General features: G+C 33.1%; 59 protein-coding genes (2 of these 59 only partly in view). 35 read left to right on the top strand and 24 right to left on the bottom strand.

Annotation, left to right across the window (positions count from 1 at the left end):
* The 4 genes in view from JC605_RS01040 to JC605_RS01025 are tightly spaced (at most 13 nt apart) and all read left to right on the top strand, a layout consistent with a single transcriptional unit that may run on beyond the window.
* Positions 1 to 569: the 3' portion of a hypothetical protein gene (locus tag JC605_RS01040; protein WP_198854476.1), read on the top strand. The gene continues 73 nt to the left of window position 1, outside the view; only the last 569 of its 642 coding nucleotides appear in the window; the start codon falls outside the window, past its left edge; the stop codon is at positions 567 to 569.
* Positions 570 to 582: 13 nt separating this feature from the next.
* Positions 583 to 1,269 (top strand): SCO family protein, encoded by a 687-nt coding sequence (locus JC605_RS01035; RefSeq protein ID WP_198854475.1) that lies wholly within the window; start codon positions 583 to 585, stop codon positions 1,267 to 1,269.
* Positions 1,269 to 1,811 (top strand): DUF420 domain-containing protein, encoded by a 543-nt coding sequence (locus JC605_RS01030; RefSeq protein WP_198854474.1) that lies wholly within the window; start codon positions 1,269 to 1,271, stop codon positions 1,809 to 1,811. Before JC605_RS01035 ends, JC605_RS01030 begins: the two co-directional genes overlap by 1 nt.
* The gene (locus tag JC605_RS01025) at positions 1,801 to 2,064 is read left to right on the top strand and encodes a hypothetical protein (RefSeq protein ID WP_198854473.1); all 264 of its coding nucleotides are present in this window, start codon (positions 1,801 to 1,803) and stop codon (positions 2,062 to 2,064) included. The genes JC605_RS01030 and JC605_RS01025 overlap by 11 nt, the downstream gene beginning before the upstream one ends.
* 20 nt (positions 2,065 to 2,084) lie before the next feature.
* Here JC605_RS01025 and JC605_RS01020 read toward each other — a convergent pair whose 3' ends face one another.
* Positions 2,085 to 3,491: a DUF4403 family protein gene (locus JC605_RS01020; RefSeq protein WP_198854472.1), complete on the bottom strand. Its 1,407-nt coding sequence runs from the start codon at positions 3,489 to 3,491 to the stop codon at positions 2,085 to 2,087.
* Between the two features lie 178 nt (positions 3,492 to 3,669).
* On the opposite strand from JC605_RS01020, the gene JC605_RS01015 reads away from it, so the two are divergent.
* The 7 genes from JC605_RS01015 (at position 3,670) to tsaB (ending at position 11,831) form a co-directional block, all read left to right on the top strand.
* Entirely contained in the window at positions 3,670 to 4,371 is a 702-nt protein-coding gene (locus tag JC605_RS01015) for an ABC transporter ATP-binding protein (RefSeq protein WP_198854471.1), read from the top strand.
* Positions 4,364 to 5,608 carry an ABC transporter permease gene (locus JC605_RS01010; RefSeq protein WP_198854470.1) on the top strand — a complete coding sequence of 415 codons (1,245 nt, stop codon included), beginning with the start codon at positions 4,364 to 4,366 and terminating at the stop codon, positions 5,606 to 5,608. Before JC605_RS01015 ends, JC605_RS01010 begins: the two co-directional genes overlap by 8 nt.
* 2 nt (positions 5,609 to 5,610) lie before the next feature.
* Positions 5,611 to 6,876 (top strand): ABC transporter permease, encoded by a 1,266-nt coding sequence (locus tag JC605_RS01005; protein ID WP_198854469.1) that lies wholly within the window; start codon positions 5,611 to 5,613, stop codon positions 6,874 to 6,876.
* 38 nt (positions 6,877 to 6,914) lie between these two features.
* Positions 6,915 to 8,030, top strand: coding sequence for an efflux RND transporter periplasmic adaptor subunit (locus JC605_RS01000; protein WP_198854468.1), 1,116 nt, complete (start codon positions 6,915 to 6,917; stop codon positions 8,028 to 8,030).
* A gap of 87 nt (positions 8,031 to 8,117) precedes the next feature.
* Positions 8,118 to 9,569, top strand: coding sequence for a TolC family protein (locus JC605_RS00995; protein WP_198854467.1), 1,452 nt, complete (start codon positions 8,118 to 8,120; stop codon positions 9,567 to 9,569).
* 6 nt (positions 9,570 to 9,575) lie between these two features.
* A complete protein-coding gene (locus tag JC605_RS00990) occupies positions 9,576 to 10,868 on the top strand; it encodes an efflux RND transporter periplasmic adaptor subunit (protein ID WP_198854466.1) in 1,293 nt (430 codons plus the stop codon).
* A 291-nt stretch (positions 10,869 to 11,159) separates the two neighbouring features.
* Positions 11,160 to 11,831 (top strand): tRNA (adenosine(37)-N6)-threonylcarbamoyltransferase complex dimerization subunit type 1 TsaB, encoded by a 672-nt coding sequence (gene tsaB, locus JC605_RS00985; protein WP_198854465.1) that lies wholly within the window; start codon positions 11,160 to 11,162, stop codon positions 11,829 to 11,831.
* A gap of 3 nt (positions 11,832 to 11,834) precedes the next feature.
* Here tsaB and JC605_RS00980 read toward each other — a convergent pair whose 3' ends face one another.
* Entirely contained in the window at positions 11,835 to 12,647 is an 813-nt protein-coding gene (locus tag JC605_RS00980; protein WP_198854464.1) for a mechanosensitive ion channel family protein, read from the bottom strand.
* A gap of 87 nt (positions 12,648 to 12,734) precedes the next feature.
* Complete coding sequence (locus tag JC605_RS00975; RefSeq protein ID WP_198854463.1) at positions 12,735 to 13,145, bottom strand: YtxH domain-containing protein; 411 nt, start codon at positions 13,143 to 13,145, stop codon at positions 12,735 to 12,737.
* 224 nt (positions 13,146 to 13,369) lie between these two features.
* Here JC605_RS00975 and JC605_RS00970 point away from each other — a divergent pair, with 224 nt between their 5' ends.
* The 5 genes from JC605_RS00970 (at position 13,370) to JC605_RS00950 (ending at position 19,123) form a co-directional block, all read left to right on the top strand.
* Complete coding sequence (locus JC605_RS00970; protein ID WP_198854462.1) at positions 13,370 to 15,223, top strand: type VI secretion system Vgr family protein; 1,854 nt, start codon at positions 13,370 to 13,372, stop codon at positions 15,221 to 15,223.
* A gap of 3 nt (positions 15,224 to 15,226) precedes the next feature.
* Positions 15,227 to 16,918: a phospholipase effector Tle1 domain-containing protein gene (locus JC605_RS00965; protein ID WP_198854461.1), complete on the top strand. Its 1,692-nt coding sequence runs from the start codon at positions 15,227 to 15,229 to the stop codon at positions 16,916 to 16,918.
* Between the two features lie 58 nt (positions 16,919 to 16,976).
* Positions 16,977 to 18,005, top strand: a complete 1,029-nt coding sequence (locus tag JC605_RS00960) for a DUF2931 family protein (RefSeq protein WP_233074004.1) — start codon at positions 16,977 to 16,979, stop codon at positions 18,003 to 18,005.
* Between the two features lie 99 nt (positions 18,006 to 18,104).
* Complete coding sequence (locus JC605_RS00955; protein ID WP_233074002.1) at positions 18,105 to 18,551, top strand: hypothetical protein; 447 nt, start codon at positions 18,105 to 18,107, stop codon at positions 18,549 to 18,551.
* Positions 18,539 to 19,123: a hypothetical protein gene (locus tag JC605_RS00950; RefSeq protein WP_198854459.1), complete on the top strand. Its 585-nt coding sequence runs from the start codon at positions 18,539 to 18,541 to the stop codon at positions 19,121 to 19,123. Before JC605_RS00955 ends, JC605_RS00950 begins: the two co-directional genes overlap by 13 nt.
* A gap of 356 nt (positions 19,124 to 19,479) precedes the next feature.
* Here the strand turns inward: JC605_RS00950 and JC605_RS00945 are convergent, their stop codons facing one another.
* The gene (locus JC605_RS00945; RefSeq protein WP_198854458.1) at positions 19,480 to 20,379 is read right to left on the bottom strand and encodes a NifU family protein; all 900 of its coding nucleotides are present in this window, start codon (positions 20,377 to 20,379) and stop codon (positions 19,480 to 19,482) included.
* Positions 20,380 to 20,522: 143 nt separating this feature from the next.
* Between JC605_RS00945 and JC605_RS00940 the strand changes: the two genes are divergently transcribed.
* Complete coding sequence (locus tag JC605_RS00940) at positions 20,523 to 21,512, top strand: type IX secretion system membrane protein PorP/SprF (protein WP_198854457.1); 990 nt, start codon at positions 20,523 to 20,525, stop codon at positions 21,510 to 21,512.
* 10 nt (positions 21,513 to 21,522) lie between these two features.
* A complete protein-coding gene (locus tag JC605_RS00935; RefSeq protein ID WP_198854456.1) occupies positions 21,523 to 22,041 on the top strand; it encodes a gamma carbonic anhydrase family protein in 519 nt (172 codons plus the stop codon).
* 87 nt (positions 22,042 to 22,128) lie between these two features.
* Here the strand turns inward: JC605_RS00935 and JC605_RS00930 are convergent, their stop codons facing one another.
* The 6 genes from JC605_RS00930 to JC605_RS00905 all read right to left on the bottom strand — a co-directional run bounded on the left by JC605_RS00930 (position 22,129) and on the right by JC605_RS00905 (position 26,964).
* The gene (locus JC605_RS00930) at positions 22,129 to 22,842 is read right to left on the bottom strand and encodes a LytTR family DNA-binding domain-containing protein (RefSeq protein ID WP_198854455.1); all 714 of its coding nucleotides are present in this window, start codon (positions 22,840 to 22,842) and stop codon (positions 22,129 to 22,131) included.
* A gap of 105 nt (positions 22,843 to 22,947) precedes the next feature.
* A complete protein-coding gene (locus tag JC605_RS00925; protein WP_198854454.1) occupies positions 22,948 to 23,658 on the bottom strand; it encodes an intradiol ring-cleavage dioxygenase in 711 nt (236 codons plus the stop codon).
* Between the two features lie 12 nt (positions 23,659 to 23,670).
* On the bottom strand, positions 23,671 to 24,786 hold the full coding sequence (locus JC605_RS00920) for a sensor histidine kinase (RefSeq protein ID WP_198854453.1): 1,116 nt from the start codon (positions 24,784 to 24,786) through the stop codon (positions 23,671 to 23,673).
* Positions 24,787 to 25,065, bottom strand: a complete 279-nt coding sequence (locus tag JC605_RS00915) for a DUF4907 domain-containing protein (RefSeq protein ID WP_233074001.1) — start codon at positions 25,063 to 25,065, stop codon at positions 24,787 to 24,789.
* Positions 25,066 to 25,102: 37 nt separating this feature from the next.
* Entirely contained in the window at positions 25,103 to 26,110 is a 1,008-nt protein-coding gene (locus JC605_RS00910; RefSeq protein ID WP_198854451.1) for a kelch repeat-containing protein, read from the bottom strand.
* Between the two features lie 14 nt (positions 26,111 to 26,124).
* A complete protein-coding gene (locus tag JC605_RS00905) occupies positions 26,125 to 26,964 on the bottom strand; it encodes a DUF6268 family outer membrane beta-barrel protein (protein ID WP_198854450.1) in 840 nt (279 codons plus the stop codon).
* A 231-nt stretch (positions 26,965 to 27,195) separates the two neighbouring features.
* On the opposite strand from JC605_RS00905, the gene JC605_RS00900 reads away from it, so the two are divergent.
* Together JC605_RS00900 and JC605_RS00895 are read left to right on the top strand one after the other, a co-directional pair.
* Entirely contained in the window at positions 27,196 to 28,524 is a 1,329-nt protein-coding gene (locus JC605_RS00900) for a DUF4270 family protein (RefSeq protein WP_198854449.1), read from the top strand.
* Positions 28,525 to 29,760 carry an aromatic hydrocarbon degradation protein gene (locus JC605_RS00895; protein ID WP_198854448.1) on the top strand — a complete coding sequence of 412 codons (1,236 nt, stop codon included), beginning with the start codon at positions 28,525 to 28,527 and terminating at the stop codon, positions 29,758 to 29,760. It abuts the gene before it with no gap.
* A 3-nt stretch (positions 29,761 to 29,763) separates the two neighbouring features.
* Here JC605_RS00895 and murI read toward each other — a convergent pair whose 3' ends face one another.
* The 8 genes from murI to JC605_RS00855 all read right to left on the bottom strand — a co-directional run bounded on the left by murI (position 29,764) and on the right by JC605_RS00855 (position 38,211).
* Entirely contained in the window at positions 29,764 to 30,540 is a 777-nt protein-coding gene (gene murI, locus JC605_RS00890; RefSeq protein ID WP_198854447.1) for a glutamate racemase, read from the bottom strand.
* A 149-nt stretch (positions 30,541 to 30,689) separates the two neighbouring features.
* Positions 30,690 to 31,193: an OmpH family outer membrane protein gene (locus JC605_RS00885; RefSeq protein WP_198854446.1), complete on the bottom strand. Its 504-nt coding sequence runs from the start codon at positions 31,191 to 31,193 to the stop codon at positions 30,690 to 30,692.
* Positions 31,194 to 31,207: 14 nt separating this feature from the next.
* Positions 31,208 to 32,245, bottom strand: coding sequence for an OmpH family outer membrane protein (locus tag JC605_RS00880; RefSeq protein WP_198854445.1), 1,038 nt, complete (start codon positions 32,243 to 32,245; stop codon positions 31,208 to 31,210).
* Between the two features lie 42 nt (positions 32,246 to 32,287).
* Positions 32,288 to 35,026, bottom strand: coding sequence for an outer membrane protein assembly factor BamA (gene bamA / locus JC605_RS00875; protein ID WP_198854444.1), 2,739 nt, complete (start codon positions 35,024 to 35,026; stop codon positions 32,288 to 32,290).
* The gene (locus JC605_RS00870; protein WP_198854443.1) at positions 34,959 to 35,699 is read right to left on the bottom strand and encodes an isoprenyl transferase; all 741 of its coding nucleotides are present in this window, start codon (positions 35,697 to 35,699) and stop codon (positions 34,959 to 34,961) included. Before JC605_RS00870 ends, bamA begins: the two co-directional genes overlap by 68 nt.
* 3 nt (positions 35,700 to 35,702) lie before the next feature.
* Positions 35,703 to 36,395, bottom strand: a complete 693-nt coding sequence (locus JC605_RS00865; protein ID WP_198854442.1) for a DUF6089 family protein — start codon at positions 36,393 to 36,395, stop codon at positions 35,703 to 35,705.
* Between the two features lie 173 nt (positions 36,396 to 36,568).
* Positions 36,569 to 37,453, bottom strand: coding sequence for an NAD kinase (locus tag JC605_RS00860; protein ID WP_198854441.1), 885 nt, complete (start codon positions 37,451 to 37,453; stop codon positions 36,569 to 36,571).
* A 98-nt stretch (positions 37,454 to 37,551) separates the two neighbouring features.
* Positions 37,552 to 38,211 carry a CBS domain-containing protein gene (locus JC605_RS00855; RefSeq protein ID WP_198854440.1) on the bottom strand — a complete coding sequence of 220 codons (660 nt, stop codon included), beginning with the start codon at positions 38,209 to 38,211 and terminating at the stop codon, positions 37,552 to 37,554.
* 115 nt (positions 38,212 to 38,326) lie between these two features.
* Here JC605_RS00855 and JC605_RS00850 point away from each other — a divergent pair, with 115 nt between their 5' ends.
* From JC605_RS00850 to clpX, 6 genes are all read left to right on the top strand, one after another.
* Positions 38,327 to 39,040, top strand: a complete 714-nt coding sequence (locus JC605_RS00850) for a pyridoxine 5'-phosphate synthase (RefSeq protein ID WP_198854439.1) — start codon at positions 38,327 to 38,329, stop codon at positions 39,038 to 39,040.
* Between the two features lie 26 nt (positions 39,041 to 39,066).
* Positions 39,067 to 39,831 (top strand): alpha/beta fold hydrolase, encoded by a 765-nt coding sequence (locus tag JC605_RS00845; protein WP_198854438.1) that lies wholly within the window; start codon positions 39,067 to 39,069, stop codon positions 39,829 to 39,831.
* A gap of 53 nt (positions 39,832 to 39,884) precedes the next feature.
* On the top strand, positions 39,885 to 40,229 hold the full coding sequence (locus JC605_RS00840) for a phage holin family protein (protein ID WP_198854437.1): 345 nt from the start codon (positions 39,885 to 39,887) through the stop codon (positions 40,227 to 40,229).
* A 113-nt stretch (positions 40,230 to 40,342) separates the two neighbouring features.
* Positions 40,343 to 41,665, top strand: coding sequence for a trigger factor (locus tag JC605_RS00835; protein ID WP_198854436.1), 1,323 nt, complete (start codon positions 40,343 to 40,345; stop codon positions 41,663 to 41,665).
* A 327-nt stretch (positions 41,666 to 41,992) separates the two neighbouring features.
* Positions 41,993 to 42,667 (top strand): ATP-dependent Clp endopeptidase proteolytic subunit ClpP, encoded by a 675-nt coding sequence (gene clpP, locus JC605_RS00830; RefSeq protein ID WP_198854435.1) that lies wholly within the window; start codon positions 41,993 to 41,995, stop codon positions 42,665 to 42,667.
* A 167-nt stretch (positions 42,668 to 42,834) separates the two neighbouring features.
* Positions 42,835 to 44,067 (top strand): ATP-dependent Clp protease ATP-binding subunit ClpX, encoded by a 1,233-nt coding sequence (clpX, locus tag JC605_RS00825; RefSeq protein ID WP_144215416.1) that lies wholly within the window; start codon positions 42,835 to 42,837, stop codon positions 44,065 to 44,067.
* Between the two features lie 219 nt (positions 44,068 to 44,286).
* On the opposite strand, the gene JC605_RS00820 is transcribed toward clpX, so the two are convergent.
* Entirely contained in the window at positions 44,287 to 45,252 is a 966-nt protein-coding gene (locus JC605_RS00820; protein ID WP_198854434.1) for a GlxA family transcriptional regulator, read from the bottom strand.
* Positions 45,253 to 45,393: 141 nt separating this feature from the next.
* Here JC605_RS00820 and JC605_RS00815 point away from each other — a divergent pair, with 141 nt between their 5' ends.
* The 7 genes from JC605_RS00815 to serB all read left to right on the top strand — a co-directional run bounded on the left by JC605_RS00815 (position 45,394) and on the right by serB (position 49,509).
* Positions 45,394 to 45,801, top strand: a complete 408-nt coding sequence (locus JC605_RS00815; protein WP_198854433.1) for a VOC family protein — start codon at positions 45,394 to 45,396, stop codon at positions 45,799 to 45,801.
* Positions 45,802 to 45,803: 2 nt separating this feature from the next.
* Positions 45,804 to 46,208, top strand: a complete 405-nt coding sequence (locus JC605_RS00810; RefSeq protein WP_198854432.1) for an SRPBCC domain-containing protein — start codon at positions 45,804 to 45,806, stop codon at positions 46,206 to 46,208.
* A 20-nt stretch (positions 46,209 to 46,228) separates the two neighbouring features.
* Complete coding sequence (locus JC605_RS00805) at positions 46,229 to 46,633, top strand: SRPBCC family protein (protein WP_198854431.1); 405 nt, start codon at positions 46,229 to 46,231, stop codon at positions 46,631 to 46,633.
* Between the two features lie 107 nt (positions 46,634 to 46,740).
* The gene (locus JC605_RS00800) at positions 46,741 to 47,151 is read left to right on the top strand and encodes a VOC family protein (RefSeq protein ID WP_198854430.1); all 411 of its coding nucleotides are present in this window, start codon (positions 46,741 to 46,743) and stop codon (positions 47,149 to 47,151) included.
* 1 nt (position 47,152) lies between these two features.
* A complete protein-coding gene (locus JC605_RS00795; RefSeq protein ID WP_198854429.1) occupies positions 47,153 to 47,590 on the top strand; it encodes an SRPBCC domain-containing protein in 438 nt (145 codons plus the stop codon).
* Between the two features lie 98 nt (positions 47,591 to 47,688).
* On the top strand, positions 47,689 to 48,123 hold the full coding sequence (locus JC605_RS00790) for a VOC family protein (RefSeq protein ID WP_198854428.1): 435 nt from the start codon (positions 47,689 to 47,691) through the stop codon (positions 48,121 to 48,123).
* 156 nt (positions 48,124 to 48,279) lie between these two features.
* Positions 48,280 to 49,509 carry a phosphoserine phosphatase SerB gene (serB, locus tag JC605_RS00785; protein ID WP_198854427.1) on the top strand — a complete coding sequence of 410 codons (1,230 nt, stop codon included), beginning with the start codon at positions 48,280 to 48,282 and terminating at the stop codon, positions 49,507 to 49,509.
* A gap of 321 nt (positions 49,510 to 49,830) precedes the next feature.
* On the opposite strand, the gene JC605_RS00780 is transcribed toward serB, so the two are convergent.
* The 4 genes from JC605_RS00780 to JC605_RS00765 form a co-directional block, all read right to left on the bottom strand.
* Positions 49,831 to 50,778 (bottom strand): ketopantoate reductase family protein, encoded by a 948-nt coding sequence (locus JC605_RS00780; RefSeq protein ID WP_198854426.1) that lies wholly within the window; start codon positions 50,776 to 50,778, stop codon positions 49,831 to 49,833.
* 64 nt (positions 50,779 to 50,842) lie between these two features.
* Positions 50,843 to 51,436, bottom strand: coding sequence for a Crp/Fnr family transcriptional regulator (locus JC605_RS00775; RefSeq protein WP_198854425.1), 594 nt, complete (start codon positions 51,434 to 51,436; stop codon positions 50,843 to 50,845).
* A gap of 203 nt (positions 51,437 to 51,639) precedes the next feature.
* On the bottom strand, positions 51,640 to 51,882 hold the full coding sequence (locus JC605_RS00770) for a redox-active disulfide protein 2 (protein ID WP_198854424.1): 243 nt from the start codon (positions 51,880 to 51,882) through the stop codon (positions 51,640 to 51,642).
* A 19-nt stretch (positions 51,883 to 51,901) separates the two neighbouring features.
* Positions 51,902 to 53,413: a GH3 auxin-responsive promoter family protein gene (locus JC605_RS00765; protein WP_198854423.1), complete on the bottom strand. Its 1,512-nt coding sequence runs from the start codon at positions 53,411 to 53,413 to the stop codon at positions 51,902 to 51,904.
* 242 nt (positions 53,414 to 53,655) lie between these two features.
* On the opposite strand from JC605_RS00765, the gene JC605_RS00760 reads away from it, so the two are divergent.
* Entirely contained in the window at positions 53,656 to 54,450 is a 795-nt protein-coding gene (locus tag JC605_RS00760; protein WP_198854422.1) for a DUF2797 domain-containing protein, read from the top strand.
* Positions 54,451 to 54,697: 247 nt separating this feature from the next.
* Positions 54,698 to 55,780: a glycosyltransferase family 9 protein gene (locus tag JC605_RS00755; protein WP_198854421.1), complete on the top strand. Its 1,083-nt coding sequence runs from the start codon at positions 54,698 to 54,700 to the stop codon at positions 55,778 to 55,780.
* A 175-nt stretch (positions 55,781 to 55,955) separates the two neighbouring features.
* On the opposite strand, the gene JC605_RS00750 is transcribed toward JC605_RS00755, so the two are convergent.
* Positions 55,956 to 57,671, bottom strand: partial view of an AsmA-like C-terminal region-containing protein gene (locus tag JC605_RS00750; protein ID WP_198854420.1) — the 3' portion only. The gene runs 888 nt beyond the window's last position; 1,716 of the gene's 2,604 nt are visible here — the last part of the coding sequence; the start codon falls outside the window, past its right edge — the gene reads right to left on this strand; its stop codon occupies positions 55,956 to 55,958.

Here is a 57,671-nt window from a genome sequence, read left to right as displayed (position 1 = left end):
TAAATAGTTTTACAACACTTCCGGTAATAACTCCCAAAGTAGCCGATTTTGGGGATTGGAATTCATTAAACGGAAAAAAAATCTCCCTTGATAAAAAGATTACGGTGCTAGGTTTTGCCGGTACAAACATTCTTGAAAATAGAGGTAACTATTTTAATTTGAATGAGAAGATCTACAAACGTTATAATGGTTTCGAAGATCTTCAGTTTGTTGTTCTTTGCCCAATAGGCACGGAGAAAGAAGCGCAAAAAATTGTTGATGCATTATCTCCTTTTACCGATGTTAAAAATTGGAATTTTGTATTTGCTTCAAAAGAGGATATTCAGAAATTTTACAACGGTTTACATTTAAAAGAAAAATTAAATGGAGATCTTGGGACTTCTAATGTTTATATCATCGATAAAGAGCGTAATCTAAGAGGAAGGAAAGATCCAAAAGAATATAAAGAAGGATATGATACTTTTCATCCATCTGAGTTGAGTAATGAAATGCTGGATGATTTCAAGATCATTTTATACGAATACCGCGCAGCATTAAAAAAGAATCATAACGCTACAAAGCAACTTTAAAAATCATTTTTATATGTTTAAAAACAAATCATATATCGGAATCTCTTTTATCATTCTGATTTTTGGGATTTATGCTATTCCTAAAATTGTTGATCGAGTTAAAAACGGTGACGTTGTAAAAGGAAATCGTTTGGATAATGTTGGGGCAAAAACTTCAAAAGACACTAAGCTTTTGACAATTGGTTCAGCTCCAAAATTTGAATTGACAAATCAGGACAATGTCAAAATCTCAAATGAAACGTATAAGGGAAAAGTGTATGTTTTGGAATTTTTCTTTACAACTTGCCCTTCGATCTGTCCAAAGATGAACATGAGCATGTTGGAGATTGAAAAGACTTTTTTTGGCAATCCTAATTTTGGAATTGTTTCTATTACAATCGATCCAAAACATGATACTCCGCAAGTTTTAAAAGATCATGCTAAGTTACTTGGAGTGAAATCTTCAAACTGGAATTTCTTGACAGGAGATAGAAATGTAATTATGGATTTGTCAAATAAAGGTTTTAATCTTTATGCAGGAGAAAATGATAAAGTGAGTGGTGGATTTGAGCACTCAGGTTTGTTTGCTTTGATTGATAAAGACGGAAATATTCGTTGCAGAAAAGACGAGTTCGGAAATCCGAACATTTATTACGATGGTTTAGATAAAAAAGGTGTACGTGATATTCAAGAGGATATTAAAATTTTATTAGCAGAATAATGGAAGATAATAATTTAGAGAAAAAATATAACAAGTTTATTATTGCGGTTTCAATTGTAATTCCGGTTGTAGTAGCAATTTTGTTTGGAGTTAAGCTTAAGGATTTTGGTTACAATGTCGAGCCATTGTCAATGTTGCCTCCAATTTATGCTACAATTAATGGTTTTACAGCTGTAGTTTTGGTTGCTGCTGTTTTAGCTATAAAAAAAGGAAACCAGAAACTTCACGAACGATTAATGACTTTGGCTATTGCTTTGTCTGTTGCATTTTTGGTAATGTATGTGGCGTATCACATGACTTCGGATTCTACTAAATTTGGTGGAGAAGGTGCTATACGTTATATCTATTTCTTTATTCTTGTAACACATATTTTATTGTCGATTGCTATTATTCCGCTTGTTTTAATAACGTATGTAAGAGCGCTTGCGCAGCGTTTTGACAGACATAGAAAAATAGCTAAAATCACTTTTCCGCTTTGGCTGTATGTTGCGGTAACAGGAGTAGTGGTTTACTTAATGATTTCACCATATTATGTTTACTAAAAAAAATAATTTTCAAATCGTAAAATCCAAGTTCCAAGCTTTATTTTTTGGAATTTGTTTTTTCCTTATTGGATTTTCTGCCAATGCGCAATGTGCGATGTGTCGCGCGGCTTTAGGAGGGGATTCTAATATAAAAAAGGCTGAAGCAGTAAATGATGGAATTGTTTACTTAATGGTTATTCCTTATTTACTCGTATTAATAATTGGATATTTGATTTATCGAATGTATTCTAAAAAGAAAAAAGCAGTGTAATTTTACACTGCTTTTTTTTTTTATTTAAGTCCATTTACTGAGACGTTTACAGTTCCGTTTATTTTGATGAAGGCTATAATTGCCTGGTTGGTTAACTGTATTTTGTCAAATTGAATGTCTTCCATTTTTCCATTGACAAATACACCTGGCATTGGAGAGTAATTCTTTAAGTAACCCGCCATACTTTTTTTGCCTTCTTCAAGATTTGGTTGAATCGAATAGCGGCAGTTTTCTTCCATTTTTCTTAAAATGTATCCTTGTGCAAGCCAGTTTGCAGTTCTCATTAATTTACTTTTAGTATCTAGAACATAATCTAATTTGTCAAAATAAATTTCTTTCGTTTGAGGATTGTATGATGGAAATCCGTTTAAATAAATAGTTCCGTTTATAGATCCTAAAACGTCTAATGCAATAACCATTTTTCCGTCTTTATGCCAGATTGAAACATTTTTCACTGTGACTTTTTTGCTTCCTGAACCAAATTCCTGACCAGCAAAATTTTTGGTCATAATCTTAGAAGCGTCTACATAACTTGAAATAGCGGCAATGTTAGCAGAAATCTGGCTTGGAATTTTGGCAACTGGTTTTAAAGCAATTTTGTTTGCATTATATTTAGATTCTGGTTGTTTTCCAACAATGGTTTCCATGTTGCATTTCATTCCCATGTCAAGAATAAAAGAATCGTTTTTAAGCTTGGCGTTTGTTGAGTAAATTTCAATAGGAACAATACGAAGCCAACTTTCATATGTGTCGCTCATTTGAAAAGGAGTACAGATTTTTTCAACCGCCTGAAGAACGTTAGGCTTAAAGTCCATAGATTTTTCAATTGCCCCGTCAATTTCTTTTTCTAGATTGCTTTTAAAAATAGAAATAGCAGGATTTATCAAATAAGTAATTGGCATATTTTTACCAAATATGGTCATTGTTGGGCTTTCATTCCAATTTAGGGATTTGAACTCCGTTTTTGTAGTTAATTTCCAATTGCTTAAAGTTGTTTCGCTAGATAAAGTTATAACTCCGTTTAGGTTGAATTCTCTAACGTCGTACAACTCTATCCCCATTTTTTTTGTTCCGATTCTATATTTGATATTCGCTTTAAGCGGCAAAATGGTTCTAATTCTCTTGTTAGGATTTGATGGATCGTTCTGAATTTTGATAGGAGCCTGTTTCCAGATTTTAATTTGAATATCATCGTCTTCGATGTTATTGTCTTCATAAATCACTCCGTTAAGAAGAGAATTTGTTTGATTTTCGATATCGCTTAGTTTTATCGTAATCGGAAGGTTGATGAATGATGGACTACTGTCATAAACGAGCGGACTGGCATCGTCTGGTTCAGGTTTTAATGTTTCTAATTTTGAAGTTGAAGAACAGCTTGTTAATACGGCAAGCACCGAAAACATTGAAATAATAGAAGTAAGCTTCATTTTAATATGAATTTTTAGACAAGGTAAAATTACAAAAACAATCATATTTTATTAAAAAAGTGTAACAATAAGTAAAAAAGGAAGTCTAATACAAAATAGGTAACATAATTATTAACTTTTTATTATCATAAATTACTTAATAAAAATGTTATTATTGTCTAAAAAATTTAACAATACCATGATTGAAATAAAAGATTTACACAAATCCTATAAAATGGGAAGTTCAGAATTACATGTATTAAAAGGAATAAATTTTAATATAGAAGAAGGAGAATTGGTTGCAATCATGGGGTCATCAGGTTCAGGAAAATCAACACTTCTTAATATTTTAGGAATTTTGGATGAAGCTGATTCTGGAAGTTATATTTTAGACAAAACACCTATAAAGAAATTAAACGAAACGATTGCTTCAAAATATCGTAACAAATTTTTAGGTTTTGTTTTTCAATCTTTTAACTTGATCAATTACAAGACAGCATTAGATAATGTTGCAATGCCATTATATTATCAAGGTATTAAAAGAAAGGAACGTTACGAAATAGCAATGAAATATTTGGAAAAGGTAGGTTTAGGAACTCACGCTCACCATTTGCCAAACGAACTTTCTGGAGGTCAGAAACAACGTGTTGCTATTGCGAGAGCATTAGCCTCAAATCCGAAAGTATTGCTTGCAGATGAGCCAACAGGAGCTCTTGATACCAAAACTTCTTATGAGGTCATGGAGCTTATACAAGGGATTAACGACGAAGGAAAAACAATTTTAATTGTTACACACGAACCTGATATTGCGGCAATGTGCAAAAGAAATGTAGTCCTAAAAGATGGATTAATTATCGATGATAAAAAAGTAGAACAAATTAGAGCTTCGTCTTATGTTTAATATTGAACGTTGGCAGGAAATATTTGAAGCCATTTCTAAAAATCGTTTAAGAACATTCTTAACAGGAATTTCTGTGGCTTCTGGAATTTTTATTTTGGTTATTCTGCTTGGTGCAGGTAAAGGGCTTCAAAACGGAATTGAAAAACAATTTGAACGTGATGCGGCTGGTATTATTGAGGTATGGTCTGGAACAACTACAAAGGAATATAAAGGATTAAATCCAGGAAGACAAATTCAATTTCGAAATAGCGATTACAATCAATCGGTACAGAAATTTGAAGACAAACTAGATTTAAGGGCTTCTACAAATAATTATTGGGGACAACCTTTTTCTTACGGTAAAGAATCGGGTAGTTATCAGTTTAGAGGTGTCAATCCAGATTATGGTGGGATAGAGAATTTGACCATAGTTCAAGGCCGTTATATAAATGCTAAAGACTTAGAAAGTAATGCCAAAGTTGCGGTTATTGGGATGAAACTAAAAACTGATTTGCTTAAAGATAAAGAGGCAATTGGAGAGGAGATCCTAATTAATAATATTAATTTCAAAGTAGTTGGCGTTTTTACAGATCCAGGAGGAGAAAGAGAAGAGACACGTGCTTATTTGCCATTGACTACAGTTCAGAAAACATTTGGTGGTGGAGATAAAATTAGCAACTTGTTTTTTACCCTAAAAAAGACAAACGATTATGATGAAGCTTTGGCTCAATCAGAAAAATTCACACAAGATTTAAAAGACTTGTTAAAGAGTAAAAATGTGGTGGCTCCTGACGATGATAGTGGTGTAGGAGTGTATAACTCTGTTAAAGACGCTAAGCAGTTTTACGATTTAAACTTATATATCAGACTCTTTTTTTGGTGGGTAGGTATCTGTACGATTATAGCAGGTGTGGTTGGTGTTAGTAATATCATGCTTATTATTGTAAAAGAACGAACAAAAGAAATTGGAATTAGAAAAGCGCTTGGAGCTTCACCTATTTCTATTATTACAATGATTCTTCATGAATCGATTTTTATTACGACCATTGCAGGTTTTGTCGGCTTATTGGCAAGCCTTATGTTGTTGGAATTTGTTGGGCCGATGGTTCAAAGTGAATATTTCAGAAATCCTGAAGTAGATTTTAGTGTTGCTCTAACTACTTTGGTATTACTTGTTTTTGCAGGAGCAATGGCGGGATTTTTCCCAGCTTACAGAGCAGCCAAAATTAAACCTATTGTAGCACTTAGAGACGAATAATCATGTTTAGTAAAGATAATTGGGACGAAATATTACAGGCTTTAACAGCAAATGTATTCAGGACAGTTCTGACTGCTTTTGGAGTGTTTTGGGGAATATTCATTTTGGTGATATTGCTTGCTGCAGGAAAAGGACTTGAAAACGGTGTAAAAAAAGGTTTTGATGGCATTGCGACAAATACTATGTTTATGTGGAGTCAGACAACATCAAAGGCCTACAAAGGTTTGCCCAAAACACGACGTTACGATTTTAGAAATAGTGATGTTGCGGCATTAAAACAAGCTATTCCAGATTTGTTATACGTTTCTCCAAGAAACCAGCTAGGAGATTTTAACGGAAGCAATAATGTCGTTAGAGGAACTAAAACTTCTGCTTTTACAGTTTATGGAGATTATCCGGAGTTGATTAAGCAACAGCCAATGGATATTATTAAAGGCCGTTTTGTAAATCAGCAGGATATTGAAGGAAGAAGAAAAGTTGCTGTAATTGGTAAAGGTGTTATTAGCGAGCTTTATGGCAAAGAGGAGGAATGTATAGGAACTTATATTAAAATTAACGGCATAAACTTTATGGTGGTTGGAGTTTATAAATCCAAACAGCAAGGAGGTAATGCAGAACAGGATCAAAAAAATATATTTATTCCGTTTACAACTTTTCAACAGGCTTTTAATTATGGAGACAAAGTGGGCTGGATGGCGCTTACAGCAAATGATGACTCATCTATAACAGATTTAAAACCAAAAATATTAGAAATAATTAAAGCGTTGCATTCTGTTAATCCAACAGACGATCGTGCGGTTGGAAATTTTGATTTGTACGAACAGTTTAATAAAGTGCAAAGTCTATTTAACATCCTTCAAGTAATTGCCTACTTTGTTGGAACATTAGTTTTGATTTCGGGAGTAATTGGGATTTCCAATATCATGCTAATTGTGGTTAAAGAACGCACAAAAGAAATCGGAATCAGAAGAGCTTTAGGTGCAACTCCTGGAGCAATTAGAGGACAAATATTATTAGAATCTATATTTTTAACAATCATTTCAGGAATGCTCGGAATTGCTGTTGCAACAGGAATTATAGCACTCTTAAATATGGCTTTAGATTCTATGCCGCCAGGAAGCAACACCATGTTTGCCAATCCAAGTGTAGATTTGAGAGTTGTATTTGTGGCATTATTAATATTAGTAGGATCAGGATTGCTTGCGGGTTTTATTCCGGCGCAGACCGCTATTAGTATTAAGCCTGTAGATGCATTAAGAACAGAATAAATTATCAATCAAAATAAAATCGATTAAACCAAAAACAAATGAAAAAAGGAGTAACCGTTACCATTTTAATATTTATTGCAATTGTTTTTTTTGGCGCGCTTTACTATTTGTATGCTAAAAATCAAGAATCGCCGATTGTATTTAAAACGGAAAAAGCAGAAATTAAAACTATCGTAAAAAATACTATTGCGACAGGTAATATTCAGCCTGACGAAGAGGTTTTAATTAAACCAAATATCTCAGGTATTATTGAAGAAGTGTATATTAAAGCTGGAGAAAAAATCAAAGCTGGTGATATGATTGCTAAAATTAGAGTTGTAGCAAATGTTTCGAATGTAAGCAGTTCGCAGAATCAAGTGCAGACCGCTAAAATAGCATTAGATAATCAGGAAAAAATCTATAAAAGGCAAAAAACATTATTTGAGAAAGATGTAATTTCTGCTAATGATTATGATGCCGCATTGCTGGCTTATAATCAAGCAAAACAAAACTATTTGGCAGCAAAACAAGGATTAGATATTGTTAAAACAGGAACAACTTCTTCTTTGGGTAGTTATGCTAATACATTAATTCGTTCTACAGTTAATGGAATGGTGCTAGACGTTCCTGTAAAAGTGGGGAACCAAGTTATCGAAAGTAATAACTTTAACGAAGGAACTACAATTGCAAGTGTTGCCGATGTTGGAAGAATGATTTTTATTGGAAAAATCGATGAATCTGAAGTTGGAAAAATTAAAGAAAAAATGCCGATTGAGATTACAATTGGTGCTATCGAGAACAAAAAGTTTGATGCCGTTTTAAATTATATTGCGCCAAAAGGAGTTACAGAAAATGGTGCTATCCAGTTTGAAATAAAAGCACAAATGATTAACAGAGATGATACTTTTATTAGAGCTGGTTTAAGCGCTAATGCTTCAATTATTTTGGAGAAAGCAGACAAAGTTCTAGCACTAAAAGAATCTTTGGTTCAATTTGATAAAAAAACACAAAAGCCTTATGTAGAAGTTGAAACTGCTCCACAGAAATTTCAAAGAAGAGATTTGGTTCTTGGGGTTAGTGACGGAATCTACGTTCAAGTTAAAAGCGGTATAAAGGACACGGATAAAATTAAAATCTGGAATCAAGGCTTAATCAATGAAGGAGAAAAAAAATAATTTAGTTTGAAAGTTTAAGAATCTTTTTTGGTTTTAAAAAACGTTAAATTTGCGTAGTTCGGTTTACTGCGCGTTCATTAAAAGTATATGAAAATAAACAAATATAATAGTCTGTTTTTTGCAATGTTATTCGGTTTCGGATTAACTGGACAGGCGCAATCAAAGCAATGGACTTTAGAAGAGTGTGTTAGATATGCACTCGAAAATAATATCACAATCAAACAGTCTGAATTGGACTTGAAAAATGCCGATATAGATAAGAAAGCGGCATATGGAAGATACCTTCCTTCTGTAAATGGTAGCGCTTCTCACTCTTGGAACGTTGGTTTGAACCAGGATGTTACAACCGGTATTTTACGTAATTCAACTACACAATATTCTTCTGTAGGATTAAATGCTGGAGTAGATATCTATAAAGGTCTTCAGAATCAAAATACCCTTAGAAAAGCGAAATTGTCAATTATTGCTTCGCAGTATCAATTGTTAAAAATGCAAGAAGATATTTCTTTAAATGTTGCCAGTGCGTTTTTGCTGATTTTATCTAATAAAGAAGATTTAAAAGTAAAAAAAGAACAGTTAATAATCGATGAGAAAAGATTTGCCCGTTCTGAAGAAATGGTAAATGCAGGAACCATTCCGCGTGGGGATTTATTTGATTTGAAAGCAACTGTAGCAACAGATAAACAAAATATTGCGGTTTCTGAAAACAATTTGTTAATCTCTAAATTGAGTTTAGCGCAACTTTTGCAATTAAAAGAATTTGCAGATTTTGATGTAGTAGACGATACTAATGCAATGGATGAAAATAACATCTTGGCTCAAAGTCCAATTGACATTTATAATAAAGCTAAAGAAACAAGAACAGAGCTAAAATTAGCGCAGGCAAATCTTGAAATAGCAGAGAAAAATGTTGCTATTGCCAAAGGAGCATATCAGCCAACTTTGAGCGCTTTCTATAGCTTTAATACCAGAGCAAGTTATTCAGATGTTATAACTGGATCTACACCAAATACAGCAAATCCAACTTCTCAAATTGGTTTTGTTGAAGGAACTAATCAAGCTGTTTTACAAAATAATTATGTTCCTGTTTTAGGAAAAGCAGATCCAATTTTCGATCAGTTTAACGATAATAAGGGACAATCTTTCGGATTCCAACTTTCTGTTCCTATCTTTAATGGTTTCTCTGCCCGTAATAATGTAGAACGTAATAAAGTAAGTTTAGAAAAATCTAAAATAGATTTAGAGCAAAAAAGTTTAGATTTGCAACGTAACGTTTATACTGCTTTTACAGATGCAAGAGGAGCTTTAAATACTTACGAATCTTCTACTGTAACTTTAGAAGCAAGACAGCAGGCTTACAATTATGCAAAAGAAAAATATGATGTTGGTTTAATGAACTCATTTGATTTTACACAAGCTCAAACATTATTGACTAATGCACAGTCTGATGTAATTAGAACAAAATATGATTACATGTTTAAAATTAAAATATTAGAGTTTTATTTCGGAATTCCAATTGTTCCAATTATTACAAAATAATTCATTATGAAAAAAAAAACTGTTTATTTCTTATTAATAGTTGCAGTAATTCTTATTGTAGCTTTGGTTGTCCTTTCTAAGACTGGAGTAATAGGAAATAAAGACGAAGGAAAAGAAGTAGAAATTGCAAAAGTGACAGCTTCAACAATTGTTGAAACGGTTTCTGCAACAGGTAAAATTCAACCCGAAATTGAAATTAAAATAGCTTCGATGGTATCGGGCGAGATTATTTCTTTAAATGTAAAAGAGGGGCAAGTGGTTAAAAAAGGTGATTTATTAGTGAAAATAAATCCCGATTTATATACCTCAGGATTAGAAAGATCTATTGCAAATTTAGCTGGAACAAAAGCAAGCCTTACTCAATCTGACGCCAGTTTTAAAGAAGCAAAAGCAAATTACGAGCGTAATAAAATTTTGTATGATAAAGGTGTAATCTCAAAATCAGATTGGGATAAAGCCATTTCTACTTTTGAAGTTGCAAAAGCTACAAAACAAAGCGCTTATTACAATGTTCAAAGTGCTTCGGCATCTGTTACAGAGGCTCGAGACAATTTAGGACGCACAACGATCTATTCTCCTGCAGACGGAACTATTTCTGTATTGAATGTAGAATTGGGAGAAAGAGTTTTAGGAACACAGCAAATGGCAGGAACGGAGCTTTTGCGTGTTGCAAACCTAAACAACATGGAAGTTGAAGTTGATGTAAATGAAAATGATATTGTAAAAATTAAAATAGGAGATGAAGCAAATGTTGAAGTCGATGCTTACTTAAAAAAGAAATTTAAGGGAGTTGTGACTAGTATTTCTAATTCGGCAAGTACAACATTAACATCAGATCAGGTAACGAATTTTAAAGTTAAGGTTCGTATTCTGAAAGATTCATATCAAGATTTGTTAGAAGGAAAACCAAATACATATTCTCCTTTTAGACCTGGAATGACTGCTACGGTTGATATTATTACAACAACAAAAAACAATGTTTTGGCAGTGCCAATTAGTTCTGTTGTAGTAAAATCGGACACTACGGCTGTAAAAGATTTTAAGGTTGAGGATCCAAATGAAGATAAAAAAGCAGCTCCAAAAAGCGATAAAAAATTCGAATGTGTTTTTGTTAAAGTTGGAGATAAGGCTAAGATTAGAATCATTAAAACTGGAATTCAAGACGACACTAACATCGAAGTGATGTCTGGTTTAAAACCTGGCGATGTTGTTATTACAGGGCCATATACAACAGTTTCTAAAGAGCTTAATTCTGGTGATAAGGTAAAGCTTAAGAAAGCAGAAGCGCCCAAGAAGTAAATTATAGCATATAATTGCATTTAGTGGAATTCTAAGCGAAAATGATTTTTGGTTTTATCAGTCACTTTTTCTAGTGTATTTATATACTTGATATGAGAGTATTATAGCTTCTATATAACAAAATAGTACAGTAATGAATTTGCCTATTTTCAATAGAAAAAAGCCTAATTATATATTTGAGACTTTTTACTTGAAAATTTATGTGTAGCATTTCTGTTATTTTGGCTGTTAACTCTTATTTTTGTAGCATTAATCTTTTTGATCAATTTTTAATAAAAACACTTTACTACTTTGTCTTATATTCTCAACATCGAAACGGCTACTAAAAATTGTTCTGTATCTATTGCAAAAGATGGTCAAACCATTGTTTGTACCGAACTAGCAGATGAAGGATATTCGCATGCTGAAAAACTTCACGTTTTTATTGAAGAGGCAATAAAAAAAGCTGGAATATCTGCACATGATTTAAAGGCTGTTGGCGTAAGCCAAGGACCAGGATCTTATACAGGTTTAAGAATTGGTGTTTCGGCAGCAAAAGGTTTGTGTTATGCGTTAAATATTCCGTTAATTGCTGTAGATACACTGCAAACTCTAGCTTCTCAGGCAGGAGTTACAGATGGAAAAATTGTAACGATGCTGGATGCGCGCCGTATGGAAGTTTACAGTGCTATTTTTAATCCAGATTTGACAGTTGAAAGAGCTATTCAAGCTGAAATTATTGATGAAAATTCATTTCAAGAATATACAGACAAACTTTACTTTGTAGGTGACTGTGCCGATAAATGCAAGCCTGTTTTGACTAGAGACAATTTGGTGTTTTTAGAAAATGTAAAATATCCTTCAGCGCAAGCAATGAGTAAAATCAGTTTTGATAAATATCAAAAAAGCGACACTGTAGATGTCGCTTATTTTGAACCTTATTATTTGAAAGATTTCATGATTGCTCCTCCAAAGAAGCAATAAATACTATTTCTGTATCGTATACGGTTGAACAGCAATTCCCGCTTGATCCAACGCAATTTTGCAATTCTCTAATGTTTCAGAAAAAACAGCTCCGTAATTGGCATTTTTTGCCCAAGGACGAACTGCAAAATCGATAGAACTTGCCGATAGGTTTTTTACAAAAACTTCTGGTGCAGGCTTCTTCAATACTTTTGGGTTATTATTTAAAACATCTAAAAGAATTTCTTTTGCTTTTTTAATGTCTGAATCATAAGAAATAGCAAAAGTCAAATCAGCTCTTCTTTCCCCTTGCATCGAGTAGTTGATAATGTTTCCGTTAGATAAAGAACCATTTGGAACAAACACCGTCTGATTATTTGCAGTAAGCATTTTAGTTACAAAAATCTGAATTTCAAGAACTGTTGCAACAACGCCTTGCGCCTCTATTGTATCTCCAACTTTAAACGGTTTAAAGACAATAATAAGCATTCCTCCAGCAAAATTAGAAAGCGATCCTTGCAAAGACAAACCAACTGCAAGACCCATTGCTCCTAAAATGGCAACAAAAGAGGAAGTCTCAATTCCTAATTTAGAAATAAAGGTTACAAACAATAATATTCGCAACGCCCACAATAAAATGTCAGATAAGAATTTTGTAAGCGTAGGATCAAGATTTCGCTGAATCATTATTTTTCTAATAATTCGATTAATCAATCTGATGGCATATAAACCAACAAATAAGATTAAAAATGCAGAAATCAGTTTTGGTGAATAATCAACTAAAATGTCAACAAAACGAGTAACGTATTTACTGACTTGTTCTGGGTTCAGGTTCATGATTTTTAAATAAAAAAAACCTTCTCAAAAGAGAAGGTATATTAGTGGTGCAAATATAAAAATATTTACATTATCAGAAAAGTGTGTTTATGCCTTGTCAGCAGCTTCGTCGGCTATTTCTTCTACCTCTTCGGCAGATTTTTCGCTAGCATCAACAACGGTTTCAGAAATAGTTTCTGAAGCCTCATTAGCTGTTTGCGAAGTTGCTTTTTCTTTAACAGAATCAACCAAATCATTTACCGCTTTAGTGGCTTTGTCAGCATATTCGCTTACAGTATCTTTTGCTTTGTCAGCATAATCTGCAGCTTGGTCAATAATAGGTTCAGAAACCTCTTTTACTTTTTCAATTGTTTCTTCTGCAAAAGCTTCTGCTTTCTCTATATAAGGAGCTGCCGCTTCCTTTGCTTGTTCAAAAGTCTCTTCGGCATTATTTGCCAATTCAGTTACAGACTCTTTGGTTGAGCCAAATAAATTTTTAAAAAATGAAGATAATCCCATGGTTTTTAATTAATTGGTTAAGAATACAATATTAAACTTTTTAAATGATTTTAATGAAAAATTAGTGTAAAATATTGATTATTAAAAATATATGGTTTTCTAGGGAAGCTTTTTAATATTTAAGGATTCTTTAGAAAAATCCCTAAATTTAGGTATTGTGTCAGTTAGTAAAGCGGCTTAAATTGTAGGAATTTATTTAAGTATAAACTTGGTATTATTTTCTAATGGCATTACAAACAGTTACCACGATTAAAGTTGGCGAAATCCAGATTACGAATTTCAGCGGATTGGAAATAATCCAGACCATTCACGACCACCATAGCTTTTCTTTTCAGGTAAGACAGGATTTATTGGTAGAGCAGTTAAGAAGCGTTATGCCTTTTTCGCAGCAGCTGTATGGCGAAAAAATAAGCATTGAGATAAAACCTATAGACGGGTTGGAAGACTTTATAATTGGAGCAGATCCAAACGATTATGTCTTGCAGTTTTATGGCGTAGTAACTGAAGTCCAGTTGCAGAAATCCCGTATTAAGGATATGGAAGAAACTATTTTGATAAAAGGCCATAGTTCGACCATAATTTTAGAGAACGGACCCGAGTGCAATTCCTTTATCAGCATGCCTCTTGCAGATATTGTAAACAAAGTTAAGGAAGGGGTCGATATTGATATGGACGTAAGACCATTTTACAAAGACAGCCTGCCTTATACGGTGCAGTACAACGAAAGTAGCTTCAGCTTTTTAAACCGTTTGGCCAAAAGAAACGGACAATGGCTTTATTATAACGGGCGCACCACTATTTTCGGCACGCCGGGCGGGGTTGGTGGACAGCCTAAATTAGTCTATGGCGTAAACATGCAGGATTTCAATTATACGATGAAATTAATACCTGCCATGTTTAAAACCATAGAAAATGACAATCGCGAAGGGGAATACAGAACCGACGAAACCCTAAATTACCAAAAAGAAACCGACGGTTTCCAGCAGAACTTTCTAAATAAGGGCAACAGGGTTTTTAATAAAGAAACGGTAATACAGCTAAATCAGAACCCTGTTGGCGGATATGTGAGAACAACCTCAGAAGAATACACCAAAAATAAAATGCGTGCCGTTTTAAGTCGATTGATGGAGGTTACAGCATCAAGCGAAGTTCCCGGCATTACTATAGGAAACAAAGTAAGAATTAGCGGTGTCGATATGCAGCTCGAAAGCTCTTACAGAGTTACCCACATCAGACACATATGCGATGATGGTGGAGGCTACGAAAACCAATTTACTGCCATAAATTTCAACAATTCGGTATTTTCATCTGAAACCGACCCTGATTTAGTGCCGTACTGCCAGAGCCAAACGGCAATTGTAACGGCAAACGCAGACCCTGACGGACTCAGCTCTGTACAGGTGCAGATGCCATGGCAGGAAGCCAAAGGACAAACCACTCCTTATATACCGTTAATGCAAAACTATGGAGGCGATGCCAGAGGCTCTCACATTATTCCCGAAATAGGAGATACGGTTTTTGTAGATTTTCAGGGCAATAACGCCGAACTGCCTATTGTAATAGGAACTATGACCAGCAGAAAAGAAAAAAGCGGTTATAGTACGCCGAATAATGATTTGAAGGTTATGAAAACCCGTTCTGGAATTACAGCTACTTTTAATGATGCCAATGGAAGCGTTTCGCTTGAAGATCCAAGTGGCAATAAATATTTTATGGATGGAAACGGAAACACAACTATTGATGCTCCCAAAAATTTAACAATCAACGCAGGAGAAAATATCAGCATAAATGCGGGGCAGAATATGGATATTAATGTTGGGGTTCATAAAACTGATATTATTGGAGGTAACTATACACAAAGTATTACAGGCTCAAAATTTCTCGCTATAGGAATCGATTTTATGACAAAAGTAATGGGTAATCTAACAGAATTTATAAAAGGAAATAGAGAATCTGAAACAGGAGAAAGAAAGGAAATTGCCAAAACAGCTTCCTTAATAAGTACAGAAGAACATATAAACGTGCACGCTTCTAAAAACCTGAATAAATACAGCGGCGAAAACTCAATAAATTCATAAATCATGAGTATTCTAAGAATTGTTGAAGGTGAAATGATAAACACTTCAACAGGAAAAATGGATTTGCGTGCCATAGATGGAGATTATACGGTTCATGCTTTGGGCAAAAACCGCTGGAATGGTGGCGAAGAAGGAATTTTTGAGAAAGATTATGAGCCCTTACATCCTGAAGATTCATTAAATAACGCTATTAATGTAAGCTTAAATATTTTTTTTGATGGAACACAAAATAATAAAACCAATACCGATGCTAAAAAACAAGATTCAAAAGATCATGATGCTTATCTAAAAGTAGGGAATAAGGAAGATGACAGTTTTGAAAACGATTATACTAATGTCGCAAGAGGCTACGATGCTATAGATCCCACTGCTGATTTTCAAAGCGCCTTATATATTGAAGGAATTGGCACCGAAAATCTAGAAAGCGACGATGTTTTTCCAGATGTCGCAATAGGTATGGGCTATCGCGGGGTAGTGGCAAAAGTGGTAAAAGCATGTGTAAAAACACCAGAAATGTTGAAAGAATATGGAGGCAAAGAAATAAATGTTTTAAAATTGAATGTTTATGGTTTTAGCCGTGGCGCAACCGCTGCCAGACATTTTTTGCATATAGCCAATAGTCCTGCTGTTATATACGGTCAGCTTCCTGATAATAAAGTACAGGTAATGGCCCCCGGATATTATCAAGGTATGAAAAATGAATATAGTATTCTTAAAGTACCGAATCACCCACTTTTAGACCGGCATGGTTACTTCGCCGCTTGTTTATTAAAAGAGAATTTTAGCATAAAAAAAATCGAGATCAATTTTGTGGGTCTGTATGATACCGTAGCTTCTTATGGATTTTATCACGGTAACGATAGTATAGACTTACATTTAGATGCAGTTAAAAAAGCACGTTTTGTTTTGCAACTGTCATCTGATGATGAATATCGCGAAAACTTTGATTTAGTCAATATAGAGAGCGCCGGCTTGCATGGTTTAGAACTTACTTTGCCAGGGGTGCACTCAGATATTGGTGGTTCTTATATAAACAATGCCAAAGAAGTTTCGGCTCTTTACTATAAAAGAGAATCACTTTACAACAAAATGATTCATCATTCTGATCAAGAAGTTGAAAAACTAAAAAAAATAGTAATTAGTGAAGGCTGGTATAAAAAACACCAAATTGAAGCTGGAGTTGTGCATAAATCTGCTATTGACAATAAAATAAAAAAAGGATCTGTAGAAGATTTAGAGCGATTTTATGCGGTAGTAGGAATACGAAATCTGTATAATACTTATGACCAGATTCCACTGCATTTAATGTTTCACTTTTCTAAAGATGCTAAAGTTGAATATAGAAAGAATAAATTAATTTCCTATTCAATAGAAGATGAGTTTATAAAATCAGTCTGCAACAGTTTAAATAATTATGTAAACGTCTGTAATGATTTGCGGAATAGCTATGTCGAAATGTACAATGGCGATTTGTATGATAAAAATTCTATAAATGAAGAGTATTTATCGAAGCTCAAACGAAAATCTTATCTGAATTATATTGACGAAGAAGTATTGAAAAAATTAAGAAACCAGTATCTGCACTGGTCTGTAAAAGCCAACGAACTGGGACTTGGTTCTCGCGAGAGCCAGGCACCTGCCAAAGACGGCGCTTATGAAGGCCGATACAGAAAAAGAGAAATACACAATGGGTAATAGATCTATAAAAATAATAGCATGCTTTTTAATAGGCATACAGATAAACAGCTGCCAAATGAAAAATGAAAAAACACCCGAATGGCATGCCGAAATGTGCCATCCTGAAAATAAATATAGTGTAGATATGGTAAAAGACGAAATTTTTACCCTAGAAGGCATTCGTGCAGGTATGCCGTACGGAGGTTCCTCAGGCACATGGGGGCGCTCAGGCAAGATGTGGACAGAACAGCACGGCACTCCCATAGGGGCAGACATAACCTATTATGCCGGTTATGAAAATGTGTTTTACAGGTTAAAAATTGATTTTCCTGTAGAGCTTATGAAAGATCTGGTAAAGCGCAATTATGCTTATCGTGAAGTAAAAAACAAAACAATCGAGGAATACAAATATGAAGGCGATCCTGGTTTGCAATATATTACAGGTGATATAGATGAGGCTTACAATTCCTATGATAGAATTTCCAGCCTTATTTTTGGTTTTGCGCCAAAAGGCATGGTAGTGGTTTGGGTAAATTATGGCTTGACTGTTATAGAAGTAGGCAGATATCAGGCTAAAGCAGTAACTGACCCAAAAGAATTAGAATCTGCAAAAAAAAGATATTTAGATATCTGGCGTTTTTCGCCTGCCCGTTTTGATGAGTTGGCAAAAGAATTTTCTGTTCCAGATGCCAGTTGTGATCAATGGGATATGTTTCGTCTACGATACAATTGGAAACCCGTAATTACCTCTGAGAATCCTAATTTCAGATTATTTACAATAAATACAGAATATTACAATGGAGAAAAAAACCAGATGATGCGCCCATGGCTGCTGGAGAATAAAATGAGAAACAGGGCACTGCCAAACGTCTTTCAGTTTTTCTGGGAAACAGGTATAGGAGAAAAATTTGAAGGGAGAATTTTTTTTAATCAAAATGAAATATTCAGCCGTTTTAAAGGGCTTTCAGGAGATAACGAAATTCAGTTAAAAATTGCCAAAGACAACAGAAGTTTGGAAGTTTTATTAAACAATCAAAAACTGGAGGTCGACAGCATTAGAATTTATCCTAACAGTAAACGAGAATTTAATGACTCCTATAAATAACATTTGAAATACTTTTTGCAAATGAAATACACTATGGGTAATAGATCTATAAAAATAATAGTATGCTTTTTAATAGGCATACAGATAAACAGCTGCCAAATGAAAAATGAAAAAACACCCGAGTGGCATGCCGAAATGTGCCATCCTGCAAATAAATATAGAGTACAAATGGTAAAAGACGAAATTTTTACCCTCGAAGGCATTCGTGCAGGCATGCCGTATGGAAGCTCCTCAGGCACATGGGGGAGCTCAGGCAAGATGAGGACAGAGCAGCACGGCACTCCTATAGGCGCAGACCTAACTTATTATGCGGGTTATGACAATGCTTTTTATAGGCTAAAAATTGATTTTCCTATAGAGCGAATGAAAGATTTGGTAAGGAGAAATTATGCTTTTTGTGAAGCGGAAAATAATATAATTGAGGAGTACAAATACGAGGGTGATCGTGATCTGTTGAGAGATGCAGATGCGGCACACAAATCTTATGATAGAATGTCCAGTCTTGTTTTTGATTTTGCGCCAAAAGGCATGGTGTGGTTTGGGTAAATTATGGCTTGACGGTGATAGAAATCGGCAGATATCAGGCTAAAGCAGTAACTGATCCAAAAGAATTGGAATCTGCAAAAAATAAACATCTGGAAACATGGAGGTTTACTCCTGAATATTTTGATGAATTAGCAAAAAAACTATATAATCCAGATGCCAATTGTGATCAATGGGATATGTTTCGTCTGCGATACAATTGGAAACCCGTAATTACCTCTGAGAATCCTAATTTCAGATTATTTGCAATAAATACAGAATATTACAATGGAGAAAAAGACCAGATGATGCGTCCATGGCTGCTGGAAAACAAAATAAGAGACAGGGCACTGCCAAATGTCCTTCAGTTTTTCTGGGAAACAGGAATAGGAGAAAAATTTGAAGGTAGGATTTTCTTCAATCAAAATGAAATATTCAGCCGTTTTAAAGGGCTTTCAGGAGATAATGAAATTCAGTTAAAAATTGCCAAAGACAACAGAAGCTTGGAAATTTTATTAAACAATCAAGAACTGGAGGTCGACAGCATTAGAATTTATCCTAACAGTAAACGGAATTTTAATGACTCCTATAAATAACCTCTGCTAGTACGAGTACCCCGCTCGTTAACGCAAAGTTTATATAACAGAATTTATTAAGGATGATGTTCACGAGCAAGACGCCGCTCCAGCAGGTATAAAAAAAAGGTGGTTCATAGAATATATGGTAAAGTTGTTATTAATCACGTATTTATGTTCTTATGTCAAAGAAAATATAAATACTATAAAGTTATAAATAATCAAACAGAAGCAAAATTTATATTTAATCGAACTGTAAAGTTTGCATATGAAAATATTGGTAATTTACACAGATTCTTTTGGTAATTTGATGTCAAATATATTTTGCAAAAAAAAAACGTCTCATTGAGACGCTTTGTATATTGTTTCTTTTGAAATTAAGCATTTACAGCTTCAACCTTGATCGCTTCATCATTCAACATGCTTTTAAGCATATTTTCGATACCGCTTTTTAAAGTAAATGTAGATGATGGACATCCGCTGCAAGCACCTTGTAATAATACTTTTACTGTTTTATCATCTTCATTATAAGATTCAAAAGCAATGTTTCCGCCATCAGCGGCTACTGCTGGTTTTACGTATTCTTCTAAGATATTAATAATTTGCTGAGATGTAACATCTAGTTTGTCAAAAGCTTCATCTTTTGTTGCTTCAGTTTTGACTTTAGTTTGAATTAAACTTTCATCTAAAACAGTTCCTCCGTTTTCTATAAATTGTTTAATGAAAGTTCTTAATTCTAAAGTAATTTCATCCCAGTTATTGATTTCATATTTTGTAACCGAAATATAATTTTCATCAATAAAAATTTCTTTCACATAAGGGAATTTGAATAATTCCTGAGCTAACGGAGAAGAAGCAGTCTGGTCAATGTTTTTATACTCTACTGCATTACGAGTAAGCATTCTGCTTACCACAAATTTTAATGCAGAAGGATTTGGAGTTGTTTCTCCGTAAACTGTAATTGGCTGTTTTTTTGCTTTTGTTTCATCAATTTTAATGATAACGCCACCTTTGTCAACAAAAGCAGTAATTTGCTCTGCAACTGCATCTTTTACATCATCCCAATCTACAATGCTGTATCTTTCGATAGCGATGAAATTTCCAGAGATATAAACGGTCTTAACAAACGGCAGATAGAATAATTGTTGGGCTAGAGGAGAAGCTTGCGCTTCGTCAATATTTTTGAACTCAAAGTTTTGATTTTGAGTAATAAAGTCTTCAAACTCGAACTTTAAAATGGTCGGGTTCTGGGTCTCTTTTATAGTGATTTTTGTCATGGTTGTATATTTTTTGCAAATTTACTAAAGTTATTTTCTACTAATACCTATATTTGATTTTTTAATAAAATAATTAAGACTCTTTTCAAAGAAATCGTGTTAAATTGCAAGAGTGAAAATTATATAGAAACAAAATTGTCTTTATGAAATTTAAAATCAAGGTTTTATTAATTTTTCTCATTACTACTTTTTATTCTTATTCTCAAGAAGGAATACCTGTTTATTCAGATTATTTGTCTGATAATTATTATTTAATTCACCCTTCAATGGCAGGCGCAGCCAACTGTGCTAAAATAAGATTGACAGCCAGAAAACAATGGTTTGGAGAAGAAGACGCTCCATCATTGCAGACTTTAAGTTTTAACGGTAGAGTGGGAGAACGTTCTGGAGCTGGTATAATTTTATTTAATGATAAAAATGGTTATCATTCTCAAAAAGGTGTAAAACTAACATATGCACACCATATTATGTTTTCGAGAGATGAACTAGATTTAAATCAGTTGTCTTTTGGAATTAGTGGAGGTTTAATACAAAGTCAATTAGACGAAACAAAATTTGGAGGAACTTTTGATCCAATTGTTTTTGGTTCAATTCAGAAAGATTCTTATTTCAATGTTGACGTTGGAGCATCATATAATTATCTGGATTTTTATGCGCACGCAACAGTTCAAGGATTGTTAGAAACAAGAAGAGAGTTATATACAGATTATGAAAGCGATAATCTTAGAAAGTTTTTATTAAGTGCTGGTTATGTATTTGGAAAAAACAGCAGTTGGACTTGGGAGCCTTCTATTCTTTTTCAGCTATTTGATCAAACAAAGGCAAAAACACTAGATTTAAATATGAAAGCCTATAAAAGCATGGATTTCGGGAGTCTATGGGCAGCTTTATCATATAGAAGAGGTTTTGATGGCGCACAATATGTTTCGGGAACCGGAGTATCGTCTCAAAAATTACAATACTTTACGCCTATTATTGGGGTTAATTTCAAGAATTTTATGTTCGCTTACACCTATACTCAACTAATGGGAGATGTTAAGTTTGACACGGGAGCTTTTCATCAAATTACTTTAGGAATTAATTTATTCTGCAAAAAAGAACGTTACGACTGTAATTGTCCTGCAGTTAACTAAAAAATATTTTATGCTGATTAAATCTGTAAACGGAAAATCACCTCTAATTCCAGAGGATTGTTATGTTGCCGAAAATGCTACTATTGTAGGAGATGTAACTTTTGGAGAATCTTGCAGTGTTTGGTTTAATGCCGTTGTGAGAGGAGATGTTCATTTTATTAAAATTGGAAATAAAGTTAACATTCAAGATGGGGCTATAATTCATTGTACTTATCAAAAACATCCCACCATTATAGGAAATAATGTTTCAATAGGACATAATGCTATTGTGCATGGCTGTACGATTCACGATAATGTTTTGATTGGAATGGGAGCAATTGTAATGGATAATTGTGTGGTTGAAAGTAATGCTATAATTGCTGCTGGCGCTGTAGTGACACAAAATACAGTTGTAACTTCAGGAAGCATTTATGCTGGCGTTCCTGCTAAAAAAGTTAAAGACATTGACCAATCTGATTTTGCAGGCGAAATAGGGCGTATTTCGAACAATTATGTAATGTATTCTAGCTGGTTTAAAAACGAAGAATAGAAATAAAAAAATCCAAAATAGAAATTCCAAATTCCAAGAGTTTTAGCTTTTTGGAATTTGGAATTTTTTTATTGGAATTTAAAAAATTTAGAGGTTGATTTTTTCAAAGAAAGTACTCTTATAGCTTTCGCTGATTGGAATTCTTTTATCGCTTATTAAAACTTTGTTTTTCTGAATCGATTTTACATGTTTGATATTTATGATGTAGGATCTGTGAATTCTCGCAAAACCTTTGCTTGAAAGCAGATTTTCTAATTTGATTAAACTAATTAGCGTAAGCGTAAATTTATTATCTGTCGTGTAGATTTTGACATAATCTTTTAATCCTTCAATAAAAAGAATATCAGCAAAATTTAATTTTACATTTTCATATTCAGCTCTTACAAACATAAAATCCTGTTCAATTTCAGGTGTATTATTGTTTTCAGCAATTGCAAGATTTGCTGCAGGCTGAAAAATTTGCTGTGCTCTTACAACGGCTTTTAGAAATCGATGAAACGGAATTGGTTTAACCAAATAATCTACAGCCCCAAGATTAAATCCTTCTACAGCATAATCAGAATAAGCAGTTGTAAAAATAACAAGAGGTTTTTTTTCTATCGTATTTAAAAAATCAATTCCAGAAAAATGAGGCATTTGAATATCAAGAAAAATCAAATCGACATTATTCTGATTGATAAATGAAACAGCATCAATAGCATTATTGAAAGTGTTTATAAGCTCCAGAGCTTCTACTTTTTTGACAAAATCCTGTAATAATTCTACAGCTAAAGGTTCGTCATCAATAATTACACATTTCATCTTTTCTGAATTAATTTTTTAAAATACATTTTGCATTCAAAAGTAGTTTGAAACCAGTGAATTAAGTTTTAAAATTTTCATAAAATACTGGTTAACTAATTAAAATTATGCGTTAACAGTTATAGTTTTAGTTAGCGTAAAACCATCTGTCAAGTTTCCTGTCATGGTTGCCAGCTCATCGGCTAGGCTATCAGCAAAGACATTGTCTTTTGTATTTGCAGTATCTGCTTGTCCGTGTGCAGCATAATTTGTACTTGAATATACTTCACTTGAAATTGTTTCAGGAAAAGCAATTTGAGTTACCAGCAAAGAAGTTCCTGAACTTGATAATACTTCTACATGTACATGCGGAGCTCTTCCTTGGTACCAACCAGGATAAATCGAGATAAAAGAAACTTCTCCACTAGAGTTCGAAGTTTGTCTTCCTCTAAGAAAATGTACAGAAGTATAGTCTGTTTGCTGCATTTGCGTGCCGCCATATTCAGAATAATTTCCGTCTTTGTCACAATGCCAAACATCTACCAGAACTCCAGAAAGAGGTTCGCAATTGTTATTCTTATTTTCAATCTTTAAATTAATCAATAGCGCAATTCCAACGCGATCAGATTTGATGTTTTCTAAAACCAGCTGACTCGGCGTTTTAATAGGAAAGGGACCTTTTGTTTCAGAAGGAGAAACAGTGCAGCTTTCGTCTCCAGAATTGCTCGAGTCGGTTTCATCATTGTCGCTTTTAGAACAAGATTCTAAAATTTTTGTAGCTGTTGCCAAAGATGCAATGCCCAAAATACCATTTCGGATGAATTTTTTTCTGTCCATAATCAGTTTTGTTTAATGTATTGCGGTTTTAATTTCGTCCAACTTTAAATTCAAATGAACTCGGTAATATTCATTATCCTGAGTAATGGTTAGTTCGTGTGCGTTTGGATAGAGAAGATCAAGACGGCTTTGGATATTCACTAATCCAATTCCTGAATTTTCAGGATCTTTTACATAATTCTCAATGGTGTTTTCAATCCAGAAATCAAGATTGTTATCCGTAATTAGAATCTTAATTCTTACGTGAGCCGCGCCTTTGTAATCAGTTCCATATTTAAAGGCATTTTCAACAAAAGAAATCAATAATAAAGGCTCAATATATTTATTTTTAGTGTCGCCATGAACATTGATTACGATGTCTTCGATATTGTTTAATCGCAGCTTTTGTAGTTCGATATAATTCTGGATATAATTGACTTCTTTTTCTAAAGCCACCGTTTTGTTATCTGTTTCATACAGCATATAGCGCATAAGTTCAGATAAGGTTACGATGGCATCAGGGACCAAATCAGATTTTTTGTGTGCCAAAGAATAAATACTGTTTAGAGAATTAAATAAAAAATGCGGATTGGTTTGTTTGCGCAAATAGATTAATTCGGTATTTGTTCTATGTGTTTCGGCAATCAGTTTATTTTGCTGATTATTATAAAATTCAGTTAATGTTCTAATAATTGCAGAGATTGTAATGATCAGAATATAGAAAAACGATGGGCCAATTTTAAAGAAAAGAGGCTGTCTCATTTCAATTCTCTGATGCATTCTTTCGCCTCGCGGGAAAAAATGCGGATCATGAGGCATTGTCCTTGGAGGCATTATATTTTCTGGTCTTAAATGCCTAAATTCAGGGATAAAATAATTTATCCTTATGATCATAAATGTTGCAATTAAAACAAAAGCAAACGTAAAGTAGAGCCAGTATTTTTTTTGCAATAAATAATTTGGAACCAAATAAAAATAGTTCAGATAAAACAAAACAATTCCGGTTGTCCATTGCACATAAAAGTCGTTACTAATCTTAAATGGACTTTCGTAAAACTGAATTAACGAAGTCAAAATAAAGAAAACCCATATCGCAAAATGGAATAATATTTTGTTGTAGCCGGTATTTTTAATGGTATCTATCTGCATTTACAATTTTATTTTTAATAAAATTAGTTCATTTTTGGTTACCGTTGGCGATAAGTTTTGTTTGAGTTTCTGCTTAACAAGATTGGCAACCTTTAAGGCGTCATCTTCTGTTTTGAAACTTTTAGTATCACTTATTACAGGAATAACCGACTGTTTAATTAAAACTTTTTCTTTGTAGGCAATTGTATATCCCCAACCAGAACTTGTTTTAAAAGAAGCCGTTCTCAAAGATTCTTTTTTCGCGCAAGCAATAAAAAGAAGAATGGCAAAAACTATCAAACACTTCTGGATTTTACTCCAGAAGTATTGTTTATTATTAATTGTCATCGTCACTTTGTTCGTCTAATGGCTTAAATTCCCAAGCATCATCAAAATAAGTAGAACCAATTCGTCCTAACATATAGAATCCACGATTATTGATGGCAAAACCTACAGCATCTGTTCTTGTAGCACCTTCCATTGGAGTTCTTTCTACCCATAAGTCTGTTGACGGATTATATTCCCAAACTGTTTTTATGTTTTCACCACCCACAACATATCCTAATCCATTCATAGAAAAGCTAGATGCATTAGAACGAACAATTGCGTAATCATCGTTGTAGCTATAATCATCGTCTGTGTCTTTATCAATATCTCTTTTTCTTGTCCATACATCTGTAGACGGATCAAATTCCCAGAAATCTTCTTGATAAACACCATTGTTCACACCAGTTACTAAATATGCTTTATCTGCAATTGTGAAAACCGTTGCATTACGTCTTTTGTTTCCGCTAAAACCATTTACCAAAGTCCAAGTATTAGCTTGATCATCGTACTGATAAAAATCTTTCAAGTAATTTCCATCATAACCAGTCCCAAAATACGCTTTACCCCCAACCTGAAAACCTACAGCGGCGTAACGAGCGGTTCCTGCAAAATCTGTTTTTTGCGACCAGCTGTTTGCAGTAGGATCGTATTGGTAAAAGTCTTTCAGTTTATTTGTTCCATCATAACCAAGACCAACATAACCTTTTTCGTTTAAAGCAAAACTAGAAGCAGAACTTCTTCCTATACCGCCGAAATCGGCCTTTTGTTCCCAATAATCTCCGTTTGAGTTGTAAACCCATAAATCTTTTAAATAAACATCGCCAGTATAACCGCCAACTACATAAGCATAATCTCCGATAACGAAACTTGTTGCACTAGATCTTGCAGGGCCATCAAAGGCTGATTTTTTAATCCAGTTTCCTACCAAATCATCATCGTCATTATCATTGCTGCAGCTTATCAAAAAGAGGCTTGAAAAAAGCGCTGTGAATAAAATTCCTTTTTTTAGATTAATCATAGTGTATTTAAAATTTATTGTTTGTATTTGATCCCTATTCCTAAAACGTAACCATTTCCATTATTGTAATCGTAAATTTTGTGGTCGTTGCTATCTAGTAAATTGTATTTTTTGTTGAAATCGTAACCGGCTTTAAAATTTAAAAACCAATTGGCAGCAACATTTCTTTCATATTCCAAAGCCGATGTCATTTGCGATAAAACTGCTTTTTCGGCATTATTGTCTACGTTTTTTTCGTCTAAATGATAAAAGTTTCCATTAAAACTATTCGTCAGACTAAATTTATTTCGATCATTATTAGAATAAGAAATTCTCGAATCTGGAAATCCAATTTCAAAATCGGTTTTCTCGTTCATTTTATAATCAAAAGCAACAATTGGCGTAAACTTTGGCGCTCCAAAAATCGATGTTCGCCCAGCTCCAACTATTACATTGAATTTTGAGCTCAGTTGCTGGCTAATTTCTAAACTTCCTAAAACGGTAACATCTGAAAAATCCAGTTTGCTCTGAAAATTGGCAGTAGGAACTACAGAAAGTTGCCATCTTGTTTTCTCTGTTATTTCAGATGAATATTCGAACTTGTCTTGAACTTGGTTGAATTTGTCCTGATCCGCATAAAAATTATAGGGATTAAACTCGTAATTCACCTTCAAATTAGAATATTCCAATGTGTTAGCTATTTTGCTTTTTGTTCCTAGTTTCTTCTGATAAAAGACTGCGATGTTTGTTTCGCTAAAATTTATCTTGTCTGTCGGCTCCGTTTTGAAATTTAGAGTGGCACTAAAATTTTCTTGAGCTTTTAAACCTAAAAATGAAATCAAAAAAAGAGAACAAATTATAAACCTTACTTTCATTATTTATTTTATTGGCTCAAAATTAGATGGATGGCGCTCTTAAAAAAAAGAAGATATATATATGACGTGTTTTGATAGACAAAACAGCCGTTTTTAAGGTCGAATTAAAATTCGAGAACAGATTTTGGGTTATAGATCGTTTTGTGCAATTAGTAGCCTAAAAAAGCGCAATAGTATATGTTATAGTGTGTCGCCAAAGTGCACAATTTATATTTGTCCAAAAATTAAATTATGCAGAAGTTTATATTGATACTACTTTTTGTACTGACCTTATTTTCATGTGGTACAGATACAGACACTGGAGAATTTACGGTTGGGTCAGATTATTTGGCTTTGAGTAATAAAGTAATCATGATAGATACTGTGACCGTAGAAATGTCAACCATTAATTTTGACTCGCTGGTAACTTCGAATAAAAGTAGAATCTTGATCGGGAATTATGATGATCCTATTTTTGGAAAAGTAAAGTCGGACAGCTATTTTCAGCTTTCAGGAGCTTCCTACGCATTGAATAATACAGGTTCAGATACTGAAGCGGTTAATTACGTTTTCGATTCGATTTCGATGATTCTTAAATATGATAAGTATTATTACGGAGATACTACAAAGGTTCAAACATTTGACATTCATCGTTTGCTTCAAAAAGTTAAGCCTAATACAGACGATAGTAATTTCTACAACAATTCTGCTTTAAGTTATAGCACTGAAAGCTTGGGAAAAATATCTTTTATACCAAGACCAAAACAAAAGGACTCTATCAATATTAAAATGGATAAAGAATTTGGAGAAGCTCTTTTTCAGAAAATTAAAAAAAGAGAAATTACAGATTTTGACAGTTTTACAGAATACTTAAAAGGTCTTGTTTTGGTTCCAGAAACATCCAATTCTTCCAATATAATAGGATTTAGCGCTGGAAGCAGCAAAATGCGATTGTATTATTCAAAATATATGGCAGATACAGATGAGGAGTCGTATATTCTGGATTATACCATTTTAGACAAAACAAAACAGTTTAATTCTATTTCTTTAGATAAAACAGGAACGTTGCTGCAGAATCTTCCCGTCTCGAGTAGTAATTTGTCTAGTAACTTGACCAATAATCAAGGTTTTATTCAGTCAGGAACTGGAGTCGCCTGTAGAGTTGAATTTCCGAATATTAAACAGTTTAAAAATATTTCGACTAATGGCGCTATCGTAAATGCAGAGCTAATTTTAAAGCCTGTCAATAACTCTTATTCTGACAAATATCCACTGGCCGATTCTCTTTCTGTTTTTGTTGGCGATAATTTGAACAGAATAAGCGGAGCATTAACAAATTCTGCAGGAACTACCGTATACGGGATATTGAACAAAAAAAGCGATGAATTTAACGAAAATATTGGCTATACAATTCCTGTTGGAGCTTTTCTTCAGAAAGAAATGCTTAAAGCATCCGATTCTAGGTCGTCTCTTATTTTAACGTTGCCTGGAATTTCCAAATCTGTTAACAGAATTGTTTTGGGGAATCAAAAATATGCCGATAATAAAATTCAGCTAAAAATTTATTACATCTCTTACTAAATGAAAAATAAAGTTGTTTTATGGAGTTGCTTCCTTTTAATGTCGCTAACTTCATTTTCTCAAAGTATCTCAAGTTCTCCATATTCGCTTTATGGCGTTGGAAGCTTGTACGATTCAGACTTTGGTTATCTGCCTTCTATTGGCGGTTCAGGTATTGCATTACCTTCAGATACTTTTATCAATAATTTAAATCCGGCATCTTTAGGATATATGTATCAAAATCATTTTCTTTTTGATATTGGAGGAAAAGCCATCGCCACAACATATCAAAGCAACAATCGTACAGAAAATCGAAATAATTTTCAATTTTCTCATTTAGCTTTTGCTTTTCCTGTTACTAAAAATTCTGGTTTTAGTTTGGCGCTTCGTCCATATTCTAGCTCGGTATTTAAAATCTCAAATTTAGAACTCCCAATTGCAGACAGTCAGGAATCTTATTACGTAACAGCACAAGGATCTGGAGGTTTAAATAATCTAGATTTTTCATACGGATATAGATTTGGAAAAAAATTGACAGTAGGAGTAACTGGAACAGTGCTTTTTGGAAATACAGTTGATGATCGTGCTTTTCTTATTTCGAATGCAGTTACCACGATACATAAAAAAACTGATTATAGCGGAGTTCGCGCAACATTAGGAGCTCAATTTAAAATAGATTCGACCCTTACAATAGGAACAACAATTAAAGTTCCAGCAAGAATAAATGCATCAAAAGTGCAATCGGTGGCAAGTATTGCAGATGAAGTAGAAACTGCTATAGAAACTAATATAGCCACAAAGACCGACGATTATTATATGCCTTTAGAACTGGGCTTTGGAGTTAGTAAGCGATTTAAGAATAATTTGAATATGACTTTAGATTATGAGAAGAGCTTTTGGAAAAATACAAAACAGTCTGATCTGTATGGCGAATTTGTAAATCAGGATCGTTTTGCGCTTGGATTTACTTATAGCGCCAAAAAGAATGTTAGAAGATACTGGGATCGAGTAGGGTATGCTGCTGGTGTAAATTTTGACAACGGTTACCTCGAAGTCGACAGACAGCGTGTTAATAGCGCATCTGTTTCTATTGGACTAAACCTACCAATTGAAAATACATTTTCGTCACTCAATATTTCTTATTCTTACGGGCAGAAAGGTAGAATCGCGAATGATTTGATAAAAGAAAATTACCATAAAATATCACTCAATTTATCGTTGGACGGAATTTGGTTCGTCAAGCGAAAGTTTGAATAATACTTAAAAGTCTTTTTTGATTACTGGATATTTATGTTCTAAAATTGATTCTAAAACTTTAGGATCTGAGTTTACATAAAATATTGGATCGTGATCTGTACTTTCAGAAAAACCAACCTTATCACGAAGCAGATTTTTTGTCTGGCGTGCAACAGCTTCTCCTGAATCTATTATTTTAATATGATCTGGGAGAATTTTTTTTATTTGAGGAATTAAATAAGGGTAGTGGCTACATCCTAAAACCAAATAATCAATATTGGCTTCAATCATAGGCTGAAGGTATGACTCTAATAATTGTGTCATTTCTGGCGAATACAAATTGCCATCCTCAATAAGCTGTACAAGTCCATGACCAACTTGCTCAATGATTTTTGTATTGTGAAACATCTCAGCAGTTTTATTAAAGAGCTCACTGTTAAGTGTTCCTTTTGTAGCTAAAATTCCAATTACCTGTGTTTGAGAATTGGTTGCAGCTGGTTTAATAGCTGGCTCAATCCCTACAAATGGAATGTTGTAATCTGCACGAAGTTCTAGTATAGCATTTGTAGTTGCAGTATTGCAAGCAACGACAATTAATTTGCAATTATTCTCTAATAAAAACTCTACGTTTTTTTTACTTAACGCAACAATTTCTTCTTTGGTTTTTTGTCCATAAGGCGCATTTTTGCTGTCAGCTAGATAAATGGTTTTTTCATTTGGAAGAAGATCATGAATGGCGCTCCAAATGGAAGTTCCGCCAATACCAGAATCAAAAACGCCTATAGGATTATTGTTTATCATAAAGCAAATTTAAATATTTTTTAAATAAAATTGTTATTCTAAGTTAAGTCAAATCTTGAAATAATACGAAAGATTAGCTTTAATTTTTTGTAAAAAAAAACTGCTCAAATTATACAAATTGAGCAGTTTAATTATCGAGATTTAATTTCTTAGAATCCTAAATCTTTTTTAACGTCAGCAGTGATGTTTGGACCATCAGCTAATAATAAAGTAGAACCGTCTAATACATATTGGAAACCTTTAGCTTTTCCAACTTTTTGGATAGAAGCTCTAACTTTTTCCATTAATGGTTTTACGATATCAGTTTCTTTTTGTTGTAATTCTTTTTGAGCATTGTCTCTGTAATCAACAATTCTCTTTTGCATATCTTGAACCTCTTTAGAACGCTCACCGTTTACAGCATCAGTTACAGTTGCAGCTTCAGCTTCGTACTTTTTGATTTTTACTTGATATTCGTCAACCATTTTTTTGTATTCAGCATCATATGTACCACTTAATTTTTGCAGTTGATTTTGAGCATCTAGCATAGCAGGCATTTTCCCCATGATCTCGCTTACATCAACATGTGCTACCTTCGCTTGCGCGTTCATTGTGTTACTTGCTCCTAAAATAAGAATTGCAGCAATTAGTAAAGTTTTGATTTGTTTCATCATTTTTAAAATATTAATTAATTATTGGTCGTATTTGCTTTTTGCGTTTCGGCTTCTTTTGCTTTTTTAGCCGCTTCTCTTTCTTCTAAAATTTTCTTTCTTCTTTCTTCCAATTCTTTTTTACGTTGTTCGTAAAGTAATTGTCTTTCTTCTGCTTTTGTCATTGCAGGCTGTTCTCCGGCAGGTGTTTCTCCCGTAGCTGCAGGTGTTGCAGTTTTAGCAGTTGAGCTTGTTTTAGCGTCACCTGTTGTTGCGGCTGCACCAGGAACTGCTGTTGTAGCTGTTCCAGAAACCGTGCCATTTTTTTTCGCTTCTCTTTCTTCTTGCAGTGCTTTTCTTCTGTCGTCGTATTCTTTCTTCTTAGCTTCCTGTTCTAATTTTCTGTCCTGAATTAGCTTTTCTCTAGCTGCTCTTTTCTCATCTAGTGCTTTTTGGCGATCAGCCATTGCTGGATTTTCGTCAATTGCATTTTCAATATTTTCTTTAGCTTCTTGTTCTTTCAATTGTTTTTTAGACAGTTGCTCACGTTTTTCAGTACGGTTTAAAATTCTTAAAACCTGATCGCTAATATCGAACCTTTTATTGCTAAAAAGCATGGTAAGATCTGATGATTTATCAAAAACAAAATCATAATTTTTTGCTTCTGCTATATCTTGCACAGCTGTAAAAACCTGATCTTGTATAGGTTTTGCTAAAGCTGCTTTCTGTCTCATTAGATTTCCATCAGAACCAAATTGTTTCTGCTGATAATCCATCATTTCTTGTTCAAGAAACTTAATTTCTGTTTCTCTTTCTTCTATTAATTCTTTTGTAAGTAAAGCTTTTTCTGTTTTTAAGCTTTCTTTCAAATTATTTATATTTAATTTTTTAGCCTCTACTTCTTGTTTCCACTTTTGAGCTTTTTGCTCTAATTGTGATTTAGCTTCTTTATAATCGGAAACATTTTCTAAAATATATTCCATGTCGATGTAGCCAATTCGAGTAGTCTTTCCTTGTGCCTGACTTGTATTTGCTACAATCAAGGCTAAAAATATAAATAAAAATTGTTTTCTCATAACATAACTTTATTTGATGATTTTTAACCAAACGTTATTTCACTAAAATTGTTGTCCAATAATAAAGTGTGTTTCCCATCCATTAGCTTTTGTTTGTCCTGGAAGAGCGTCAAATCCGTAACCAAAGTCAATACCCAATAAACCAAATGCAGGCATGAATACACGTAAACCAGCACCAGCAGAACGATTTAAATCGAATGGATTATAATCTTTAAAAGTTGGGTATGATGAACCTGCTTCTAGGAACGTTAATGCAAAAATAGAAGCCGATGCTTTTAATGTAATTGGGTAACGTAATTCCATTGAGAATTTGTTGTAAATCGTTGCTCCAATTGCATCACCTGCAGCATTTACAGGGGTTAAAGAGTTGTTTGGATAACCTCTTAACTGGATAGTTTCTCTACCATCCATTGAGTAGTTGGCCATACCATCACCTCCTAAGTAAAAACGTTCAAACGGAATTACACCTCTTTCTTGATTGTAAGCTCCTAAGAAACCAAACTCTGTAAGTGTTCTTAATACTAATTTTCCATAAACTTTAGTATACCAGTCTCCTCTAAATTTAACTTTATAGTATTCTAACCAGTTGTATTTTTTCTGATCGACTTTCGCCACATCTGTATCGGCACTTGCATAATCTGATCCAACACTTACAGTTTTTCCAGAGGCATCTGTTTTGATGTAATCTCCAGTATTAAGTGGCTGGCCATAATCATCAGATGTATTTACACCTGTGTATTGTGATTTGTATTCTTTTTGGTTTTTCAAATCACCATAATCAATACCATTAAATAATGAATATGGAGGCGTAACTTTTGCAGTAATACTAAATTCAGAACCATAAGTTGGGAATATTGGGTTTACCCCTTTATTACTTCTTGAAAGTCCAATAGTATAAGCTAAGTTTCTTGAGGCTCCGTTACCAAAAGTAAACAAACCTGTATTATAATTGTTCAAGTCATAGTGCTGATAACTTACAGATTGTGATAGTACAAAGTAGTCATCTGGCACAGTTAATCTTTTCGCTAAACCAACTTGTACTGTAAAAATATTAAAACTTTTGCTTTTATCAACAGTTCGAGTGATGTAATTGTTAAGAAATTGCTTACTGTATGAAAGAGATGAACTAAACTGTACAGGTTTTTTCCCTCCAAACCATGGCTCTGAGAAAGATAAACTATACGTTTGGAAGTATGTACTTCCTTGCAAACGTAGAGCAACTTTTTGTCCGTCTCCCATTGGTAAAGGCTTGTAAGCTTCTTTGTCAAAAATCTTTCTCGCCGAGAAGTTGTTAAACGAAAGACCTAATGTTCCGATGAAACCTCCACCGCCATAACCTCCTTGAAGTTCGACCTGGCTAGATCCTTTTTCGACTACGTTATATTCAATATCAACAGTTCCAGCTCCGGCATCAACATTTTTAAATTTAGGATCAATTGCCTCTGGGTCAAAGAAACCTAATTGTCCAATCTCACGGATAGTTCTAACCAATTGTTCTTTACTGTATTTTTCACCTGGTTTAGTTCTTAACTCACGGTAAATAACGTGGTCATTTGTTTTATCGTTTCCAACAACAGTAATTTTGTTGAAGTAAGCAATAGGACCTTCAGTAACTCTAATTTCAAAATCAATAGTATCGTTAACTGTTTTTACCTCTACAGCATTAATGTTTGAGAACAAATAACCGTTGTTTTGGTATAAGTTGGTAATGTCTTCTGCGTCTGGTTTTGACTTATCAGCAATTCTTTTTTCTAGTAAAACTCCGTTATAAGTTTCTCCTTTTTTGATTCCTAAATAACGATTTAAAAGCTGATCTGAATAAACTGTATTACCTAAGAATTTAATATTTCCGAAGTAATATTTGTTACCTTCTTCTACATTAATCTTAATTGCTAGAGTATTCTTTTTCTTGTTATACTGAACAGAATCATAGATAATACGAGCATCGCGATATCCTTTTTCTTTGTAGGCAGAGATTACTTTTTCTAAGTCAGTTTTGTATTTCTCTGGAATAAATTTAGAAGCCTTAAATACACGAATGAAATTTTTCTGCTTAGTGTCTTTCATCGCAGCACGCAATTGGCTGTCTGTAAGTTGTTTGTTTCCAGTAAAATCAATACTGCTGATTTTAACTTTATCTCCTTTATCTATTCGGACAAGCATATTAACTTGGTGTCCGTTAATACTATCGGGAGTATTGGTAATAGTAACTTTTGTGTTATAAAAACCTTCTTTTTTGTATTTGTTTTCGATGTAATTTTTGGTAGTGGTAATTAAGTTTTCGTTGACAATTTTGTTCTTTGTCAGGTTATTGTCTTTAATTAAGCCTTCTATTTTACTTTTCTTAACACCAATGATTTTAACCTCATTTAATTTAGGAAGTTCAACAATATCTAAATCTAAATAGATACTGTCGTTTTCTACTTTATTAACATAGAATGCGATTTCGTCGAAAAGACCTAGCTTGCCTAATTTTTTAATTGCACTACTAATTTCTTCTCCAGGAACAGTGATTTCCTGACCTTTTTGAAGTCCTGAAAAGGTTACGACAGTTTGCTCATTGAAGCTTATTTTACCAACAACAGAAACTTTAGCTAAAATATATTTTTTTCCTTGATCAAAAGGAACTCTTTCTTGTGCTTTAATTTGTGAAAAACTACCCAATAGTAAAAGGGTAAAGACTATTTGTATTTTTTTTTGCAACACTAAAAAATTATTTAATTTGTTCACTGGTTTTTCCAAATCTACGTTCTCTTTTTTGATAACTAATAATAGCCTCATATAAATCTTGGTCTTTAAAGTCTGGCCACAAGACATTAGTAAAATACAATTCTGCATAGGCAATCTGCCACAGCAAAAAATTACTTATTCTATGTTCTCCACTTGTTCGTATTAATAAATCTACGTCAGGTAAATTTTGCGTGTAAAGATGCTCATTTATAATTGAATCGTCAATAGTGTCTATTGAAATTATATTATTTTTAACTTTATCACTAATTGACTTTACGGCATTTACCAGTTCCTCTCTAGAACCGTAGCTTAAAGCGAGAGTAAGAGTTAAGCGAGTATTGTTTTTCGTTTTTTCCATAACATCCAAAAGTTCTTTTTGGGCTGTTTTTGGTAATTTATCAAGATTTCCAATTGCATTAAGTCTGATATTGTTTTCTTGAAGGGTAACTAGCTCTTTTTTTAATGAATTAATCAATATTTTCATTAACGCCTGAACCTCAAGTTTTGGACGATTCCAATTTTCTGTAGAAAAAGCATATAGAGTTAAATATTCAATTCCAAGCTTAGCTGAGGTTTTGATTATCTCTTTTACAGATTTAGTGCCATTTTCGTGGCCAAACGCGCGCATGAAACCTTGTTGTTTTGCCCAGCGGCCGTTACCGTCCATAATAATGGCTAGGTGTCTAGGTAAGTTTTTGTGATCTATCGATTCTATTAAATTCATTTTTTAGTATGCGCAATAGCATGGTTTTTTTCCAAAGGTATAGGTTAAAGTCATACCAGAAAAAATATACCAGTCATTATTATTTAAATTTCCAAATTTCATAATACTTGGATTGCTTGTATTTGGATTGCTTCCGTCAATATTATCCGTAAATGTATAGCGTGCACCAACTTCGGCAGCTAAAACAAAACGTGGAGATATATTTGATTTTATACCTAATGTAATAGGTATAGACATAGAACTTCTGTTCTTTAGCTCGTATACGGTATTGGGAGTTGCAGTGTATCGGTATAGATTATTGAAGAAGAAATAATTTAAACCAGTAAACACGTAAGGCGTTATTTTTGTGTGATAATCGTGCAGATTAAAATCGAAAAAATTAAATTCTAAACCAGCAGAAAGCTCTTTTATGTCATTGTCAAAACGATGGCCTCTTTGATTTCTTCCTGTTTCATCAGATTTGTAATCGTTTCCACTAATATTTGACTGTGTATATGAGAATCTCCATGCGTGTCTTGGGCTTCTGTTCCATTTGTAAAGAACACCAAAAGCTAATTTTTCTGGAGCGATATAAGTTGTTTTTCCAACATCGCCTACAAAGTTGCTTCCGCCAAGAAAAACACCAATCTCATTGATCTGAGCATTAAGTGTGATAAAGGGGAAAAAACATAACAATAAATTAAAAATTTTCTTCATTTAATTCAAAATTGCGTGCAAATATAATAATTATCAATACGAATCAAAGTTCCTTTAGTTAAATGTGCTTTTTTTTCAATTTACGTTATGATTTTGAGCCATTTAATGATGATTCACTACATGCAGAACGAGAAAATGTGGTATTATCGTATAGTGAAGAATCAGAAAAGAGTTTAATTTCTTTTATCTTCTCCCCAGAGCAGTTTGTTTCTCAAGGTTTTTAAGAAAGTCTCGTCTGGTATTTCAACCATTTTAATTTTGTAATCTGTTTTTTTAATTTTTAAAATAGACTCGTTTTTTACCGAAGAAATTCTTGAGTCTAAAGAAACCAAATATTGGTCTTCTCTTCCTGTTACGCGCAAAGTAATTTCTGTATCGTCGGGAATAACAAGAGGTCTGGCAGTTAAATTATGTGGAGCAATTGGCGTAATTACTAAACTTTTGACATCTGGCGTTAAAATTGGTCCGCCACAGCTTAAAGAATATCCTGTAGAACCGGTTGGCGTTGAAATGATTAATCCGTCTGCCCAATAAGAATTTAGATATTCGTTGTTCAAATAGGTTTCTACAGTAATCATCGAAGTGGTATCTTTTCTACTCACTGTAACTTCGTTCATAGCGAAATTAAGTTCTTTAAAAGCTTCGTTGTAAGGTTCGCATGTGATTCCTAATAAAGTTCTTTCAGAAGTGGTGTAGTTTTGATCAATAACGTATTGAAGTAAAATATCTATATTTTCTTTCTGAACTTTGGCAAGAAAACCTAATCGTCCAGCATTTATACCTAATAAAGGTACTCCAGAATTACGAACAAAAGCAGCGGCTCTTAAAATCGTTCCGTCGCCTCCAATACTAATCAACATTTCGAAACTATTATCTAAAGCAGTACTTGGCGAAAAAGTTTTGTATTCTTTTTTTATAAGCTGTTTTTCATAAAGCATATTCAGGAAATTTTCTTCAATTACCATTTCGACGTTGTTGGTATTGAAAAATGTGAAAATGTCTTTTATAATAGGTTCAGTGCTATTCTGATAGTATTGTCCGTAAATGGCTATTTTCATTCGTTGTAAATTAGATAATTTGTCAATGTGTCAATTAGATAATCTGGAAATGCGAAAATTATCTAATTAACTAATTCTCTCATTGGCACATTCATAATTTATATGTTGAGATATTTGTCTAAATAATCTGATCGCTCTTTTAAGCTATTAATATAGTTGTCTTCTTGATGCTCTGAAATAATTTCGTAACCATATCTTCTATACGTCTGAATAATTTCGTTGATTGCTCCCAAGCCAATTTTTACAGTGATTTGAACATTTTCTGTATCAGCTTCAGAAACAAAACAGCCTAAAATTTTACCATTATTGCTTTCTACAATTTGAGTTACTTCACTCATAGAATAATCCAAAAGCCCTTTTTGTACAATAATAATGGCACCAGGTTCTTTTAAAAATGGAGTTTCCTGAAAAAACTTCATGATGTCTTCCATTTCGTAGTATCCTATATAATTATTGTTTTCATCAAGAATAGGCAGGATATTCGTGTGGTTTTTTGCAAAAACCTCTAGGACATCTAGCCAAATCATCGATTTTCTGGCAAAGAAACGTTCTAAAGCATATTTGTAATCAATTGCTTTTTTATCAGTGTCAAATGTTTCAACATCATCAGAAGAGATGCTTCCAATAAAAATACCATCTTCTAAAATCGGAAAATGAGAAAAATTTACATCGATAAAAAAGTCCTGAATCGAGGCAATTGTTTCCTGACTGTCAATTGCTCTGAAATCGTTTGTGATATAGTTTGTAATTTCTGTCATAAATCAATTGAGGATATTTGATGCAAAATAATCAAAAAATACCGAAAACCGCTCTGTTTTACTTTGTATTTTTGTCGTAACAAATATAAGATTACTAGAATTAATATCTATTTATATGACAAAATTAAGTGTAAATATCAATAAAATTGCAACGCTTCGAAATGCTCGTGGCGGAAATGTTCCCGATTTATTAAAAGTAGCTGCAGATATTCAGCGTTTTGGCGGACAAGGAATTACAATTCACCCACGTCCAGATGAGCGCCATATTCGTTATCAAGATGCACGCGATTTAAAAGCAGTTGTTACTACAGAATATAATATTGAAGGGAATCCTCAGCATAATTTTATCGATTTAGTTTTAGAATGCAAACCAGATCAGGTAACCTTAGTTCCAGACGCAATTGGTGCAATAACCTCTTCTGCTGGCTGGGATACAATCAAAAATCAAGAATATTTGACTGAAGTGATTCAGGAGTTTCAAAGAAACGGAATAAGAACTTCGATTTTCGTTGATCCAATTTTAGAAATGATTGAAGGTGCGAAAAAAACAGGAACAGATAGAATTGAATTATACACAGAATCTTTTGCACATCAATATAGTTTAGGAAACGAAAAAGGAATTGATCCTTATGCTAAAGCTGCAGTATTGGCAAATGAATTAGGGTTAGGAATCAATGCTGGACACGATTTGAGTTTAGATAATATCAAATTTTTTAAAGAAAACATTCAAGGTTTATTAGAAGTTTCTATTGGCCATGCTTTAATTTCGGAGGCGCTTTATCTTGGTTTAGATAATACTGTAAATATGTATCTGAATAAATTGAAATAATTCTTTAAAAAGAAAAAATTAAAAATATGCTTTATTCAAAAATAGAAGGAGAAGGAAAACCATTTGTCATCATGCACGGATTTCTCGGAATGTCTGATAATTGGAAAACTTTAGCCGGGCAATATGTAGAAGCCGGATTTCAAGTTCATATTTTAGATTTAAGAAACCACGGTCGCAGTTTTCATTCAGATGAATGGAGTTATGAAGCGATGGTTCAAGATGTGTACGAATACTGTCAAGCAAATAATCTGACTAGAATAGATATTCTAGGACATTCGATGGGAGGGAAAGTAGCGATGCTTTTTGCTACGACACATCCAGAAATTGTAGACAAATTGATTGTGGCAGATATTGGTCCGAGATTCTACAAACAGCATCATCAGGATATTTTGGCAGGATTAAATGCAGTAGATTTTTCTGTAAAACCAAGCCGAAATGATGTAGAAGCAATTTTATCTCAATATGTTCCAGATTTCGGGACTCGTCAGTTTTTGCTGAAAAATCTATATTGGAAAGAGCCGGGACAATTGGCTTTTAGATTTAATTTAGAAGCTTTTAATAATAATCTGGATGCGATCGGAAAACCTTTGGCAGATCATTTGGTTTTTAATAATCCGACATTATTTATTAGAGGTGGAAATTCTGGCTATATTCAAGATGCTGATCTTGATGAAATTCGTAAGCATTTTCCAAATTTAAAATTAGAAACCATTCCAAATGCAGGACACTGGCTTCATGCTGAAAATCCGAAAATGTTTTTTGAATTGACAGCAACGTTTTTAAAAGAATAAAACACTTTTGATAAAATTTTATTATTTTTAAATAAATTTTAAACCTAAAAACTATGAAATTATTACTTAGACTTCTCGTTACGGCTGCTTTGGTTTTATTATTGTCTAACATTTTAACAGGGGTTCATGTTGCTAGTTTTGGTACAGCAGTAATTGTTGCAGTAGTTTTAGGATTGCTGAATATCTTTATTAAGCCAATTTTAGTGTTGTTAACTTTGCCAGTAACGTTTGTTACGCTTGGTTTATTTTTATTAGTCATAAACGCGGTAATTATTTTACTGTGCACTAATATTGTAGGCGGTTTTGCAGTAAATTCATTTTGGACAGCATTAATATTCAGCATTATTCTATCTATACTTCAATCTCTTACTTATAAAATACTAGGAGACGATAAATAAAAACAAATCGGCAGATTAAAACTGCTTCAAATACAATAGATTAAAAACTTGGTTGGGTTGCAAAAATTTTATAATTTTGCAACCCAATTTTATTATGTAAATTAAAGAAGAAGATGGATATTAAAAGAGTAGCAATAGACGCTGTAAACGAGACAATCGTTATGAACGTTGTTCATATGGATTATAAAGGTCAAGTAGCAAAAAGAATTAACGAAAAAATGCCTTTAGCGCAAGTAAAAGGATTTAGAAAAGGTGCAGTGCCTAAAGATCTTGTTGAAAAACAATACGGAAAAGGTATTAAACAAGAAGAGATTAAAAAAGTAGTTGATTTGGCTTTAGAGCGTTATATTCAATCTGAAAGATTAAATCTTTTAGGAACTCCTCTTGCTAAAGTAAACGAAGATTTTAACTGGGATGCTGAAGAATTAACTTTTGAATACGAAATTGGTTTAGTGCCAAATTTCGAAATTGATCTTGAAGCTAAAAACAATATCGTAAAATATATCGTTACTGCTGATGATAAATTAATCGACGGACAAGTAGAGCGTATCCAAAAACAATTTGGAAAAGCAGTTCCTCAAGAAGTTTCTGATGCTAAATCTGATTTAACTGGAACTTTCTCTAGCGAAGCAAACGGAATCAACAATACAACTACAATTGCTGTTGATGCATTCAGCAAAAAAGCTCAAAAACAATTCACAGGTAAAAAAGTTGGAGATGTTGTTACAGTAAGCACAAAAGGTTTATTTGAAGACGATCACCAATTAATGGATTACTTAAAAGTTGGTCACGAAGGTGTTCACGGTTTAGATGTTGAAGTAAACTTTACTATTGAGGCAATCAACGGTTCTGAACCAGCTGAATTAAACCAAGAATTATTCGACAAACTTTTTGGCGAAGGAAAAGTGGCTTCTTTAGAAGATTTAAAAGCTAAAATTAAAGAAGATGCTGAAGCTCAATTCGCTCAGCAAGCTGACCAAAAATTATTATTAGATGTTCAAGATTTCTTGATCGAAAACACAAAATTCGATTTGCCAGCTGAATTCTTGAAAAAATGGTTGCAAACTGTTGGAGAGAAAAAACTTTCTGCAGAAGAAGCTGAAGTTGAATACGCAAGATCTGAAAAAGGTTTACGTTTCCAATTAATCGAAGGAAAAGCTTTGGCTCAAAGCAATATCCAAATTACATTTGATGACTTGAAAGAGTTTACATCAAACGCAATCAGACAGCAAATGGCTCAATTTGGTCAAACTAACCCAACTGACGAAGAAGTTCAAGGAATCGTGGCTAGAGTTTTATCTAACCAAGACGAAGTGAAAAGACTTTCTGAGCAAGTTGTAGCAGCTAAAATGTTAGATATCTTCAAAGAAAAAGCTAACCCAACAACTAAAGAGGTTACTTACGAAGAATTTATTGCAGCTTCTTACGGAGAATAAATTTTAGTCTGAAAGTCAAAAGTTGTAAAGTCGAAAGTTAAGAAGTATACTTTTTAAAAATTAAGATTTTATTACAGAAACTGAAAGATAAAAATAATTATATTTGAACGTCAATGGAATTTTTTATTCTGTTGACGTTCTTTTTTTGTTTCAGGTTTGAAGTTGGTAAAAGTTTCTTAGAAAGAAAAACTTAGAACCTTAGCAGCTTAGAATCTTAGCATCTTAAAAAAGACGACAAATTGGCATTTCTTATAAAAAGGTATGAACTTTGTTTAATTCGTTTAAGTCACTTGCTGACTTTAGACTTTTCAACTTTAAACTAAAAATATGAACTACGGTAAAGAATTCAAAAAATTTGCTACAAAGCACCAAGGAGTAAACGCAATGTATTACGATAAAATCGTAGCAGCAATGACTCCAACAAACATGACTCCATATATTATCGAAGAGCGCCAATTGAATGTTTCTCAATTAGACGTTTTCTCAAGATTAATGATGGACAGAATTATCTTTTTAGGAACAGGCATCGACGATCAGATCGCTAATATTGTTCAGGCTCAGTTATTATTCTTAGAAAGTGCTGATGCTTCAAAAGATATTCAAATTTATTTAAACTCTCCTGGAGGAAGTGTTTATGCAGGTTTAGGAATTTACGATACAATGCAATACATCAAACCAGATGTAGCAACAATCTGTACAGGAATGGCAGCTTCTATGGGAGCAGTTCTATTATGCGCAGGAGCAGCAGGAAAACGTTCTGCATTGCCTCACTCAAGAGTAATGATTCACCAGCCATCTGGAGGCGCACAAGGTGTTGCAACAGATATGGAAATCAACTTACGCGAGATGTTGAAATTAAAAGATGAATTATACAACATTATTTCGCACCACTCTGGACAAACTTTTGACAAAGTGCACAAAGACAGTGAGCGTGACTACTGGATGAAAGCAGACGAAGCAAAAGAGTACGGAATGATTGATGAAGTATTAAGAAGAGGATAATTTTTAGGTTCTAAGTTGCGAAGACACTAAGATTCTAAGTGTTCTTTGTAATTTTAAAATCAAATAAAAAAATAAAAATATTAAGCTGTAAAGAGCTAAGTTTTTAAGTTTTAGGTCAAAAAGCTTAGAAACTTAGTATCTTTGCAGCTTAGTAACTTAAATAAAGAATGGCAAAAGTAGTATTAGAATGTTCGTTTTGTGGAAGAAAAAAGCCAGAAACTAATTTATTAATTGCAGGTATCAATGCACACATTTGTGATAAATGTATTGAGCAAGCACACGGAATTGTTTTAGAAGAATTAAAATCTAGCGGAAGCGCAAAATTAGTTGGGGACTTAATTTTAAAGAAACCAAAAGAAATTAGAGCTTTCCTAGATCAATATGTTATTGGTCAGGATCAGACTAAAAAAGTAATGTCGGTTGCGGTTTACAATCACTACAAACGTTTAATGCAACAGCAATTAGACGATGAAGTAGAGATCGAAAAAAGTAACATCATCATGGTTGGTCAAACAGGAACAGGAAAAACATTAGTGGCAAAAACGATTGCTAAAATGTTAGACGTTCCGTTGGCAATTGTTGATGCGACAGTATTAACAGAAGCAGGTTACGTTGGAGAAGACGTTGAAAGTATTTTGACACGTTTGCTTCAAGCTGCAGATTACGATGTAGCAAAAGCAGAAAGAGGAATCGTATTTATTGATGAGATTGATAAAATTGCTCGCAAAAGTGATAATCCGTCAATAACGCGTGATGTTTCTGGAGAAGGTGTTCAGCAAGCATTATTGAAATTGTTGGAAGGAACGGTTGTAAACGTACCGCCAAAAGGAGGACGTAAGCACCCGGACCAAAAATTTGTTGAGGTAAATACTCAAAATATCTTGTTTATTGCAGGTGGAGCTTTTGATGGTGTTGAACGCATTATTTCAAAACGCTTAAATCGTCAGGCGGTTGGTTACTCAACTTCTAAAAATGTTGATAATATCGACAAAGACAATTTATTGCAATACATTATTCCGAAAGATATTAAAGATTTCGGATTGATTCCAGAGATTATTGGTCGTTTGCCAGTTTTAACGCACATGGATCCTTTGGATAAAGAAACGCTTCGTGCCATTTTAACACAACCTAAAAATGCATTGATCAAACAATATCAGAAATTATTCTTGATGGATGATGTTGAGTTTACTATAACAGATGAAGCTTTAGATTTTATTGTAGACAAAGCTTTAGAATATAAATTAGGAGCTCGTGGATTACGTTCTTTATGCGAAGCAATTTTGACAGATGCTATGTACGAACTGCCAACTTCAGATGATACAAGTCTGACAATTGACAAAGAATACGCAGAACATACGCTAAGCAAAAACTTGCTGAAACGTATGGAAATTGCTTCTTAAGCTATAAAATCAACTTTGACAAAGTTCAATTATAAAACCTGTTCATTTATTTGAGCAGGTTTTTTTTATTTTCTTTTTTGTTTGGTTTCATGAAAACTAAACTTCTGTTTTAGCCCTGATCGAAACGGCATCCTTTTGCTGTGGGGTTCACAGCAAAAGATACAGTGAAGAGCAGGACAGATGTTCTTTTGGAAACGAAATGTGCTGCTTTTAATAAAATTATTGCACTCTAAATTTCTCGCGATACTCAATTGGTTTCATGCCAACCATTTTATAAAAAACCTTTCTAAAGGCTTTTGGATCGTTATAGCCAGTTTTTTCGATAATTTCTGAAATCGAAAGCTGGGTTTGCTCTAGATATTTCTTTGAACTTTCGACTCTAATATTTTGTAGATATTCAATTGGCGGAATTCCGGTTACTTGTTTAAAACGGCGTGTCATGTTTCTGGCACTTGTCGGAATGTCTTTTGTAATTTCTTCTAGTTTTTCGATGGTGTGATATTGGCTTTCAATTTTTTGCTGTAACATGGCAACCAAAGTGTCATTGTGTAAATGGTTTGGTCTGAAAGTGCTAAAATAGCTTTGCTTGTATCGGTTTAAGTCGATAGAAAATATTTTAGCAATTTTAACTGCCATTTCGTTACCGCAGAATTTTTGAATCAAAAGAATCAATAAATGAAAAGTTGAGGTAGATCCTCCGCTTGTATATAAACTTCCGTCGGCGGTTAAAGTTTCTTCTGGTTTTAATTTCACCATCGGAAAGGCTTTTGTAAAAGCGCTGCAAGCATCAACATGGGTTGTAGCAAGTTTTTCGTTTAATAAACCAGATGCGGCAAACAAAAATGCGCCAGTACAAAAACTGGCTAATTCGGCTCCAGTTTTATGTTGTTTTTGAAGCCAAGGAATAAAGTTTTTATTCTTTTTAATCATCTCGCTCATATTATCAGTAGTAAAAGCGGGAATTAAAATTAAGTCTAGAATAATTTCTGAAGTTTCAATGGAATTACTTTTATATCCAAATATATTTCCTTGATCGTTTTGCTCTTTAGATTGAAAAATCATTATTTCAAATGGTTTTTCTGTTCCCGATGTAAGTTTATTTGCAGTTTCAAAGACTTCTAATATCGCGGCTATACTTAATAATTTATAGTCGTGAGGTACGATTAAACCTAGTTTCTTGCTCATGATATTTGTTATTTTTTGGAATTTCAGTTAACACAAAAATAAGCAAATTGTCTTAAATGCCCCTAAAGTTGACTTTTATTGTCGTTTTAAACTAATCTTAAAATTTTACATTTGCTTTGATTAATTTGTAATTTTATAAAGATGAAAACAAAGATATTCTTAAATCTTGCGGTAAAAGATTTAAATCGTGCAGTGAAATTTTTTAATGAACTTGGTTTTTCTACAAATCCAAAGTTCACAAATGAACAGGGAGCTTGTATAGTAATTAGTGATAACATTTTTACAATGCTTTTGGTTGAAGAGTTTTATCAAACCTTTACTCCAAAGAAAATTTGTGATTCTACTACAACAAGCGAAGTCCTTATTTCTCTTTCTATGGAATCACGTGAGAAAGTAGATGAAACAATTGAGAAAGCGGTAAAAGCTGGTGGAATAGATTATCAAGAAGCAAAAGATTATGGTTGGATGTACCAAAGAACATTTCTAGATTTGGATGGACATCATTGGGAAGTCTTTTTTATGGATGAAAGTCAAATTCCAACCAATTAAAGATGATTTTGGTAGAAGTTATAATTAATGCATCAATAGAAAAAGTTTGGGATTTTTGGATTACGCCAAAACATATCCAAAACTGGAACAGTGCTTTTGATAATTGGTATACGTCTTATGCTGAAAATGATTTGCAAGAAAAAGGAAAGTTTAGATATGAAATGAGATCAAAAGATAAAGATGAAAGTTTTGATTTTGAGGGAATATATACAAAAGTTGAAAAATTTCAGTTAATAGAATATAAGCTTTCAGACAATAGAATCGGAAGCGTTCATTTTGAAGATTTTGGAAACAATGTAAAGCTTGTTGAATATTTTGAGCCCAATAAAACTGATTCTGAAAATATGCAAAAGCAATGGTGCCAAGATGTGATTGATAACTTTAAGAAATACACAGAGAGATTTTAAAACGAAATTTATTTATAATAATGATAACAATAAAAAATACTGTAAAAGCATCTGCAGAGAAAGTTTGGAAGTTTTGGAATACACCAGAACATATTACAAAATGGAGTTTTGCTTCTCCAGATTGGCACACGCCTCACGCAGAAGCAGATTTAAGAGAAGGAGGAAAATTTAAATCGACTATGGCTGCCAAAGATGGGAGTATGAGTTTTGATTTTGGAGGCGAATTTACTTTAGTAAAACCAAATGAAGCACTTTCGTATGTTCTGGGAGATGGAAGAAAGGTTGAAATTACTTTTACAGAAACTGCAGAGGGTGTAGAAATTGTAGAAAGTTTCGACCCAGAAACTCAAAATCCAGAAGAAATGCAGCGCGCAGGCTGGCAGGCAATTTTGGATAATTTTAAAAGTTACGTAGAGGCTAATTAATTTTAGCTTCAAAGTCTCAAAGGTCAAAGATTACAAACTTAAATTAGCTTATATCACTTATATGGTTTAAAAGAAATAAATATCTAACCCAACAAAAAAAACAAAAAATGACAAAACAAATATGGTTGAATCTTCCTGTAAAGGACGTAGCAAAAGCGAAAGATTTTTTTTGGAAAATTGGTTTTTCGTTTAATGAACAGCATGACACCCCAAGTTCGACTTGTATGGTTGTAGGTGAAGGACATTTTGTAGTAATGCTTTTTGAAGAAATGCTTTTTTCTAGTTTCTCTCAAAATAGTATTACTGATACTAAATCGAGTTCGGAAGTATTGATTTCAATCGATGCTGAAAGCAGAGAAGAAGTTGATGAACTAGCTGAAAAAGTAAAACAAGCTGGCGGAACTGTGTTTGCTCCTCCTGCAGAGAGTCAGGGTTGGATGTATGGTTGTGGTTTTGCCGATTTGGACGGTCATCGTTGGAATGTCTTATTTATGGATTTTAGTAAATTACCAGATTAAAATGGAAAAATTAGTTTTTAATATCAAGATCAAGGCTCCCAAAGAAAAGATTTGGAAAGTCTTATGGGACGACGAAACTTACCGAAAATGGACAAGTTCTTTTTGTGGAGAAAGTTACGTTGAATCGAGTTGGAACGAAGGCGACAAAATTTATTTTTTGGGCGCAGCTGGAGAAGGAATGAATAGTTTAATTGAAAAAAAAATTCCAAATGAATACATGGCTTTTAAGCATTTGGGTGAACTGAAAGATTATAAGGAAGTTCCGCCAAATGCAGAAACAGAACAATGGACTGGAGCCATGGAAACCTATCGTTTAGATCAAAAAGGGGATTTGGTTGATCTTCATGTGGAAGTTGATGTGATCGAAAAGCATATAGACTATTTTAAAGAAGCATTCCCAAAAGGATTGGAGACCATTAAAGAGTTATCTGAGAAATAGAGAATGTATGAGAAAGAAACAAAAACAAAGACAAAGACTTTGTTTTGTGCTTCAAACGGAATTAACAATTTATAATTAACAATTAATAATTAAAAAAAATGGCAGCAATAAATCCATATTTAATGTTTAACGGAACTTGTGAAGAAGCGTTCCTGTTTTATAAATCGGTTTTTGGAGGAGATTTTCCGTATATCGGAAAATTTAAAGACGCTCCAGCAGAAGAAGGAGAAGTGCTTTCTGAAGAAGCATTAAATCGCATTATGCATGTTTCGCTTCCAATTGGAAATACCATTTTAATGGGAAGTGACAGTCATCCTAGATACGGAGACGTAGGTTTTGGAGATAATTTTTCGATTTCTATTAATACAGAAAGTACAGAAGAAGCAGATAGAATTTTTAACGGACTTTCGGCTGGAGGAAAAGTTGAAATGCCAATGAACAATACTTTCTGGGGATCTTATTTCGGAATGTTTAAAGATAAATTTGGTGTCAATTGGATGGTGAGTTTTGATAAAAACATTCCAAATCAATAGCCAAAAAGTTACGTTATTTTAATAATAAAAGATAATTGTTAAATTACTCGAAAAAGCACATTTATATGTGCTTTTTCTTTTCAAAAAAACAAGGATTATTCTTTTTTATCAACGAGAGATTGCCGATTTTTGTCGCTTCAAAATCAAGAAAGAAAAATGGCAGCAGAAGATAAAGAGATAATTTTATTAAAAGTTTCAGGACACGATAAAATTGGAGTTACAGCAGGTTTAACGGCTGTTTTAGGAGCATACGATGCTAATATATTAGATATCGGCCAAGCTGATATTCATGACACACTTTCTTTAGGAATTTTGTTCGAAATTGCAGCAGGTTCATCTTCGGCTCCTGTTTTAAAAGATCTTCTTTTCAAAGCTTATGAATTAGAAATCAAAGTAAAATTTATTCCGATTTCTATTGAAGATTACGAAACTTGGGTAAAATCACAATCTAAGCAACGATACATCATTAATATTTTGGGCGAAAAACTAGCAGCTTCTCAATTGGCAGCAGTTACCAAAATCATGTCAGATCAAAACCTAAATATCGATTCTATTATCCGATTAACAGGAAGAACTTCTATTGTAGAAAAAGAAGAATATCCGCGTTCTTGTATTCAATTGTCTGTGACAGGAGAGATTGTAAATAAAATTGTCATGACAGCAAGTTTTATGGAAGTCTCTAGAGCACTAAATGTCGATATTTCTTTCCAAGAAGATAATATTTATAGAAGAAACCGCCGCTTGGTTTGCTTCGATATGGATTCTACTTTAATCCAAACCGAAGTAATCGATGAATTAGCAGAATTGAATGGAGTAGGAGATCAAGTTCGCGCCATTACGGAATCGGCTATGAATGGCGAAATCGACTTTAATGAAAGTTTCAAAAAACGTATGGCACTTTTGGAAGGTTTGAGCGAAGAAGTATTGCAAAATGTAGCAATCAATTTACCAATCACGCAAGGAGCACATCGTTTAATGAAAGCTCTAAAATATTACGGTTATAAAACCGCTATTCTATCTGGAGGATTCACTTATTTTGGAGAATATCTTCAAAAAGAATTAGGAATAGATTATGTTCATGCCAATCAATTAGAAATAAAAGACGGTAAACTGACAGGTAAATATTTAGGCGATATTGTTGATGGCCAGAAAAAAGCTGAATTCTTGAAAGCAATTGCCGAAAAAGAAGGAATCCATATCAATCAAACCATTGCAGTTGGAGATGGAGCAAACGATTTACCAATGCTAAACTTAGCAGGTCTAGGAATTGCTTTTCATGCCAAACCAAAAGTAAAAGAAAGCGCGTCAACATCAATTTCAAGTTTAGGTCTTGATGGTGTTTTATATTTGTTAGGCTACCACGACAGATATATCGATATGATGTAGAAGGCAATGCTGTGCAATTTTTGTCATTTCGACGAAGGAGAAATCCTCGTAAGAAACTCGACAAAGATTGGTTTTCGTTGCGAAGCTACTTGTAGAGATTTCTCCTTCGTGAAAAGACATACTGAATGTAATAAAAGCAAACAAACCTCAGTCTTTACAATAAAAGGCTGAGGTTTTTTTATATGGGCATGTTACGACGTGGCGAATAAAAATATCCGTTTCACAAGAGCGATAGCGAACTGGTGAAGAAATTCTTTTATTTTTAAAGAAAAAAAGGACTTCACTTCTATCCCTTATGTAAGTTTGGTAGAATCAGTGGTTTTAATTTAAGTTTATTTTTTCTTTTAATTCATTATAAATTTTTTCAGTGCATGGAGTTTTAATATCTAACTCAATTCCGTAATTAATTATTGGACTGGCAAATAGTTCTAACTCATTATTTGCTTTGTTTGAGTTGATATCAAGCTGTAATGAAGTTGGTGTTTTTGGCGGAAAAGTTGCTGCTTTTTTAAAAGTCTTTTCAATGATTTCCTCACTTAGGTTAATTCCTTTTTTGTCCGCTATAAGTTTAATCTCTTTCATGATTCCTTCAGCTTCATTTCTTTGTAAAGAAACTGTACAGACTTCTCCAATTGACGAATTGTATTTAGAAGTTACTAAACCAAAACTAGCGATAAAAATAAATTTAGTCCAGATTTCAGTAAAAGAATCATCTTTCAATTCAAAATCTATTTTGCTTTCAGATAATAAATCAATGGTCCAGTCAATGTTTTCATTAAAATTTTCGGGATCGCGTCCAATAAATATTTTTCCTGGCTTTCCTTTGTGTTCAACAATTCCCTTTTCTTTTATATGAGAAGCGACATAAATACAACTTGGCAGAATAGTATTTTTAGGAATTATTTTTCTTATTCTTTCATAAATGTCAGCCCCATTCATCATAGGTAATATAATGGTCTTTGGACTAATGATTTGAATCATCTGTTTGCAGATATTTTCAAGATCATATTCTTTCGTGCAAACTAATATTAAATCAGGAGATTGTACCTCTTTTATATTATCATAAATAAATTCAGGTTTTGTAACCGAATTAGGGTGTTCGCTAGAAAGTAAAATTAATCCATTGTTTTTAACAGCATCATAAGTTTGCTCTCTTGCAATAAATGTAATTTGATGTTGTTTTTTAGTCTCATTGGCTTGATTTATTTTAAAACCAAAATAACCTCCAACTCCGCCGAGTCCAACTACGACAATATGTTTTCTTTCCATTTTTTTATTTTTTTACAAATATCATTTCTTCTGCGTTTACTAATACTTGTCAAATGATAAGAATTTAGAAATGGGAAGTATCTCTTCTAATACGGCTTAACGAAGTATCTGTAATTCCAAGATAAGAAGCTATAATCTTGAGCGGTACATGCTTAAATATATCGGGTCTTTGTTTTAAAAGCTTTAAATATCTAGTTTCGGCTTTTTGACTTACCATTTCTATAAGTCTATCGTTAAGCTTGTGGTAATTAATTACAAACAACAGTCGGCTAAATTCTCTAAATTGAGAAATAGAATGAAAATTGTCTTGAACAGTCTCTAAATCCGTTTCCCAAAAAGTACAATCTGTAATGGTTTGAAACGTTTCTTTGGTAGGTTCCTTTTTAAAAAAAGAAAGAAAGTCGTTTACAAAGCAAGGTGCAGTGAAGATATTTGTAATGATTTCGTCATTATCTTCGTTTAGAATAAAAGACGCCATGTAGCCTTTTTCTAAAAAGTAAGTTTTGGTGCTTACCGTTTCTTTATCCAGTAGAATAGAGTTCTTTTCTAATTTAAAGGGAGTAAAATTTTTAGTGATTTTTTCTACAATCTCTTTTTCTATTGGAAACAGGGAATGGAAAAAGTTATTTAAAACTAATTTATCTTCGGGGTTACTCACTATCTGTTTTTTTTGGATTTATTCAAGTATGTATAAGTGCAATCTAGGCCGATTGCAAAATGGAAGATAGACTTTTAAAAGTCCGAAATCCTTTTAGCAGCAACAAACACCTCTTTGTTGAGAGCGAAAAGTCTCGTAATTTTATGTTGCACTACGAGTCAGAATTTTGGGTCTGTAAAGTTTTGTCTAAAACTTTTTTGAGTTTATTTTCGAGATTCTAATTCTCTTTTAATTTCTTTTAAATTTTTCAGATTTAAATAAAGGATAAACAACAAAGCAACAGGAATAATATTCATTGCGCTAAAACCTTTCATAAAAACAATAAATATATTAAGAACAAATAAGACAAAAAGGACAACACAAAATATAGCATTGACAGTTTTTAATGTCTTCTGATTTTTTATCAGTTCTTCAGTAGTCAGGTCACTAAATTTTGTTTCTTTCATCTCTATTAAATAAAATTGTTTAACACATTTCCTTTAACTGTTCCAAATAATCTCTCTGATTGGATAGCCTCGGAATTTTATGTTGTCCGCCCAATTTATCTCTTTCTTTCAACCAGTCATAAAAAAGATTTTCGCGAGCAACATTAATTACCAAAGGATTCAAAGTCATATTATTGTAGCGTTTTGCTTCGTAATCTGAGTTTAAAGTTTGCAATGTTTCGTCTAAAACCTTTTGGAAAAGACCAACATCAGCTGGATGTTTCTTAAATTCGATCATCCATTCGTGTGCGCCTTTTTCTTTGTCGTGCATAAAAATAGGAGCAACGGTATAATCTATAACTTCAGTTTGCGTAACCTGGCAAGCTTTCGCAATTGCTTGATCGGTGTTTTCTACCATTAACTCTTCACCAAAAACATTGATATGATGTTTTGTTCTTCCTGTAACTCTAATCCTGTACGGATTCAGTGATGTAAAACGAACCGTGTCGCCAATCAGATAACGCCACAAGCCAGAATTTGTTGTGATAACAATAGCATAGTTTTTATTCAGTTCTACATCTGCTAAACGAATTACTTTTTGGTTTGGAGTTCCAAAAGTGTCCATTGGAATAAATTCGTAGAAAATTCCGTAATCCAACATTAGCAATAAATCACTTGAATTATTTAAATCCTGAATCGCAAAAAAGCCTTCAGAAGCGTTATAGATTTCGTAGTATCTAAAATCTTTGCTTGGCAGCAGTTTTTTGTATTGTTCTTTATAAGGAGAAAAACTTACGCCACCATGAAAGTAAACTTCCAAATTTGGCCAAAGTTCCAATAAACTTTGTTTACCAGTATTTTCTAAAACTTTATTCATTAAAACTAGCATCCAAGAAGGAACTCCTGCAAAACTGGTTACGTTTTCATTTTTTGTTTCGTTAATGATGGCAGCGATTTTAGTTTCCCACTCGCTCATAAGTGAAGTTTTGCTGCTTGGTGTACTGCTAAATTCAGCCCAAATTGGCATATTTTCAATTAAGATTGCCGATAAATCGCCAAAGAAAGTATTGTTGTTTTCGTAAATCTGAGAGCTTCCTCCTAAACGAAGACTTTTTCCTAAAAACAATTCAGAATCTTCATTATTATTCAAATAAAGGCATAAAAGATCTTTACTTCCTTTATAGTGGCAATCTTCCAGCGCTTCGTTACTTACAGGAATAAATTTGCTTTTTGCATTTGTTGTTCCGCTAGACTTAGCAAACCATTTAATTGGTGTTTCCCAAAAAACGTTCTGCTCACCCAAACGTGTGCGCTCAATTAATGGTTGCAATTCTTCATAAGTCGCAATAGGAACTCTTTCTGCAAAGGTCTGATAGGAATTGATACTCGAAAAATCATATTGTTTTCCAATAACTGTATTTTCAGATGCCGTCAATAAGTTGTGCAATAATTCTTCTTGAACTTCATTTGGGTATTTTAAAAAAAGCTCTATTTGATGAATCCTTTGTTTTAGGACCCACGATGCAAACGAATTGATAATAGATAAAGGCATGAATTTGGTTTTTAGTTAACTAATTTTAGGTTTTAAATCTCACAATCTATAGTAAAACTAAAAACTTAAAATTTGAATATCGAGAGACAAGTAGTAACTTTGTATTCATATCAAAAATAATATTTTTTTGTAAAAAACAATTCGATTTGAAGTAAAGATTCTACCCAATAAGTCGAATTTTAACACAAAAAACTTTAAATCTTTTAATAAATCCGAATCAGCAATTATAAATAAAAATACGAATGCAATATCAAGGCGTACTGACAAAAATGCAAACTGAACTTGGAAGCCCAATCCAATATTATTTGGTCTTTGAAGATAGTTTCTTAAATGTTAATCAATTATTAGATAAAGAAATTGAAATCAATTTTGTAGGCAGTCAATGCTTAAATTGTGGTAAAAAGAAAAAAATATACCGACAAGGTTTTTGTTACGAGTGTTTTTATTCAAGTCCTGCTGTTGGAGATTGGATTATGAGACCAGAATTAAGCACGGCGCATTTAGGAATTGCAGATAGAGATTTAGAATATGAATCAAAAGCGCAATTGCAACCGCATATTGTATATTTGGCTTCGGCATGCGAAATAAAAGTTGGTGTAACTCGCAAATCGCAAGTTCCAACTCGTTGGATCGATCAAGGTGCTTCTCAAGCTATTGCAATTGTTGAGGTTCCAAATCGATATCTAGCAGGAATTACAGAGGTCGCTCTAAAAGATCATTATACAGACAAAACCAACTGGAGAAAAATGTTGCAGAACTCTGTTCAAAGTTTTGATTTAATTGCAGAAAAAGCGAAGATTGAAAGTCTGATTCCAGCAGAAGTTAAAGATTATTTTTATGCACAAAAAAATGATGTTTACGAGCTTCAATATCCTGTTTTGAGTTATCCAGCAAAGGTGAACAGTTTGAATTTAGATAAGACACCTTCTTTCAGCGGAAAATTAACTGGAATTAAAGGTCAATATTTATTATTTGAAAACGGAACTGTCTTTAATATTCGAGGATCAGAAGGTTATGTGGTTACAATAAACGTCTAGATTTATTGGGAGGTCGTCGATGTTTTTAGTGTAACTATCTAGTTATTTGTTGATTACAGAATAATTTATCGTAATTTTATATCGCTTCCAAAAGCAAAAAATGTAAATATTGATACATTTGGTTACAATTTTGTAACAAATGCTTATTGGAAGAATTTATTTTTAGAAAATAAAAGAGACTAGATTTGAGTCTGTCACTTTTTCTAAAATTTAATTAAGATTTTATAATTCGTAAATTATTCCATAAATGAGTGTTTTAAGCAAAATAAATGTACATAGGCGTAGCATAATGCGCAACCTGACTAAGAATGTTGGAAAAACAAATATGCAGAACGATTTTATTTTGGTTGATAAAAGCGAAATTAAAAGAGTTCTTATTTGTAGGCCAAATGGAAGGTTAGGAAACCTTTTATTAATTACACCGCTTGTTCAGGAAGTGTCCGAAATGTTTCCAAATTGTAAAATTGATTTATTTGTAAAAGGAACATTAGCTCCTATTATTTTTGAAAAATACGATACTGTCGACAAAATAATCCATTTGCCTAAAAAACCATTTAAAAGCTTGATTGCCTATTCAAAGGTTTGGATTTCGTTAAAAAAAACTCCCTATGATCTAGCGATTAATGTAGATCAAAACTCTTCTTCAGGCCGATTAGCGGTTCAGTTCTCAAATGCCAAATACAAGTTTTTCGGAGATTCAAATGATGAAATCGCAGAGAAAAAAAGTGATTTTGAACATATTGCAAAGTATCCTGTTTATAATTTTCGAAATTATTTGGCAAAATTGAGATTGCCAACAAGTAGTAATAAAATAATTGCTCCTTTAGATCTTAAATTAACAGCTTCTGAAATTTCAGAAGGAAGAAAAATATTAGGAGAACTAACAAATAACGACAAAAGAACAATCTGCATTTTTACCTACGCAACAGGTGCAAAATGCCTTTCAGAAGAGTGGTGGGAAAAGTTCTATTCTCAACTTACCGCAGAATATAAAAACTACAATATTATTGAGGTTTTACCTGTAGAAAATGTATCTCAAATCGGATTTAAAGCTCCGACATTTTATAGTAAAGATATCCGAGAAATAGGATCTGTTATTGCAAATGCCGATTTGTTTATTGGGGCCGATAGCGGAATTATGCATTTATCAAGCGCAGTGCATACACCAACAATTGGGCTATTTTCGGTATCTAATTTGAAAAAATATGAACCTTATGATAATTGTAGTGTTGGAATAGATGTTAATCTGTACACGAAAAAAGAATATATAAAAACGATAAATTCAATTTTGAGTAGCGGTACCTTAAATATTTATTCGAGAGCAATATAGAAACAAAAAAAATCCTGTTCGAAAGAACAGGATTTTTTTTGTTTCTCAGTTTCTCAGTTTCTCAGTTTCTCAGTTTCTCAGTTTCTCAGTTTCTCAGTTTCTAAGTTTCTGAGTTTCTGAGTTTTTTTTCTTAGAGAAACTCAGAAACTTAGCATCTTAGTATCTTAGCATCTTTCTAAGGATTCTTCTTCTTAAACAATCCATTCAACAAATCACTTGCTTTTTTAGTCACTTCTTGAGTTTTTTGCTCTTTTTCAGTTTTAGCAGCTTGAGTTGTATCTTTTGCTTTTGTGTTTTTGTTGATTAAATCTGTAAGCGCGGATGTTCCTTTTTGAGTAAGTTTTTCTTTTTGCTGATTAACCAATTGTGTAGTCAAATTGCTTACGGCAGTTTTCATATCGGTACTGATTTTCGGATTTGAAAAATTGCCAGTCAAAGAAGCATTGATTGGTATATTATCTAGTTTTGCAGCATCTGCAGGAGATAATTTCGCAATTAAATTGTTGGCTTCGGTTCCTAAATATTTAGCAGGAACGTCAAATTTAATCGTATAATTCATTGTTTGGTCAAAACCGTGAGTTCCGCCAATTGTAGCTTTAATGTCTTGATATTTAATATCAAATGGTTTTACATTTACTTTTCCATTCTCAAAAGACAATGCCATTTTCAAATCGTTTAGATTCAATTTGTTTAAATCTAAGAACTTAACATTTGAAGTAAGCGAATTTAAAACTGTAGAGTTTTTAGCATTTACAGTAGTTGATAATAATTGGCCTAATAAATCTCCTGATATTGATTTTAAATCTGGAGTCAATTCTTTGGCGTCCAAATTACCATTTAATTTAATAGTCGAATTTAATTTACCGTTAATGATTCCTGCAATTGGAGCTATCTTTTTCATCATATCCAATTGAGTAAAAGTTTGTGCAATATCAACTTGATTGAATCCTAAATTCATATCAAAAGTTGGCACTTTTTCTTTTGTAGAAACAGCTCCGTTAAGTCCAATTGACCCGCCGAAGATATTTGTTTTAAAGTTTTCAAGAGTGGCTTTTTCGTCTTTAATAATCAATCTTCCAGCAACATCTTGAAGTTTTAAGTTGTCGTATAAAACAGTTGTAGCTTTTGCATTTAATGTACAATTTAAGAAAGCTGGAATCTTCATTGCATCAGCTGGTTTTGCAGGAGTTTTGGTTTCTTCTTTTGCAGGTTCGCCAGAGGTCATAAAGTCATCAACAGCCAATTGTTTAGAACTCATATTAAAGTTTCCTTTAAGCTCTTGTTTTTTAAACATAAAACCATAGAAATTCTCTAAAACTCCATTAATGCTGATATCACTTTTTCCAGTTGTAGCATCAAATTGTTTTAAGTTGATCTTACTCGGATTAAATTCAACCAAAGCCGTGCTGATGTTCATCGATTTGTTGTTTTCGTCGGTATATTTAAATCCTGACAAACTCATTGTACCAGCATTTTTGATATTTTGATATTCGCTTTTTTCTACAGAAGCCATATCAAAGTTTGTTGTAACGTCAGCTTTTAAAATACCTGCTAAAGGTTTATCCATTTTAATTGGATATGCTTTAGAAAGATTTGCTAAGTTGATTGTTCCTTTTAAAGCTGCGTCAACAATTGGATTTACAGTTATGTTTTTGATATTCGCTTTAGCGTTAAAAACATCTTGATCAATTCTAAAAGACAACTTATCTAGATTGACATAAGTATCATTTAAGATTCCAGTTTCGTTGATGATTTTGGTATCAATTACAATATTTTGAACCGATTTTGGAAGATTAGGATATTGGAAAGAAGAATTGTTTGAAGCGATTTCGATATTAAATTTAGGAACCGTAGTGTCTGTCAATTCACCTTTTGCAAAACCATTTACAGT

This window comes from Flavobacterium sp. IB48 (assembly GCF_016405855.1).
In the GTDB taxonomy this organism is placed as follows: Bacteria; Bacteroidota; Bacteroidia; order Flavobacteriales; family Flavobacteriaceae; genus Flavobacterium; species Flavobacterium ginsengisoli.
This window is presented reverse-complemented; position numbering and strand designations above follow the sequence as displayed.

What these genes read in the sequence shown, in the direction of transcription:
- JC605_RS01035 (WP_198854475.1), top strand. Translation starts at nt 583, where the DNA reads ATGTTTAAAAACAAATCATATATCGGAATCTCTTTTATCATTCTGATT.
- JC605_RS01030 (WP_198854474.1), top strand. Translation starts at nt 1,269, where the DNA reads ATGGAAGATAATAATTTAGAGAAAAAATATAACAAGTTTATTATTGCG.
- JC605_RS01025 (WP_198854473.1), top strand. Translation starts at nt 1,801, where the DNA reads ATGTTTACTAAAAAAAATAATTTTCAAATCGTAAAATCCAAGTTCCAA.
- JC605_RS01020 (WP_198854472.1), bottom strand. Translation starts at nt 3,491, where the DNA reads ATGAAGCTTACTTCTATTATTTCAATGTTTTCGGTGCTTGCCGTATTA.
- JC605_RS01015 (WP_198854471.1), top strand. Translation starts at nt 3,670, where the DNA reads ATGATTGAAATAAAAGATTTACACAAATCCTATAAAATGGGAAGTTCA.
- JC605_RS01010 (WP_198854470.1), top strand. Translation starts at nt 4,364, where the DNA reads ATGTTTAATATTGAACGTTGGCAGGAAATATTTGAAGCCATTTCTAAA.
- JC605_RS01005 (WP_198854469.1), top strand. Translation starts at nt 5,611, where the DNA reads ATGTTTAGTAAAGATAATTGGGACGAAATATTACAGGCTTTAACAGCA.
- JC605_RS01000 (WP_198854468.1), top strand. Translation starts at nt 6,915, where the DNA reads ATGAAAAAAGGAGTAACCGTTACCATTTTAATATTTATTGCAATTGTT.
- JC605_RS00995 (WP_198854467.1), top strand. Translation starts at nt 8,118, where the DNA reads ATGAAAATAAACAAATATAATAGTCTGTTTTTTGCAATGTTATTCGGT.
- JC605_RS00990 (WP_198854466.1), top strand. Translation starts at nt 9,576, where the DNA reads ATGAAAAAAAAAACTGTTTATTTCTTATTAATAGTTGCAGTAATTCTT.
- JC605_RS00980 (WP_198854464.1), bottom strand. Translation starts at nt 12,647, where the DNA reads ATGAACCTGAACCCAGAACAAGTCAGTAAATACGTTACTCGTTTTGTT.
- JC605_RS00975 (WP_198854463.1), bottom strand. Translation starts at nt 13,145, where the DNA reads ATGGGATTATCTTCATTTTTTAAAAATTTATTTGGCTCAACCAAAGAG.
- JC605_RS00970 (WP_198854462.1), top strand. Translation starts at nt 13,370, where the DNA reads ATGGCATTACAAACAGTTACCACGATTAAAGTTGGCGAAATCCAGATT.
- JC605_RS00965 (WP_198854461.1), top strand. Translation starts at nt 15,227, where the DNA reads ATGAGTATTCTAAGAATTGTTGAAGGTGAAATGATAAACACTTCAACA.
- JC605_RS00960 (WP_233074004.1), top strand. Translation starts at nt 16,977, where the DNA reads ATGAAAAATGAAAAAACACCCGAATGGCATGCCGAAATGTGCCATCCT.
- JC605_RS00955 (WP_233074002.1), top strand. Translation starts at nt 18,105, where the DNA reads ATGAAAAATGAAAAAACACCCGAGTGGCATGCCGAAATGTGCCATCCT.
- JC605_RS00945 (WP_198854458.1), bottom strand. Translation starts at nt 20,379, where the DNA reads ATGACAAAAATCACTATAAAAGAGACCCAGAACCCGACCATTTTAAAG.
- JC605_RS00940 (WP_198854457.1), top strand. Translation starts at nt 20,523, where the DNA reads ATGAAATTTAAAATCAAGGTTTTATTAATTTTTCTCATTACTACTTTT.
- JC605_RS00935 (WP_198854456.1), top strand. Translation starts at nt 21,523, where the DNA reads ATGCTGATTAAATCTGTAAACGGAAAATCACCTCTAATTCCAGAGGAT.
- JC605_RS00930 (WP_198854455.1), bottom strand. Translation starts at nt 22,842, where the DNA reads ATGAAATGTGTAATTATTGATGACGAACCTTTAGCTGTAGAATTATTA.
- JC605_RS00925 (WP_198854454.1), bottom strand. Translation starts at nt 23,658, where the DNA reads ATGGACAGAAAAAAATTCATCCGAAATGGTATTTTGGGCATTGCATCT.
- JC605_RS00920 (WP_198854453.1), bottom strand. Translation starts at nt 24,786, where the DNA reads ATGCAGATAGATACCATTAAAAATACCGGCTACAACAAAATATTATTC.
- JC605_RS00910 (WP_198854451.1), bottom strand. Translation starts at nt 26,110, where the DNA reads ATGATTAATCTAAAAAAAGGAATTTTATTCACAGCGCTTTTTTCAAGC.
- JC605_RS00905 (WP_198854450.1), bottom strand. Translation starts at nt 26,964, where the DNA reads ATGAAAGTAAGGTTTATAATTTGTTCTCTTTTTTTGATTTCATTTTTA.
- JC605_RS00900 (WP_198854449.1), top strand. Translation starts at nt 27,196, where the DNA reads ATGCAGAAGTTTATATTGATACTACTTTTTGTACTGACCTTATTTTCA.
- JC605_RS00895 (WP_198854448.1), top strand. Translation starts at nt 28,525, where the DNA reads ATGAAAAATAAAGTTGTTTTATGGAGTTGCTTCCTTTTAATGTCGCTA.
- murI (WP_198854447.1), bottom strand. Translation starts at nt 30,540, where the DNA reads ATGATAAACAATAATCCTATAGGCGTTTTTGATTCTGGTATTGGCGGA.
- JC605_RS00885 (WP_198854446.1), bottom strand. Translation starts at nt 31,193, where the DNA reads ATGATGAAACAAATCAAAACTTTACTAATTGCTGCAATTCTTATTTTA.
- JC605_RS00880 (WP_198854445.1), bottom strand. Translation starts at nt 32,245, where the DNA reads ATGAGAAAACAATTTTTATTTATATTTTTAGCCTTGATTGTAGCAAAT.
- bamA (WP_198854444.1), bottom strand. Translation starts at nt 35,026, where the DNA reads ATGAGGCTATTATTAGTTATCAAAAAAGAGAACGTAGATTTGGAAAAA.
- JC605_RS00870 (WP_198854443.1), bottom strand. Translation starts at nt 35,699, where the DNA reads ATGAATTTAATAGAATCGATAGATCACAAAAACTTACCTAGACACCTA.
- JC605_RS00865 (WP_198854442.1), bottom strand. Translation starts at nt 36,395, where the DNA reads ATGAAGAAAATTTTTAATTTATTGTTATGTTTTTTCCCCTTTATCACA.
- JC605_RS00860 (WP_198854441.1), bottom strand. Translation starts at nt 37,453, where the DNA reads ATGAAAATAGCCATTTACGGACAATACTATCAGAATAGCACTGAACCT.
- JC605_RS00855 (WP_198854440.1), bottom strand. Translation starts at nt 38,211, where the DNA reads ATGACAGAAATTACAAACTATATCACAAACGATTTCAGAGCAATTGAC.
- JC605_RS00850 (WP_198854439.1), top strand. Translation starts at nt 38,327, where the DNA reads ATGACAAAATTAAGTGTAAATATCAATAAAATTGCAACGCTTCGAAAT.
- JC605_RS00845 (WP_198854438.1), top strand. Translation starts at nt 39,067, where the DNA reads ATGCTTTATTCAAAAATAGAAGGAGAAGGAAAACCATTTGTCATCATG.
- JC605_RS00840 (WP_198854437.1), top strand. Translation starts at nt 39,885, where the DNA reads ATGAAATTATTACTTAGACTTCTCGTTACGGCTGCTTTGGTTTTATTA.
- JC605_RS00835 (WP_198854436.1), top strand. Translation starts at nt 40,343, where the DNA reads ATGGATATTAAAAGAGTAGCAATAGACGCTGTAAACGAGACAATCGTT.
- clpP (WP_198854435.1), top strand. Translation starts at nt 41,993, where the DNA reads ATGAACTACGGTAAAGAATTCAAAAAATTTGCTACAAAGCACCAAGGA.
- clpX (WP_144215416.1), top strand. Translation starts at nt 42,835, where the DNA reads ATGGCAAAAGTAGTATTAGAATGTTCGTTTTGTGGAAGAAAAAAGCCA.
- JC605_RS00820 (WP_198854434.1), bottom strand. Translation starts at nt 45,252, where the DNA reads ATGAGCAAGAAACTAGGTTTAATCGTACCTCACGACTATAAATTATTA.
- JC605_RS00815 (WP_198854433.1), top strand. Translation starts at nt 45,394, where the DNA reads ATGAAAACAAAGATATTCTTAAATCTTGCGGTAAAAGATTTAAATCGT.
- JC605_RS00810 (WP_198854432.1), top strand. Translation starts at nt 45,804, where the DNA reads ATGATTTTGGTAGAAGTTATAATTAATGCATCAATAGAAAAAGTTTGG.
- JC605_RS00805 (WP_198854431.1), top strand. Translation starts at nt 46,229, where the DNA reads ATGATAACAATAAAAAATACTGTAAAAGCATCTGCAGAGAAAGTTTGG.
- JC605_RS00800 (WP_198854430.1), top strand. Translation starts at nt 46,741, where the DNA reads ATGACAAAACAAATATGGTTGAATCTTCCTGTAAAGGACGTAGCAAAA.
- JC605_RS00795 (WP_198854429.1), top strand. Translation starts at nt 47,153, where the DNA reads ATGGAAAAATTAGTTTTTAATATCAAGATCAAGGCTCCCAAAGAAAAG.
- JC605_RS00790 (WP_198854428.1), top strand. Translation starts at nt 47,689, where the DNA reads ATGGCAGCAATAAATCCATATTTAATGTTTAACGGAACTTGTGAAGAA.
- serB (WP_198854427.1), top strand. Translation starts at nt 48,280, where the DNA reads ATGGCAGCAGAAGATAAAGAGATAATTTTATTAAAAGTTTCAGGACAC.
- JC605_RS00780 (WP_198854426.1), bottom strand. Translation starts at nt 50,778, where the DNA reads ATGGAAAGAAAACATATTGTCGTAGTTGGACTCGGCGGAGTTGGAGGT.
- JC605_RS00770 (WP_198854424.1), bottom strand. Translation starts at nt 51,882, where the DNA reads ATGAAAGAAACAAAATTTAGTGACCTGACTACTGAAGAACTGATAAAA.
- JC605_RS00765 (WP_198854423.1), bottom strand. Translation starts at nt 53,413, where the DNA reads ATGCCTTTATCTATTATCAATTCGTTTGCATCGTGGGTCCTAAAACAA.
- JC605_RS00760 (WP_198854422.1), top strand. Translation starts at nt 53,656, where the DNA reads ATGCAATATCAAGGCGTACTGACAAAAATGCAAACTGAACTTGGAAGC.
- JC605_RS00755 (WP_198854421.1), top strand. Translation starts at nt 54,698, where the DNA reads ATGAGTGTTTTAAGCAAAATAAATGTACATAGGCGTAGCATAATGCGC.